General features: G+C 42.3%; 52 protein-coding genes (2 of these 52 only partly in view). 34 read left to right on the forward strand and 18 right to left on the reverse strand.

From position 1 onward, the window contains the following. Window positions 1-745 carry the 5' portion of a tetratricopeptide repeat protein gene (locus B9N78_RS12275; protein ID WP_085102689.1) on the reverse strand. Its footprint begins 11 nt before the window's first position, so 745 of the gene's 756 nt are visible here — the first part of the coding sequence; it begins with the start codon at window positions 743-745; its stop codon lies beyond the left edge, outside the window. Between the two features lie 327 nt (window positions 746-1,072). Here B9N78_RS12275 and B9N78_RS12280 point away from each other — a divergent pair, with 327 nt between their 5' ends. The 5 genes from B9N78_RS12280 to B9N78_RS12300 all read left to right on the forward strand — a co-directional run bounded on the left by B9N78_RS12280 (window position 1,073) and on the right by B9N78_RS12300 (window position 6,339). Then, on the forward strand, window positions 1,073-1,639 hold the full coding sequence (locus B9N78_RS12280) for a helix-turn-helix domain-containing protein (RefSeq protein ID WP_085102691.1): 567 nt from the start codon (window positions 1,073-1,075) through the stop codon (window positions 1,637-1,639). Window positions 1,640-1,660: 21 nt separating this feature from the next. Beyond that, complete coding sequence (locus B9N78_RS12285) at window positions 1,661-3,307, forward strand: AMP-binding protein (RefSeq protein WP_085102693.1); 1,647 nt, start codon at window positions 1,661-1,663, stop codon at window positions 3,305-3,307. 137 nt (window positions 3,308-3,444) lie between these two features. Then, complete coding sequence (locus B9N78_RS12290; protein ID WP_085102694.1) at window positions 3,445-4,002, forward strand: helix-turn-helix domain-containing protein; 558 nt, start codon at window positions 3,445-3,447, stop codon at window positions 4,000-4,002. Window positions 4,003-4,020: 18 nt separating this feature from the next. Next, the gene (locus B9N78_RS12295) at window positions 4,021-5,667 is read left to right on the forward strand and encodes an AMP-binding protein (protein WP_085102696.1); all 1,647 of its coding nucleotides are present in this window, start codon (window positions 4,021-4,023) and stop codon (window positions 5,665-5,667) included. A gap of 222 nt (window positions 5,668-5,889) precedes the next feature. After that, window positions 5,890-6,339 (forward strand): DUF4234 domain-containing protein, encoded by a 450-nt coding sequence (locus B9N78_RS12300; protein ID WP_085102698.1) that lies wholly within the window; start codon window positions 5,890-5,892, stop codon window positions 6,337-6,339. A gap of 130 nt (window positions 6,340-6,469) precedes the next feature. On the opposite strand, the gene B9N78_RS12305 is transcribed toward B9N78_RS12300, so the two are convergent. The 5 genes from B9N78_RS12305 to buk form a co-directional block, all read right to left on the reverse strand. Further along, complete coding sequence (locus tag B9N78_RS12305; protein ID WP_085102700.1) at window positions 6,470-7,375, reverse strand: serine O-acetyltransferase; 906 nt, start codon at window positions 7,373-7,375, stop codon at window positions 6,470-6,472. A gap of 10 nt (window positions 7,376-7,385) precedes the next feature. Beyond that, window positions 7,386-8,309: a cysteine synthase A gene (gene cysK / locus B9N78_RS12310; RefSeq protein ID WP_085102702.1), complete on the reverse strand. Its 924-nt coding sequence runs from the start codon at window positions 8,307-8,309 to the stop codon at window positions 7,386-7,388. 170 nt (window positions 8,310-8,479) lie between these two features. Further along, complete coding sequence (nifS, locus tag B9N78_RS12315; protein ID WP_085102704.1) at window positions 8,480-9,667, reverse strand: cysteine desulfurase NifS; 1,188 nt, start codon at window positions 9,665-9,667, stop codon at window positions 8,480-8,482. 1 nt (window position 9,668) lies between these two features. Then, a complete protein-coding gene (gene nifU / locus B9N78_RS12320; protein ID WP_085102706.1) occupies window positions 9,669-10,505 on the reverse strand; it encodes a Fe-S cluster assembly protein NifU in 837 nt (278 codons plus the stop codon). A 231-nt stretch (window positions 10,506-10,736) separates the two neighbouring features. After that, a complete protein-coding gene (gene buk / locus B9N78_RS12325; RefSeq protein WP_085102708.1) occupies window positions 10,737-11,846 on the reverse strand; it encodes a butyrate kinase in 1,110 nt (369 codons plus the stop codon). Between the two features lie 226 nt (window positions 11,847-12,072). On the opposite strand from buk, the gene B9N78_RS12330 reads away from it, so the two are divergent. Next, entirely contained in the window at window positions 12,073-12,693 is a 621-nt protein-coding gene (locus B9N78_RS12330) for a TetR/AcrR family transcriptional regulator (protein ID WP_085102710.1), read from the forward strand. Window positions 12,694-12,726: 33 nt separating this feature from the next. On the opposite strand, the gene B9N78_RS12335 is transcribed toward B9N78_RS12330, so the two are convergent. Further along, the gene (locus tag B9N78_RS12335) at window positions 12,727-13,026 is read right to left on the reverse strand and encodes a hypothetical protein (RefSeq protein WP_085102712.1); all 300 of its coding nucleotides are present in this window, start codon (window positions 13,024-13,026) and stop codon (window positions 12,727-12,729) included. Between the two features lie 300 nt (window positions 13,027-13,326). On the opposite strand from B9N78_RS12335, the gene B9N78_RS12340 reads away from it, so the two are divergent. The 4 genes from B9N78_RS12340 (at window position 13,327) to B9N78_RS12355 (ending at window position 22,234) form a co-directional block, all read left to right on the forward strand. Continuing rightward, window positions 13,327-13,908 (forward strand): TetR/AcrR family transcriptional regulator, encoded by a 582-nt coding sequence (locus tag B9N78_RS12340; protein WP_085102714.1) that lies wholly within the window; start codon window positions 13,327-13,329, stop codon window positions 13,906-13,908. Between the two features lie 187 nt (window positions 13,909-14,095). Continuing rightward, window positions 14,096-14,668 carry a DUF1007 family protein gene (locus B9N78_RS12345; RefSeq protein WP_137982535.1) on the forward strand — a complete coding sequence of 191 codons (573 nt, stop codon included), beginning with the start codon at window positions 14,096-14,098 and terminating at the stop codon, window positions 14,666-14,668. Continuing rightward, entirely contained in the window at window positions 14,665-15,630 is a 966-nt protein-coding gene (locus tag B9N78_RS12350) for a nickel/cobalt transporter (RefSeq protein WP_085102718.1), read from the forward strand. The genes B9N78_RS12345 and B9N78_RS12350 overlap by 4 nt, the downstream gene beginning before the upstream one ends. A 202-nt stretch (window positions 15,631-15,832) precedes the next feature. Continuing rightward, a complete protein-coding gene (locus B9N78_RS12355; protein ID WP_085102720.1) occupies window positions 15,833-22,234 on the forward strand; it encodes an AAA family ATPase in 6,402 nt (2,133 codons plus the stop codon). 9 nt (window positions 22,235-22,243) lie between these two features. On the opposite strand, the gene B9N78_RS12360 is transcribed toward B9N78_RS12355, so the two are convergent. Further along, complete coding sequence (locus B9N78_RS12360; protein WP_085102722.1) at window positions 22,244-23,218, reverse strand: hypothetical protein; 975 nt, start codon at window positions 23,216-23,218, stop codon at window positions 22,244-22,246. 380 nt (window positions 23,219-23,598) lie between these two features. On the opposite strand from B9N78_RS12360, the gene B9N78_RS12365 reads away from it, so the two are divergent. The 3 genes from B9N78_RS12365 to B9N78_RS12375 all read left to right on the forward strand — a co-directional run bounded on the left by B9N78_RS12365 (window position 23,599) and on the right by B9N78_RS12375 (window position 27,460). Next, window positions 23,599-25,200: a peptide chain release factor 3 gene (locus B9N78_RS12365; protein ID WP_085102724.1), complete on the forward strand. Its 1,602-nt coding sequence runs from the start codon at window positions 23,599-23,601 to the stop codon at window positions 25,198-25,200. A gap of 427 nt (window positions 25,201-25,627) precedes the next feature. Continuing rightward, window positions 25,628-26,224 (forward strand): 3'-5' exonuclease, encoded by a 597-nt coding sequence (locus tag B9N78_RS12370; RefSeq protein WP_085102726.1) that lies wholly within the window; start codon window positions 25,628-25,630, stop codon window positions 26,222-26,224. A 69-nt stretch (window positions 26,225-26,293) separates the two neighbouring features. Beyond that, window positions 26,294-27,460, forward strand: a complete 1,167-nt coding sequence (locus tag B9N78_RS12375) for a hypothetical protein (RefSeq protein WP_085102728.1) — start codon at window positions 26,294-26,296, stop codon at window positions 27,458-27,460. A gap of 110 nt (window positions 27,461-27,570) precedes the next feature. On the opposite strand, the gene B9N78_RS12380 is transcribed toward B9N78_RS12375, so the two are convergent. The 5 genes from B9N78_RS12380 to B9N78_RS12400 form a co-directional block, all read right to left on the reverse strand. Next, window positions 27,571-28,536, reverse strand: a complete 966-nt coding sequence (locus B9N78_RS12380) for a hypothetical protein (RefSeq protein ID WP_170921418.1) — start codon at window positions 28,534-28,536, stop codon at window positions 27,571-27,573. 6 nt (window positions 28,537-28,542) lie between these two features. Then, on the reverse strand, window positions 28,543-28,812 hold the full coding sequence (locus B9N78_RS12385; protein WP_085102730.1) for a hypothetical protein: 270 nt from the start codon (window positions 28,810-28,812) through the stop codon (window positions 28,543-28,545). Window positions 28,813-28,844: 32 nt separating this feature from the next. After that, window positions 28,845-29,699: a 3-methyl-2-oxobutanoate hydroxymethyltransferase gene (panB, locus tag B9N78_RS12390; RefSeq protein ID WP_085102732.1), complete on the reverse strand. Its 855-nt coding sequence runs from the start codon at window positions 29,697-29,699 to the stop codon at window positions 28,845-28,847. A 191-nt stretch (window positions 29,700-29,890) separates the two neighbouring features. Beyond that, window positions 29,891-30,577, reverse strand: a complete 687-nt coding sequence (locus B9N78_RS12395; RefSeq protein ID WP_085102734.1) for a LexA family transcriptional regulator — start codon at window positions 30,575-30,577, stop codon at window positions 29,891-29,893. Between the two features lie 471 nt (window positions 30,578-31,048). Next, window positions 31,049-32,440: a sensor histidine kinase gene (locus tag B9N78_RS12400; RefSeq protein WP_085102736.1), complete on the reverse strand. Its 1,392-nt coding sequence runs from the start codon at window positions 32,438-32,440 to the stop codon at window positions 31,049-31,051. 174 nt (window positions 32,441-32,614) lie between these two features. Between B9N78_RS12400 and serB the strand changes: the two genes are divergently transcribed. Then, complete coding sequence (serB, locus tag B9N78_RS12405) at window positions 32,615-33,826, forward strand: phosphoserine phosphatase SerB (RefSeq protein WP_085102738.1); 1,212 nt, start codon at window positions 32,615-32,617, stop codon at window positions 33,824-33,826. A gap of 69 nt (window positions 33,827-33,895) precedes the next feature. Here serB and rlmN read toward each other — a convergent pair whose 3' ends face one another. Together rlmN and B9N78_RS12415 are read right to left on the reverse strand one after the other, a co-directional pair. After that, window positions 33,896-34,933, reverse strand: coding sequence for a dual-specificity RNA methyltransferase RlmN (rlmN, locus tag B9N78_RS12410; RefSeq protein ID WP_085102740.1), 1,038 nt, complete (start codon window positions 34,931-34,933; stop codon window positions 33,896-33,898). A 24-nt stretch (window positions 34,934-34,957) separates the two neighbouring features. Next, window positions 34,958-36,886 (reverse strand): ArnT family glycosyltransferase, encoded by a 1,929-nt coding sequence (locus B9N78_RS12415; protein WP_085102742.1) that lies wholly within the window; start codon window positions 36,884-36,886, stop codon window positions 34,958-34,960. Between the two features lie 164 nt (window positions 36,887-37,050). On the opposite strand from B9N78_RS12415, the gene B9N78_RS12420 reads away from it, so the two are divergent. Then, window positions 37,051-39,780: a tetratricopeptide repeat protein gene (locus B9N78_RS12420; protein ID WP_085102744.1), complete on the forward strand. Its 2,730-nt coding sequence runs from the start codon at window positions 37,051-37,053 to the stop codon at window positions 39,778-39,780. A 27-nt stretch (window positions 39,781-39,807) separates the two neighbouring features. Here the strand turns inward: B9N78_RS12420 and B9N78_RS12425 are convergent, their stop codons facing one another. After that, a complete protein-coding gene (locus tag B9N78_RS12425) occupies window positions 39,808-40,047 on the reverse strand; it encodes a phage regulatory CII family protein (RefSeq protein ID WP_085102746.1) in 240 nt (79 codons plus the stop codon). Between the two features lie 360 nt (window positions 40,048-40,407). On the opposite strand from B9N78_RS12425, the gene B9N78_RS12430 reads away from it, so the two are divergent. Genes B9N78_RS12430 through B9N78_RS12440 form a run of 3 tightly spaced genes read left to right on the forward strand, consistent with a single transcriptional unit; the run spans window position 40,408 to window position 44,163 of the window. After that, a complete protein-coding gene (locus B9N78_RS12430) occupies window positions 40,408-42,186 on the forward strand; it encodes an ATP-binding protein (protein WP_245805546.1) in 1,779 nt (592 codons plus the stop codon). A 44-nt stretch (window positions 42,187-42,230) separates the two neighbouring features. Next, entirely contained in the window at window positions 42,231-43,466 is a 1,236-nt protein-coding gene (locus B9N78_RS12435) for an inorganic phosphate transporter (RefSeq protein ID WP_085102748.1), read from the forward strand. Window positions 43,467-43,485: 19 nt separating this feature from the next. Then, window positions 43,486-44,163 carry a DUF47 domain-containing protein gene (locus tag B9N78_RS12440; protein WP_085102750.1) on the forward strand — a complete coding sequence of 226 codons (678 nt, stop codon included), beginning with the start codon at window positions 43,486-43,488 and terminating at the stop codon, window positions 44,161-44,163. A gap of 110 nt (window positions 44,164-44,273) precedes the next feature. On the opposite strand, the gene acs is transcribed toward B9N78_RS12440, so the two are convergent. Both acs and B9N78_RS12450 read right to left on the reverse strand, forming a co-directional pair. Beyond that, the gene (acs, locus tag B9N78_RS12445) at window positions 44,274-46,157 is read right to left on the reverse strand and encodes an acetate--CoA ligase (protein ID WP_085102752.1); all 1,884 of its coding nucleotides are present in this window, start codon (window positions 46,155-46,157) and stop codon (window positions 44,274-44,276) included. Between the two features lie 156 nt (window positions 46,158-46,313). Then, window positions 46,314-47,180: a LytR/AlgR family response regulator transcription factor gene (locus B9N78_RS12450; protein ID WP_085102754.1), complete on the reverse strand. Its 867-nt coding sequence runs from the start codon at window positions 47,178-47,180 to the stop codon at window positions 46,314-46,316. A gap of 230 nt (window positions 47,181-47,410) precedes the next feature. Between B9N78_RS12450 and B9N78_RS12455 the strand changes: the two genes are divergently transcribed. The 16 genes from B9N78_RS12455 to B9N78_RS12530 form a co-directional block, all read left to right on the forward strand. Continuing rightward, on the forward strand, window positions 47,411-47,797 hold the full coding sequence (locus tag B9N78_RS12455; protein WP_137982536.1) for a Fur family transcriptional regulator: 387 nt from the start codon (window positions 47,411-47,413) through the stop codon (window positions 47,795-47,797). A gap of 160 nt (window positions 47,798-47,957) precedes the next feature. Further along, the gene (gene rbr, locus B9N78_RS12460; protein ID WP_085102756.1) at window positions 47,958-48,533 is read left to right on the forward strand and encodes a rubrerythrin; all 576 of its coding nucleotides are present in this window, start codon (window positions 47,958-47,960) and stop codon (window positions 48,531-48,533) included. Window positions 48,534-48,559: 26 nt separating this feature from the next. Continuing rightward, window positions 48,560-48,943, forward strand: coding sequence for a desulfoferrodoxin (locus tag B9N78_RS12465; protein WP_085102758.1), 384 nt, complete (start codon window positions 48,560-48,562; stop codon window positions 48,941-48,943). A gap of 20 nt (window positions 48,944-48,963) precedes the next feature. Further along, window positions 48,964-49,143 carry a rubredoxin gene (locus B9N78_RS12470; RefSeq protein WP_085102760.1) on the forward strand — a complete coding sequence of 60 codons (180 nt, stop codon included), beginning with the start codon at window positions 48,964-48,966 and terminating at the stop codon, window positions 49,141-49,143. Window positions 49,144-49,174: 31 nt separating this feature from the next. Further along, window positions 49,175-49,333: a rubredoxin gene (gene rd, locus B9N78_RS12475; protein WP_085103336.1), complete on the forward strand. Its 159-nt coding sequence runs from the start codon at window positions 49,175-49,177 to the stop codon at window positions 49,331-49,333. A gap of 93 nt (window positions 49,334-49,426) precedes the next feature. Further along, window positions 49,427-50,629: an FprA family A-type flavoprotein gene (locus B9N78_RS12480; protein ID WP_085102762.1), complete on the forward strand. Its 1,203-nt coding sequence runs from the start codon at window positions 49,427-49,429 to the stop codon at window positions 50,627-50,629. Between the two features lie 62 nt (window positions 50,630-50,691). Further along, window positions 50,692-51,390 (forward strand): DVU0298 family protein, encoded by a 699-nt coding sequence (locus B9N78_RS12485; RefSeq protein ID WP_085102764.1) that lies wholly within the window; start codon window positions 50,692-50,694, stop codon window positions 51,388-51,390. 27 nt (window positions 51,391-51,417) lie between these two features. Then, window positions 51,418-52,728 (forward strand): cytochrome ubiquinol oxidase subunit I, encoded by a 1,311-nt coding sequence (locus B9N78_RS12490; RefSeq protein WP_085102766.1) that lies wholly within the window; start codon window positions 51,418-51,420, stop codon window positions 52,726-52,728. A 36-nt stretch (window positions 52,729-52,764) separates the two neighbouring features. Next, on the forward strand, window positions 52,765-53,778 hold the full coding sequence (gene cydB / locus B9N78_RS12495) for a cytochrome d ubiquinol oxidase subunit II (RefSeq protein ID WP_085102768.1): 1,014 nt from the start codon (window positions 52,765-52,767) through the stop codon (window positions 53,776-53,778). Between the two features lie 35 nt (window positions 53,779-53,813). Continuing rightward, entirely contained in the window at window positions 53,814-54,323 is a 510-nt protein-coding gene (locus B9N78_RS12500; RefSeq protein WP_085102770.1) for a ferritin, read from the forward strand. A 96-nt stretch (window positions 54,324-54,419) separates the two neighbouring features. Beyond that, entirely contained in the window at window positions 54,420-54,872 is a 453-nt protein-coding gene (locus B9N78_RS12505) for a hypothetical protein (RefSeq protein ID WP_085102772.1), read from the forward strand. Between the two features lie 22 nt (window positions 54,873-54,894). Beyond that, complete coding sequence (locus tag B9N78_RS12510; protein ID WP_137982538.1) at window positions 54,895-55,773, forward strand: RHS repeat-associated core domain-containing protein; 879 nt, start codon at window positions 54,895-54,897, stop codon at window positions 55,771-55,773. Next, window positions 55,739-56,293, forward strand: a complete 555-nt coding sequence (locus tag B9N78_RS12515) for a heme oxygenase-like domain-containing protein (RefSeq protein WP_085102776.1) — start codon at window positions 55,739-55,741, stop codon at window positions 56,291-56,293. The genes B9N78_RS12510 and B9N78_RS12515 overlap by 35 nt, the downstream gene beginning before the upstream one ends. Window positions 56,294-56,341: 48 nt before the next feature. Next, the gene (locus tag B9N78_RS12520) at window positions 56,342-56,758 is read left to right on the forward strand and encodes an RHS repeat-associated core domain-containing protein (protein ID WP_281248185.1); all 417 of its coding nucleotides are present in this window, start codon (window positions 56,342-56,344) and stop codon (window positions 56,756-56,758) included. Window positions 56,759-56,977: 219 nt separating this feature from the next. Continuing rightward, the gene (locus tag B9N78_RS12525) at window positions 56,978-57,472 is read left to right on the forward strand and encodes a hypothetical protein (protein WP_085102780.1); all 495 of its coding nucleotides are present in this window, start codon (window positions 56,978-56,980) and stop codon (window positions 57,470-57,472) included. 56 nt (window positions 57,473-57,528) lie between these two features. Further along, window positions 57,529-57,671, forward strand: the 5' portion of a protein-coding gene (locus B9N78_RS12530; protein ID WP_085102782.1) for a hypothetical protein. 355 nt of this gene lie beyond the right edge of the window; the window shows 143 of its 498 coding nt (coding positions 1-143); it begins with the start codon at window positions 57,529-57,531; the stop codon falls past the right edge of the window.

The raw sequence follows: 57,671 nt of genomic DNA on the forward strand, positions 1-57,671 counted from the left end.
ACTGCATGTTTCTGATATAATCAAGAAATTTTTGTGCTTCCGGGTGGTCAGCATTAATGCTGAGAGCTTTTTCTAAATGCTCAACACTTTTATCAAACAATCCTTTCTCAAAATACGCACGAGCCATGTTATAGTGCAGGTTCTCATCATTTGGAGACATTTCAAGCGCCCTGTTATAATAATCTATGGCTTGATCCTGCATACCTGTTTTTCTCAGGTTGATACCGAACTCATTGAAAAGGTGCTTATGTTCAGCTTCAAAAGCAGCATCGAGCCCGACAAGCCTTTCAAATATATCATTAGCTTTGCTGGATTCTCCACGCTCCATGTAGGTAAGACCCAGCCCGAAGTTTGCCCGGACATTATCTTCATCTACGCCCAGTGCATTTTGAAATTCAAATTCAGCACTGTACGTGGCTCCGGCCTGCCTTGCTTTTTCTCCGCGCTGCACAGCCCCGCTAAGTTCCTGCATTTTAGGATATACGGTTGAAACATAAAATTCAGGCTCAGGGGAATATTTTGATAAAAATTCTTCCATTGTAACCGTAGTCTTCGGACCGGAAGGGACATAGTTGGTGCTTAGCGCCTGAACTTCCAGACTTCCGTCATCTTTTTCTTCCGCCATCCAATACATTTTACTGATGGTTCGACGCACGGTTGTTCCTGTTCCAATCTTCTGCACATTTTGACTGGAAAAAACACCTTGAATCTTCTTTCTATCTTTATTCTCTTCTGCTGCGCCCATTAATATTTCCTTGATTATTTCAAAACTTTGAGAACAAACATAGATAATTTTTAAAAAGAAGGCCACTAACAAATTCTATCAAAAGGCATGAATCCGGATCTGCTACAGCGAATTATGAAATTATCTTATAAATTGCGCTTTAACATACATTTTTGTAACAGTACTGTACAACCTGCCGCTAAGATACCATTTCTCTATGGCATTTCAGCCCGGTTAAACTGAATAATGACAAATTAATATTGTTAATGTAAGTACTCATCACAAAAGACTTTACAATCACCTGTACACAATCCCGTGTAGAGCAGAAACAGACCAGCAGAGGGCAGTATGACAAAAACTATAATAGGACACCGTATTAAAACTTTCCGAGAAAAGCAGAATATCAGTCTTCAAGAGTTCTCAAAACGTACTGGCCTTGGCATCGATTTTCTCGAAGCACTTGAAGAAAAAGATAAGTATACTTCGCTCGGCCCGCTGCTGAAGATTGCAAGAGCTCTCGGTGTAAGACTCGGTACTTTTCTTGATGATCACATCAGCAAAGATCCACTCATTATCAGGTTAGATGAACGTCAGCAGGAACTTACCATGCATCCTGATGATGAAACAGCTGCTTCTCTGAAATACTTTGCCCTTGGTAAAGGAAAAACAGACCGTCACATGGAGCCTTTCTTCATTCAAATTGAACCTAGTAATGAAGAGCATAAGCTTACTTCTCACGAAGGAGAAGAATTTATAATTGTTGTTTCCGGACAGCTTGAAGTTGTTTACGGCAAAGAAACATCAATTCTGGAAGCCGGTGACAGCACATATTACAACTCTGTAGTTCCTCACAGTGTTGCAGCTTACGGCGACAGCAAGTGCGAAATTTACGCAGTCCTGTATTTCCCTGAATAAGAGATTAAAGTGGAGAATAACATGGAAAAATCACATCTCAGGGAAATAACTCTCGGTGCTCTTCTTGATGAGACCGTCGAAAAATGGCCTGACAATGAAGCTGTTGTCTACGTTGATCGGGATTTCAGAGCAACTTACCGTGAATTCGGAACAATGGTTGATGATCTGGCTATGGGGCTTATGGCTCTAGGTATCAAAAAAGGTGAAAAAGTAGCGATATGGGCAACAAACGTCCCTTACTGGGTAGCTTTGCAGTTTGCCACAGCCAAAATCGGAGCGATTCTTCTTACAGTTAATACTTTTTACCGCACGACTGAGCTGGAATATCTTCTCAAGCAATCCGAATGCGAGAACCTAGTCATAATCGACGGTTTCAGAGAAATTGATTACATCAACACAACCTATGAACTAATCCCTGAACTGCGTACTCATGAAAGGGGTTATCTTCAAAGTGATAAATTCCCTGACCTTAAAAGAGTTTTCTTTCTGGGACAGGAAAAGCACCGCGGCATGTACTCCATGCCTGAAGTTATAAACCTCGCTGCAGTTACTTCCGACGAAGAATATGAAGAAAGACAAGCATCCCTGAATCCTCATGATGTTATCAATATGCAGTACACCTCCGGAACCACAGGGTTCCCCAAAGGTGTACAGCTCACACACTACAATATTGCTAACAACGGATACTGGATCGGAGAAAATCAGGGGTTTACGTCAAACGACAGGCTTTGTCTGCCTGTTCCACTCTTCCACTGCTTCGGTTGCGTGCTCGGTGTGCTTGCCGCCGTCAACCACGGCACGACACTGGTCATCCTTGAAGGATTTGATCCGCTATTAGTCATGGCTTCCATTGATCAGGAAAAGTGCACGGCTTTATACGGCGTGCCTACAATGTTCATTGCTATTCTTGACCACAAACTTTTCAATAAATTCAATTACTCCTCCCTGCGCACCGGAATCATGGCCGGTTCTCCATGCCCTGTTGAAGTTATGAAAACGGTCATGGACAAAATGAACATGAAAGACATCACTATCTGTTACGGCTTAACCGAAGCATCACCGGTTATGACGCAGACTCGTATGGACGATGATCTAGAACGCAGAACTGCTTCCGTAGGCCGCGCTATGCCTGAAATTGAAGTTGCGATTATCCACCCTGAAAGCGGTAAGAAATGCACTTACGGCGAAACAGGTGAAATCTGCTGTCGCGGCTACAATGTTATGAAAGGATACTACAAAAACCCTGAAGCCACTGCGGCTAATATTGACATTAACGGCTGGCTCCATTCCGGCGACCTCGGTGTTATGGATGAGCAGGGCTATGTCGCTGTTACCGGAAGGCTCAAAGATATGATTATTCGCGGCGGAGAAAACATCTACCCGCGTGAAATTGAAGAATTCCTGTACACAATGGACGGCATACTGGATATTCAAGTTGCCGGAGTTCCAAGTGAAAAATTCGGGGAACAGGTAGGGGCATTCATCATTCTTAAAGACAACGTTGAGATGACTCCTGAAGATGTTGCAGACTATTGCAGAGGAAAAATATCGAAGTATAAAATTCCTAAATTCATTGCGTTCATTGAAGCTTACCCCATGACAGCCAGTGGCAAAATTCAAAAATATAAGCTCAGAGAACTTGCTAGAGAAATGTTCCCAGATGCTTAAAAAACAAAGAAAACTGCATTTTAAAAATCTTTTAATCTGAATTACCAGATTAAATTATAAATTTACGGGGATTTTTATCAAGATCAGTAAAGTCCCCGTTTTTTTAATATGATCCATCAATTCAGGGAGGCTGCTGCATGAGTAATAATAAGGCATACAAGGAAATTGCTCCGCGACTCAGAGGGATTAGAGATGCTGTGGATATGACTACAACGCAGCTGGCGGAAAAAGTCGGTGTAGAACCGTCTCTGGTTGAAAAATATGAATCAGGTGAACATGAAATCCCTGTCAGTTACCTAATGGACGTTGCACACGTCTGCGGTGTGGATCTCACTGTCCTTATTTCCGGCAATGAATCCCATCTGACGAACTACGCTCTTGTACGCAAGGGTAAAGGGTTCAGTGTAGACAGGCGTAAAGACTACGACTACAAAAATCTTGCTTCAACCTTTGTCGGCAGGCGCATGGAACCTTTCATGATTGAAGTTCCGGCTAAAAAGCCTGAGGATATGAATTTTACCACACATCGCGGGCAGGAATTCATTTATGTTCTGGAGGGCAAGTTGGAGCTGAGGCTTGATGACAGTATACTGATACTTGAAGCCGGAGACTCCTTATACTTCGACTCCAATACCCCTCATGCTATGCGCGGTTTAGACGAAAAATCCGCCCGTATGCTGGACGTAATTTTATAATTCAGTCAGGAGCATCACATGCAGAAAATGAATTTCAGCTCCTACTCGGAGTTCTGTGAAAAGTACAAAGTTGAAGTCCCCGATAATTTCAACTTTGCTTTCGATGTAGTCGATAAATTTGCGGCAAAAACACCAAAACGTTCGGCAATGATTCACATTGATCCTGACGGAGTCCGCGCTGAAAAAGATTTTGAATTTTTCTCCAAGGAATCTGCAAGACTGGCTAATGGACTTACCAAAGCGGGGATATCCAAAGGCGACAGAGTTATGATTATCCTGTATCGCCGCATAGACTGGTGGATTTCAATGCTTGCCTGTCATAAAGTCGGTGCGGTTCCGGTCCCGTCACCCAATCTGCTGACTGTTAAGGATATTGAATTCCGCGTTAATTTTGCAAAAATTAAATGTATTATTACTGAAGATTCTGTTGCAGACAGAGTTGAAGCCGCAAAGGCAAAATGCCCTTCTTTAAAAGTACTTGTTCAGGCAGGCCACGGTAAACTTGCTGAAGGCTGGCTGGATATGGACAGCCTGCGGGCCGAAAGTTCAGACGATTTTCCCCGTCCGGCCGACTGCGCCTGCGGTGACGACCCTCTGCTCATTTTCTTTTCATCAGGAACCACCGGACTGCCTAAAATGGTGGAACATACTCACAACTATCCTCTTGGACATTTCACCACAGGTGCATACTGGCATGACCTCGGGCCCGGCAATATTCATTTAACTCTTGCCGATACAGGCTGGGGAAAAGCTGTTTGGGGTAAATTCTACGGGCAGTGGATGGCCGGAGCTGTTGTTTTCACTTGGGATTTCCGTGGTAAATTTGACCCTGCAGAGTTGCTGCACGTTATTGCTGAACAAAAAATCACATCTTTCTGCGCTCCTCCGACTGTTTACAGATTTATGATCCGTGAAGATCTCACCAAATACGATCTTTCCTCCCTGACTCATTGCACAACCGCAGGGGAACTTCTTAATGCTTCTGTTTTTGAAGCGTGGAAAGAAGCAACAGGACTCCCTCTTTACGAAGGATACGGTCAGACTGAATCCACTTTGCAGATTGCAACATTCCCCCACATGGTTCCAAAGCCAGGTTCTATCGGCAAACCTTGTCCCGGATGGGATATTGCTTTGATAGATACAGAAGGGAATAAATGCGCAGCAGGTGAAGAAGGCCAGATCTGTGTAAGAATAGATCCTGCCAAACCGATAGGACTGTTCACGGGGTATCTTGATGAACCTGAAAAGACTGCAAGCGCAATTGTTGACGGTTACTATCAGACCGGTGATAAAGCATGGATGGACGAGGACGGTTACTTCTGGTTCCTCGGTAGAACTGATGACCTCATTAAGAGCTCAGGTTACCGCATCGGGCCTTTTGAAGTAGAAAGCGCACTCATTACCCACCCTGCGGTCATTGAATCTGCTGTGACAGGCATTCCCGACCCGGTACGAGGTCAGGCCGTTAAAGCTACCGTTGTTTTGGCAGAAGGCTTTACCGTATCAGATGAATTGACCAAGGAACTGCAAAACCATGTAAAAAAGGTAACAGCTCCCTACAAATATCCCAGAGTTATCGATTACGTGACTGAACTGCCTAAGACAATCAGCGGTAAAATTAAACGTGCTGAGATCAGGGCTAAAGACGAAGAAAATTATAAATAAAATTCATTCAGAATATAATATTAAAAGTCCCTTTGGTGCACGAACACTAAAGGGACTTTTTTAATGGAAACAACAATGAGCTTGGAATTGACCTGCAAGTCGAATTGCATAACACTGCACGGACTAATCCTGATAATAACTTAACCAACTTTTTTTGATTAATAATTTAAATTCAGGGATGAACAAAATTTGGGTAACGGCCAAATTCACAAAGGGGAAATTATGAATGATATTAATCAACTAAAAAATAGAATCAACACTAAAACCTTGAACTTTTTGTTACTTACAATCGTAACTTTTGGAATATATCCACTCATGTGGATACATAAGAACCATAACATCATAAGTGAAGTTACAAAAATAAGCATTTTTAAAGACTCTTACACTATTATAATGGCGGTATGTGTCGGGCTTGAGAGCTTTGCGGGATTTGACATACAGATAGACTTACTGCTGATAATACCAGAAGTAGTATTAGGTGTTTTCTATGTTATGTTTTCACTGAACGCGCGAAAAGCTTTACAAGCGTATGCCTTGAATGAATACAAAATTAAACTTAAAATGAACTATTTATATACTATTATATTCTCTGCTTACTATATAAATTACTGTATTAATGATTTACCGAATGACTTGAATAAATCACAGCTTTCAGGCGATAATATTGCGTAACAGAAACGCTGAACATATCCGCAAGCGATCCATTACGGAAACTTATTTTGAATAAAGCTCAGTAACAACAAAGGGCGGGAAGCTAAAACTTCCCGCCCTTCTCAATATAAAACTTAAGCAAACTCTTAAATTACATATTAAGATCCTGCTCCCTGTCTTGAAGCAATCTTTCTCCGGCGGCAACAGATCTCGTAATCCAGACGTTACCACCGATAACAGTACCTTTGCCGATAGTAATCCTGCCTAAAATGGTAGCTCCGGAATAAACAATTACATCATCTTCTACTATTGGATGACGGGCGATGCCCTTAATTAAATTACCGGAATCATCCTGTGGAAAACTCTTAGCCCCAAGGGTTACGCCCTGATAAAGACGAACATTGCGACCGATAATACAGGTTTCACCGATAACAGTACCCGTTCCATGATCAATAAAGAAATGTTCTCCGATTTGAGCTCCCGGATGAATATCGATTCCGGTTTTAGAATGAGCCATTTCACCGATAATTCTAGGAATCAGATCCACGTTCAACTTATAAAGTTCATGCGCAATGCGGTGATGAGTCAAAGCTGTGATGCTCGGATAACAGAAAATAGTTTCGCCAGGGCTTTTAGAGGCCGGGTCACCTACGTAAGCGGCTTGTACGTCAGTTGCCAGAAGCTTACGAATCTGCGGAAGCTTGGACATAAATTCACCGGCAATACGCCTTGCCTGTGCATCGCAATCATTGCAATTACGTTCGTCAGTATTGCAAAAAAAGCAATGCCCGCGTGAAATCTGCTCCACAAGTATTCTGTAAGCGATATCAAGACTGCCGCCGATATGATAACGCATGGTATCCGGGCGAATCTCTGAATCACCGAAATATCCGGGGAAAATCACGGCGCGAAGACGTTCAACAAGTTCCCCCAAAGCATCAAGTGAAGGCATCGGGCGATCATGCTCAGGCATATGATAAACAGCCTGATATGACTCTTCCTCACATAGGGCATCAACTACATCTGACAACATCGGAGCTGCAAGCTTACTTACCATTCTATTAACCTTAATCCTTAAAAAGCGCGGTGCTTAGATAACGTTCACCGGTGTCGGGAACTATGAAAACAACCAGCTTATCTTTATTTTCTTCACGTTTTGCAATTTCAATTGCAGCATGGGCCGCGGCTCCGGCAGAAATTCCACATAAAATGCCTTCTTCCACTATAAGCCTGTGAGCGACTCTCAAAGCGTCAGCGTCGTCAACTTTGAATACTTCGTCAATAATTTCAGTTTGGAGCACCTCAGGCACAAATCCGGCGCCGATACCCTGAATTCCATGAGGTGACGGAGAGCCACCCGAAAGGACTGGGGACTTAGAAGGTTCAACGGCCACAATTTTTACAGCAGGATTGTGTTCTTTCAGGACAGAACCGACTCCTGTGATTGTTCCGCCGGTACCGACTCCGCACACAAAAATATCAACTTTGCCATCGGTATCTCGCCAGATTTCTTTTGCGGTTCCGTTGCGATGAGCTTTGGGGTTGTCTTTATTGGCAAACTGCATGGGTAAAAAAGAACCGGGATTTTCAGCGGCAATTTCACGGGCTTTCTCAATAGCTCCGGTCATCCCTTTAGGGGCGGGAGTCAAAACAAGTTCCGCTCCGAACCCTTTAAGCAAATCTTTCCGTTCCTGACTCATGCTCTCAGGCATAGTCAAAATAAGTTTATACCCCTTTACAGCGCATACAAAGGCAAGACCTATTCCGGTATTTCCGCTGGTAGGCTCAACAACTACAGATCCTTTTTTTAGATCTCCCCGTTTCTCAGCCTCTTCAATCATTGATACACCGATACGGTCTTTAACGGACGAACACGGATTAAAGAACTCAAGCTTGGCTGCAACAGTGGCTACGCAGCCATCTGCAGTACGGTTAAGTTTAACCATCGGAGTATCGCCAACCAGTGAAATCATTGAGTCATGTATGTTCATCTGCCCCTCGTTTTAGTTTTAGAGCTTAAAAAACAGCCGTTTCCGCTTGAGGTATATAGGTAGCAACTTATTTTGCAGAGTCAACTCCTACCCAAAAAACACGGACGAGAAACCTGTTTAAAATGTTCCCCGTCCGCAATAACAATCAGATTACTAAGAAGCTTTATTTATTAATGATCTTCTACCCAGTCTAAACCTTCATCGCCGCGTCTGAACGGTGAAAATTCACGCAATCTGCTGATGATCGGAGGAAGCTCTTTTAGAACCAGATCAATATCTTCATCAGTATTGTAAACAGACAAGGAGAATCTGAGCGACCCATGAGCGTAAGTGAACGGAACTCCCATTGCACGAAGTACGTGCGAAGGCTCCAGACTTCCGGAAGTACAGGCGGATCCGGAACTTGCGCATATACCGAATTGGTCAAGCAGAAGAAGCATTGCTTCCCCTTCAATATACTTAAACGCAATGCTCAAAGTGTTAGGCAGCCTTTCAGCTCCGACACCATTCACCATCGCATCAGGGATAGTCGCCATGAGTCCTTTTTCAAGCCTGTCGCGCATTGCTCTGACTCTGGTATTTTCTTCTCCGATATGCTTAACCGCAAGGTCCATAGCCACACCGAGTCCTACAATACCCGGAATATTTTCTGTTCCGCCTCTGCGTCCGAGCTCCTGATGTCCACCCAGCATAAATGGTCTGAACGGAGTGTTGCGACGTAAAAAGAGAACACCTACTCCTTTGGGAGCATGGATCTTATGCCCTGACATAGCCAGATAATCCACAGGTAAAGTTTTCAAATCAATAGGAATTTTTCCTATAGCCTGAACTGCGTCAGTATGGAAAAGAACGCCGCGTTCCTTTGTAATCTGGACCATTTCTTCAATGGGAGAAATAACACCGGATTCATTGTTTGCATACATAACTGAAACAAGAGCAGTGTCCGGCCTGATTGCTCTGCGAAGCTGGTCGAGGTCCATACGCCCGTCAGAATCAACCCCGAGGAGAGTTATGTCATACCCTTTGCGTTCAAGGTGCTTAGCTACATTTAAGACCGCAGGATGTTCCACGCGGGTAGTGATAATATGCTTCTTTTCCGGCTGTGATTCAATTGCGGAATGGATTGCGGTGTTATCGCCTTCAGTTCCGCAAGAAGTGAATATTATCTCTGAGGGACTGCAACCGAGTCCGGCCGCGATCTTTTCTCTGGCTTCAGACAATAATCTTCCTGAATTTCCGCCGAGGCCGTGCATACTGGAAGGATTTCCGTATTCAGATTCAAGCAAGGGCAGAATTGCTTCCCGAACTTCAGGGGCAACCATTGTTGTTGCGTTGTTATCAAGATATACTGGACGCATCTTAAGCCTCCCGAACGGTTATAGCTTCTTCAACTGTTTCCTTCAGCCTGCGCTCAACAAAATCCTTAAGCGTCAGATTGCTGGAAGGACAGCCCACGCAAGATCCGCGCAGAGAAACAATTACGACCGTTCCTTCAATATCAATAAGTTCTATATCCCCGCCGTCCTTGTGAAGAGCCGGGCGGATTTCTTCTTCAATTGTCTGCGAAACAAGCTGGAAACGCTTGATGTTGGTGAGCTTGACCGGCTTTACCTCAAGAGGCTTCACACCCGGAGCACCAAAGCGGACTTCGTCGATGATCTGCTTGATTCTGCCGTGACATTCCTCACAACCTCCACCTGCCTTGGTAAAGTTGGTTACTTCTTCAAGTGTGGTCAGCTTATTTTCAAGGACGGCCTTCTTGATCTGCAAGTCGGTAACGCCGAAACACTTACAAACGATTTCACCTTCCGGAGCAGGAGCGGCATCCAGTCCTCTATAACGCCTGATGGCATCATCAAGAGCTTCCTGTCCCATTACAGAACAGTGCATCTTTTCCTTCGGCAGTCCGCCAAGTGCTTCAGCTATATCCTTATTAGTGACCTTTTCAGCTTCTTCAATTGTCATTCCCTTTACCATCTCAGTTAAAACCGAGCTTGAGGCAATGGCGCTTGCACAACCGAAAGTCTGAAACTTTGCATCTTCAATACGGCCTTCGTCATCTATCTTAAGAAAAAGGCGTAATGCATCTCCGCAGGAAAGACTTCCTACTTCACCGACAGCATCTGCATTTTCAATGGTACCGCTATTCTTTGGATTCAAAAAATGTTCTCGAACCTTGTCTGTATATTCCCACATGATCTTCTCCGCGTCCCGATTGCAGGGATGAATATTTATAAGCCGGATTCCGGAACAGGCCGGACGACTTTGTTCTACCTAAAATATACGCACTTCTCAGCTATTGTGAAGACAAAAAAACACGACAAGAATCATCTTACTATTCAAGCATGATAAAGAACGCACTGTTTCATACCTTTTTGGTATAGATTATTTTACGCTCAAACTATTTTGTGTGCAACAATAATATACTTACTTCTCAACTTTCGAAGAAGGAATTGCCAAATATTCAATAGGATTCAAGTCGTTACGAAGAACAGCCAACCCTCCGCGCGCCATTACTTCCATCTCTTCCAGCCCTGTTACCGCATATACTTTTGCGATAGAGCAGGTCATACCTTGCACCGCACTGACAAGCCTTTGACTTCTGGCTCCGCCGCCGGTGAGGATAATTGCGTTCACAGGATTATTAACATCATCCTTCATCAAGGCCGGAACAAATGAGCTTATATACTTTGAAAGATTGTAGGTAAGCCCGTCAAAAACAAGCTTTGCTTCTTTATCTCCAGCGTCGATACGACCTTTAACTTCCCGCAAATCATTTGTCCCGAGCAGGCCGAAAACACCTGAACCGGAGGTGATTTTTTTGCGCAGTTCCTCATAAGAAAACTTACCTGAGTTTAATAAATCAAGTACCGGCAGAAGCGGCAGACTCCCTGACCTCTCAGGAGTAAACGGGCCTTCCCCGTCAAGCGCGTTTATCACGTCTACAACCAGTCCGTATCTGTGCGCACCGATCGAGACGCCGCCCCCGATATGAGCCACAATAAATTTACCTTTCTCATATTCAATGCCGAGCTTTGCGGCAACAGTCCTAGCCACACCTCTTTGACTGAGCGCGTGAAAAACGCTTCTGCGAGTAATTTCTGGGAAACCCGTAATTTTTGCTACCGGGTCCATCTCATCGGTAACAACGGGGTCCATAATCATTGCAGGCACGGACCATTTTGCGGCTAAATCGCGAGCAATAATTGCACCCAGGTTACAAGGATGAGAACCGTACTTTGCACTTTCAAGGTCAGTAATCATTTCATCATTTACTAAATAAGCACCACCTGGAATCGGTCTAAGTAAACCGCCCCTTCCTACAACAATATCAGGTGGCCCTTCTTTTAAAGAATCTTCAATCAGTGAAAAAATCTGAGCAGTGCGGAAACCTTTCTGATCAATTACTGTAGAATATTTATCTATAGTCTCACGAGGATGCTGTACCTCTGCATCAAAATAAAGTTCACTGTTGCAGAAAATTGCAACTTTTGTAGATGTTGAACCGGGGTTAATTACAAGAATTTTATATTCCATCTTTTTTCCTCATAAGAATCTTTCACGTATGGTCGTGTCACTATGCGAGAAAAAGGGAAAAAATTAAAGTTTTTTAGTTCCTACTACTTTGATGGATTTTATGTCTTACGCGCTAATTTACATTACCTTAAAGCGAAACTTCCTTGACTAAGATCAAGCAGACATTCATGAGTTCTAACAGGATTGAACTTTCGATTCATAACTTAAACTTTGCGGACGGATTTAAATGGTCCTAAAACTTGTTCCCATAAATACACTAACTGATACACGCAAAAAAATACTTCATGCAGCATATAAATGTCTGGCACAAACAGGCTTCAACCGTATCACTGTTGATGAAATAGCTTTACGATCCGGGATTTCAAGAAAAGTTATTTTCCATTACTATAAAGGGCTTAAAAATCTTTTAAGCGACCTCGGCGAATCAAGTTTCTACTGGCCAAGCACAGAAGAACTTTTAGCCAATGCTCCAGAGGACTTCCCGGATATCTGTCCTGAAGAGCAGGTCGCTGCATTCTTCCTTTCACTCCGCAAAGAGCTGGAAGAAAGGCCCGAGACCTTAAGAATAATGGCTTGGGAAATGCTTGAACGCTCAGATTTATCAGACGAGCTGGAAGATGTGCGCGTAAGAACAGCCTTGGAATTTTTTGAACATTTAGGACCTGACGTGCCTGACGAAGTAGACCTTGCGGCAGCAATAGCTCTATTAGGCGGCGGGATTTCTTACCTGGCCATCCGTTCACTAAACACCAAGACCTACGGCGGGGTGAGCCTGCAGGATGAAATAGGCTGGGAAAGGCTTGAGCATGCCATGCATTGCATGCTCAAGGGATTACTTTTCCCGTAAATATTAACAGGCAAAATATATTTTAATGCATTTTTAACGGCTAAGCCTGTAAAACATAACAAGCGGTGAAGAAAGCAGCATAATAAGCAGGGCCATATTTTGCGGAACTATCTGCTGAACTCCGACAAGTACTCCCGTAAGGATTAAAATCCACGGAATACAGCCCTTCACATAAACCTGTCCAAGGGGACCGAACAGCAAACAAAGCAGCATACCTATCCAAAGAATTCTCGGTTTAATTTTCCTAAGCCGTAACCCTAACCATATAGGAATAAAAGTAGCCCCGATAATCAATAATATAACAGGTATATATCCAGCATTAAATTCTGACATTTCAGTTTCTCCTTATTTTCAATCCATTTTATAAAAACAGCGTCCTAGCTTTCAAACTGCATTTGCATTATGTAATAATATCATATTGCTTACTGCTTATCAGCCATGAAAATACTCGAAAAACCAGCCCGTTAATATGATTAAATAATGCTTCCATACATTTTACAGAGAGTTTGACCGGAAAACGAAAGAATACTAATGGAAATAGCGAACAATTTTAAATGATCTCCGGCCTGCTCATTTGCATGTTCTTTATGGATAAAAGTAGACCGTCAACCTCAACTTTGCCAGAGAGAGTCTATGAAAGGTAAAAACAAAAAAGACGCCATACTTTACGCTGCGCAGGAAACTTTCGGGCGGTACGGATATGCGGGAACAACCGTTAAAATGATTTCCGAACGGGCTGGGGTGGCTTTCGGACTTGTCTCACACTATTTCGGTTCAAAAGAAGAACTGTTTCTAACAGCCGGCATTGCCCTTGTTGACAGTCTAATGGAACATCTAACCGCAGAAATCCGTGAAACAACTTCAGGAATTGATGGTGTTGCAACCTTCATGAGAAGTTACCTGCAATTCACCTTGAAATATCGCAACACTTTCCCGATTCTGCTTCGTTGTTCCCCTTTCAGTGACGTGCAGATTGATATGGACCGGACAAAGATTACAATTAAATTTCAACAGCTTTTAAATATTATCAGGGAATGTGTTAACCGGGGGATTGAAGACGGTTCCATCAGGGAAGTCTCGGTTGATGATACTACCACTATAATTTATTCCAATATTGTCGGTACTGTTAGAACCAGATTTCTTTCACCGTACGATCTACCTAATCTGTATGAAGAAACAACAGAATTCGTTACCAGAAGTATCAGATCCCGTTAAGATATTCCGGCAAGAATGACTAAGAGGAAAAGACCTGTGCTCCTATTCAGCAGAGGCTTTTTTTCTTCGTATTCTCCTTTATACGTTTGACACAATAATCCACCTCTTCCATTGGTCCCCCATGAAAAATGATGCCTCGATACTATTTAAAAAAATCAGCTGTCCCCTCTCAGTGTTTTTTTTAATTATGGTCCCGCAACTAATGCTGCTTGCCCCGAATCAAGCCGAAGCGCATCCACATGTTTTTGTGGACAGTTCTTTAACATTTGAATTCGACTCACAGGGACTTAAAGGGATCAGAGAAAAATGGTGGTTTGACGAGATGTTTGCGTCCATGATCCTTGGAGATTTCGATACAGATCATAACAACAAGCTTTCTGAGGAAGAAGCAAAAGCCCTTAAGGACGGAGCTTTTATTAATCTCAAAAAATTCAATTTCTTCACAACAATCCTGATTGACGGACTTCCTTATACCGCGACTGAAGCAACAGAGTTTAATCCATCTATTGAGAAAGGCACTCTTGTTTATGAATTTTTTATTCCCTGTAAAGTATTGGAAAACAATAAAAAACACACTGTGTTAGCAACTAATATAGATAAAAGTTTATACACTGCATTTCAAATGAACCCGCAAAATAAAATTAAAAATATTCCACCTACACTTACAGCTCGATTAGATTTTGATATTGCAGAAGAGCTAACCTCCCCTATTACTCAAATGGCACCTGAAGCTGCCTTTCTTACCTTTGGTCCGAAATGAAATATAAAATATCTTTTTCGCTTCTGCTCTCTCTGATGCTCGCTGCTGCGGTAACATTTTTTTCACCTATAGCCGAAGCAGCAACCAACCCTTTTCTAACACCCAAAGCGGGGAGTGTTGAGTCTGTAAAGCCGACAGAAAAGAATACCCCAACTGAACGCATTGAAATTATAAACAATCATTCAAGAACTCTTTACGACTCTATCCTCACCGAAATAACCGTTTTGCAAAAAGAGATACGGATAAAATTGGCAGGCTTTGCCAAAGATATAAAGAAAAATAATTTCGGCAAATCTTTCTGGCTTTTCCTTGTATTTTCCTTTGCATACGGGGTTGTTCATGCAATTGGTCCCGGACATGGTAAATCTGTGGTATGTGCTTTTTTCCTTTCACGCCGTGGAACCATGTACTCTGCAATGTTTATGTCATGGCTTATCACTCTGGTACATGTGGGATCTGCAACTGCGGCTGTATGTCTTGCGTATCTACTTCTAAGCAGTGGGATGTCCGGTTTTGAAAATTTCAGTTACCATTTGCAAACAGCAAGCTTTGCAATGGTTTCACTTATAGGTCTATGGATTTTCTATAGTGTGCTCAGATCATTCTTTAAAAAAAATCGTAAGGAGCACAGTTCCAAGCCAGCCAAATGCGCTTCGCTGACAGAGATTACAATTGTTGCATTTGTAACGGGACTTGTTCCATGTCCCGGAGCCGCCATTATTCTGGTGTATACTCTTTCAACAGGTATTTTATGGGCAGGGTTAACAGCCATGCTGTTCCTTGCAACAGGAATGGCGTTAACGACGTCAACTTTCGCCATTCTCGCTGCAAAAACAAGCTTTGCCATGGACCAAGCAGCAAAAAGAAAAACGGCACAAATACTCTACAAAGCTATATCTCTTTTAGCTTCACTAATAATTATTTTATTCGGAATCCTAATGCTATACTCTCACCTCAAATAAGAATCTTAAATAACGAACCAATTTCACGATAAAACGAAAAACACTGCCATCCACAATAATCCCACTCTTTTCATGACAGCTCCTCTTATTAATGATACTAAATATTCTAATCACATTTTCCTCAAGTAAAGAAACCCGCTCAAGAATAACTAAATAAAAAGTTCTTTCTGTTGCGGTTACGTAACTCCGGGGGCTTCTTTTTATGATTAATCTCGCAGGCTATGAAAAAGTCAGTCCTTTTTTTGAAGAGGATGAATTTTCTGTGTGCAGAGCTATCCGAGATTATGACAAGGAAACTGTTTTAATCAAATGTCCTACTTCACAATTTCCATCTCCGAAACTTCTCTCAGAAATTAAAAATGAATATGCGGTTTCCCTCGAAATCGGGAAATATGGAGCACTGTATCCTACAACTCTCCAGCAGACAGACACTTCTCTTGCCATAATATTTGACGACAAGGGTTATTCTTTACTCAGCGATGTCATAAAAAGGACTGACATTGATCTGAAGGGGAAAATTTTTTTAGCGATACAGGCTTTGACGGCTTTAGGCTACGTCCATTCAAAAGGATTTCTGCATCGACACATTAAGCCTGCAAGCTTTGCAATCTCTCACGACATGAAAGAAGTTGTAATGACTAACTTGCAGCATTGTTCACGCCTGCAAGATTCTATTTCAAGAGCGCATACGGTACTGGAAGCTGATAGCTTTCTCCCGTACATCTCACCTGAGCAGAGCGGGAGAATAAGTGAACACCCGGACCATCGATCGGATTTTTATTCTTTCGGCATTTCTCTTTTTGAATTTTTCACTGGCTTACTCCCGTTTTCAACTGAAGATGCACTGGAGCTGATACATCAACATCTTGCGCATGAACCGCCTGCTCCGCATTTGGTCAATCCGGGAATATCTGAACAACTTTCAGCTGTAATTTTGAAACTTCTGGCAAAAAATCCTGAGAATAGGTATCAATCAATCCGCGGAATTAAGCAGGATTTAAAAACATGTCTCAAAATACATGAAAAAGGAGTTGATCTTGAAGGGTTCATACCCGGTGAGAAAGACATATCGGACACATTCACCTTATCATGCAAATTATTCGGCAGGAAAAAGGAAAAACAGTTACTGCTTAAATCATTTGAAAAAACTGTTCAAGGCAGCAGTGAAATTGTCATAGTCCAAGGTGAAACGGGGTCTGGTAAAACTTCTCTTATCAAACACATTTACAAGCAAATTGATGCAGAGCAGGGAGAATTTATTTCCGGAAAATTTGATCAATTTAAACGGAACATTCCGTACAGCGCATTGATTCAAGCTTTCCAAAAATTGATTCGCAAAAAATTAACCGATCCTGCCCCCATAGTAAACGCGTGGGAGAAACACATTCTCAATGTTCTAGGATCAAATTCCGGCCTGATAACCGAAGTGATTCCAGATTTGGAGCTGCTTATCGGTCCGCAGGCCTCACCTGCAAAACTTCCTCTGACAGAAGCCCGCAATCGATTCAATCTGGTTTTTAAAAATTTTATAAAAATTTTTCTTAATATTGACCATCCTCTGGTTTTATTTATTGACGACATTCAGTGGGCGGATTCCTCTACAACAGCCCTGCTAACCGAACTTGTTGCCGATAAAGAAGTTACTCATCTCCTTCTTATCGGTGCATGCAGAGACAACGTAGCCTTAAGCAGCAATGTAACTGAAATGTTTACTGAGATTGAAGCTCTTTCCCCTAATATAAAAAAAATCACCCTGAACAGGCTTGGATACCAACAGGTTTTAGGTTTTATCTGCCTTACTTTCAGGACTGACAGATCTCGTGCCGGAGAGCTTGCAAAACTTGTATTCAACAGAACAGGAGGAAATCCCTTATTTGTTCGCGAATACCTTCGCAACCTTTACAGAGAGGAACTGATTAAATTCAACTACGAAAAAACAAGATGGGATTGGAATATTGAGGCTATCCGCGAAATTTCCATGGATGGAAACATCGTTGAGCTCATGGTTAGTAAAATTGAGGAACTCAGCCCTGTCAGTCAGAAATTATTAAAAACAGCTTCATGTCTCGGCAATAAATTCGATACGGAAACGTTAATGTCTGTAACTGACATCCCCAAAGAAGACGTAGTCTCTTTTATGAATATTGCGGTCAGGGAAGGACTACTGTTTTTAAATGATAATCCTCTTGAGAATTCAGAGAAGATCAGCTCTACCCTTGAATCTTCACCTTCGATTTCCTTCATGCACGACAGGATTCAGCAGGCAACATACTCAATGCTCACGGCACAGGAAAAATCCGCTCTGCACTTGAAAATAGGCCGCAACATGCTGCTTTTTTTTGATGATTCAAAAATTGAAGAAATCATCTTTGACGTTGCAATGCAGTTTAGCGAGTCCATATCTGAATTAACAGATAAAGAAGAACAAGTTCAGGTCGCCGATGTTTTTCGCCGCGCAGGCAAAAAAGCCAAAAGGAGCTCTGCATTCAGCTTAGCAAGCAGTTATTTTGCCGCCGGAATCAAATTACTTACCCATGATTGTTGGAAAACAAATTATGACCTGACCTTTGACATGCACCTTGACCTACTGGAATGTGAATATCTTAGCGGAGAAACAAAACAAGCTGAGAAAATTTTTACAGTCATTCTCGAAAATGCTGCAACCAGACACGATATCTCGCAAGTTAAGCTCACTAAAATATTGATTTACACTGACCAAGGCAGGTATCAGGAAGCGGTGACACTTGTTCTTGAACTTCTGGCATTGTTCGGAATGGTCATCCCTGAGCACCCGGGAAAAGTAGCCCTCACCTATGAACTGTTCAAAATAAAAATATTACTGCACAGCAAATCAATTGAAGAGCTCTATGCCCTCCCGGAAATGAGTGATCCAGACAAGCTGGAAATAGTGAAGCTTTTAATGCACACAATTGCTCCGGCGTACATGTACAACAAGCAACTAGTATTTTTCATTGTTTTAAAAATGCTTCGTGTTTCATTAAAATACGGCAATGCTCCTTCTTCCGCGTTTGGTTATTTGTTTTACGCAATGTTTATAGCTGCCAAAGAATTTTCATTTAAAAAATCTAATAAATTTGCAAAGTTAGCTGTTGATTTAAACACTAGGTTTAAAAATAACGAACTGGACACCAAAATACTTCTGCTTCGCGGCTGTACTCACGATCACTGGCACACGCCAATAACTGAAAACATCCGTACACTTGAAACAGCTTTTAAAACCGGACAAATAAACGGGGATGCAACTTATGGGCGATATGCAAGCTACTTCGCGGTCTACTATAAATTTATTCAAGGCGATCCTCTGAGCGTTGTGTCTGCTGATGCTGACAAGTATTTAAACCTTCGCCAGAACATTCCGAATGCACTTCGCGCCGGGGTTCTGAAGCTGATTAAGCAAATGTCCAAAAGTTTTGAAGGAAAAACTTATACCCCGGGTTATCTAAATGATGAATTTTTTAAGGAGAAAGAACTGATCGGGCTGGCAAAAGACAGCGGGTCGCACGTGATTGAATATTTGACCAAGAATTCCAAGATTATCACTCTTTCGTTTTTCGGCCACTATGAACAAGCTCTTGAACAAATTGAAGAGATACAAAAAGACGTTGAAACTCATTTATTCGGAATGATCAGCGTTCCTATTTTCCATTTTTTCAGTGTTATCAATATGACCGCTGTTTACAATTCCTGTTCAACGGTAAAACAAAAAATTTACACACCCCGTATTAAAAAATCGCTTGGTAAACTTGATTGTTGGCAAAAGACTTGTCCTGAAAATTTCAGACATCTTTTTCTGCTTGCAAACGCGCAGTATCATTCACTGACAGGAAAGCATAACTCGGCACTCCCTCTTTACGAAGAGGCTATACGTACAAGCATAAAAAACAACTTCAATAATTTTGCCGCCCTTTCTTGTGAATTGGCTGCTAAATTTCACTTTTCAATCAACAGCAGTCGATCCGGGGCGGCCTTAATGGCTGAGGCGTGCGAGCACTATAAGACCTGGGGAGCCTCTGCCAAAGTCCAAAAGTTAACAGCGGACTATAGCTCACTTCCTGAAAACTTTTCACAGTCTCACATGGAGATGAAATCCGAACAGTTCGGCAACAACACAAAAGATTCTTACTCCTTGGATCTTTCAGCTGTAATGAAAGCATCACTTGCCATATCCGGAGAAATAGTCCTTGTCCGCCTGCTCGATAAATTGATGCGCATTGTTATTGAAAATGCAGGAGCACAAAGAGCATCTCTTCTACTTACTAACAAGAGCAGGCTGGAATTTATCGCTCATGCTGAAGTTTCTAAAAACGGTGTTTCAACTCAAATAAAACTGGATTCCAAAGAAAGACCCTATTGTGACAGTATCGTTAATTACGTTTTCCGCTCAAAAGATCATATTGTCCTTAGAGACGCCAGCTCACAGGGACCTTTCACTATCGACAGCTATATTATTAAACATTCGCCGAAATCTGTTTTGGCGATGCCGATTATTAATCAACAGGTTATGCGCGGAGTTTTATACCTTGAAAACAATCTAAGTCCCGGGGTTTTCAATGAAAAAAGACTCGAAGTATTAAATCTGCTCTGTTCTCAAGCCGCAATATCAATCCAGAATGCAAGTTTGTATTCAGATCTTAGAGAATCGGAGACTCAGCACCGCACTCTTTTGGAGAGCATCAATGTAGGAGTATATCTGGCTGAAGCCAATCTTGAAGGGAATTTTATCAAAGGCAATCGGGCATTAGCGGAAATGTTCGGATATCCAGACTGGGCCGGCTTTAAAATGAACCCGATGAAATCATTACTTGTTCATCAGGAAGTTCACTATTCAATTCTGAATGAGCTTCTTAGAGGTGGTAAGGTCCGCAATAGAGAAATCCAGATGAAGAAAAAAGACGGTACTCCCATATGGGTAAGCATGACAGCGTCCTTACATCTGGACGAAAACACCAAAGTCCAATGTCTGGAAGGAGTTCTTGAAGATATAACCGAGCAGAAAAAAACTCGAAAACTTGAGCAGGCCAAAGTTGCGGCAGACGCGGCCAATAAAGCCAAAAGTGAATTTCTTGCCAGCATGAGTCACGAAATACGTACCCCTATGAATGCGATCCTCGGAATGGCTGACATGTTATGGGAATCAAGGCTCAGCAAGACCCAGCGAAACTATGTAAAATTATTCCAAAATGCAGGAGAAAATCTTCTGCTTCTTATTAACGACATTCTGGATCTTTCAAAGGTTGAAGCAGGCCAGCTAACCATTGAAAATGTAGATTTTGAACTTGAAGATCTTTTCGAAGAAATAGGGTCTATCTTCGCTCTAAGAGCTCAGCTCAAACAAATTGATCTTTGCTGGTACATTGCCCCGGAAGTACCCAAAATAATCAGTGGAGACCCTACAAGGATAAGACAGATTCTTGTAAACCTACTCGGGAATGGACTTAAATTCACCAATGAGGGGGCCGTCACCTACGAAGCCTCTCTGACAGAAAGCGGTATGCTTAGAATCGTCATAACGGACACCGGCATCGGCATTCCTGAATCAAAGATGAATCTGATCTTTGACACTTTTTCTCAAGCTGACTCCTCAACAACCAGGACATTCGGTGGGACAGGCCTTGGTTTACCAATTTGTGTACGAATGGTTGAATGTATGGGGGGAGGGCTATTTGTAAGCAGTCAGGAAGGTAAAGGCTCCTCATTTGCCTTTACGATGCAACTGAGTTTCCCGGCTCAGCAAGAAAAACCGCTCACTTTGAAAGGGAAATCTATTCTCATAGTTGATAAAGACAGCTCCACTAGAAAGTATATGGAAAGGGCTCTCACAGATTTAGGGGCGACTGTATACATTGCCGAGACAGTGAATCAGGCGACAAGCTCGGCTGTGGAGATGTCTCTTGCAGAAAGTTGCTGTAAAACACTTATTTTAGGTGAACCGGTATGGGAGACTGACAGCCGTACTTTTTTAAAAACATTGAAAAAAGATCTATGCAAAAACTGGTTGCTAATCGTGATCTTGAGTGCCAAACCCTCACCGAAAGATCCTTCTCGAATCAAACAACTCGGAGCATCATATTTTCACAAACCTGTATCCCCCAGAGCTATTGCCTGTGAAATCAATGAACCGGATACTGCAAAAAGAACAGTTGAATGTTTAAAAGAATTTGGTTCATATTCCAAAAATGAAACAGAAGCGGACACATTCTGCACAGAGCAAAGGGCTTCCATCCTTTTAATTGAAGATTCTGAAGACAACCGAATGGTAGTTGACCTGTACCTTAAAGAATCCCCTTACCAAATAACGATGGCTGAAAACGGCAAAGAAGGGGTAGAGAAATTTATGAGCGGGAATTATGATCTTGTAATTATGGACATTCAGATGCCTGTAATGGACGGATACGAAGCAACCAAAGCGATCAGACAATTCGAACTTGATAACAAAATAAGAAAAACACCGATTTTAGCCTTAACTGCAAATGCTTTTCAGGACGACGCTCAGAAATGCATAAACTGCGGATGCACTGACCACTTGGCAAAGCCGATAAAGAAGACAAAGTTAATCTCGACTCTTGAAGAATATCTAGGGTAATTGCGGATTCTACCAGCGATGAGTCAGCACGGTTCTCCATACTTCAGGGATAAACTTTTCATATGCATGCCCTACAGACTCCAGAGGGATCATACTTCCTGAAAGACTGATTGCATAAGGCTTCATAAGTCTGAGTGGATATTTTTCGTCAAGCAGTTGAAAACTGTTGCTGCTGTTTAAAACAGTAAGCATCTCCGTTTGACTGCGGCCTACCAATACAGCATCAGGGAAAAAGTTTGCATTTGAAATCTGGGAATAAAAATCGTCATAAAGAGTTTTGCATATAAAAATAAAATCTTCTTTCCAAAGACTCCTGTTCACGCTCGGCAAAGTTTCATTGGTCACGTAATGGACTTTCTTATTTTCAAGAAATCCATAAGTATCAGTTTTTTTTGCATCAGCAACAATAACATTCCCAAGTCCCATCCTTCCCATAAGATCATTCGTTCTTTCAGCTACAATCTGATTACGCTCAATCCCGACAATAGAAGTGTTTGAAAACCCGTTTCTTTTTGCGAAAACACCCATTGCAAGCATTAAGACACCGGTTCCAGAACCTATATCAAGACCTGTAAAAATGTCTCCGTCTAAAGTTGTCGTTCCCTCAGCAATTGATTTAAAAATGTGTGCACTCTTAGGCAGATCGGCAAGCATGCATAATGCGAATCCGTACGAAAGCAGCATCTTGCGTGTTTCAATGCACCCTTCAAGGACATCACTGCCGAGCCTGCGGTGCACAAATTGATCAAAGAGCAAGGATATTTGTTCAAGCGGAACCACCTTTTCATGAGTATCCGGATAAACATAAGCATGAAAAAACTTCACGAGAATATTCATCAGTAATGGACCGTCTAATTCCGTTGCGGAATCTTCCGCATCTGCAATATCAGAGGCAAGTGAAGTTTCTCTATAAATATCACTTGAAATAACAACTGTAGGCATTGCCGGACGCTGCAACAAACGAAGACTGGCTTTTTGAATCATGTTAAACACCCTGACTGAAAGAATAAAGGATTACGGCTTCTACAGAAGACCTTGTGAAGTATATCCTGATTTCAATTTCATTTCCACAAATCGCTTCAAATAGCATATCTTTTTATAAAGAAACAACTTCAGGTCTGACCAAGAGTAAAAAAAGATAAGCAATTGCGGTCTATTTTAACAATTTAAGTCGCAAACCAATAAGCTAAAGCAGTATGAAAGGCAAAAGCGGAGCATCAAGTTACGTAGCGCAGGCAAAAACTTGCACTTGACCTTTGCGCTAATCCTGATACGGACTTTCGAGACCCTGAAAAAGGCAGGGAGTTTATCAAAAAACATACTTAAAAGTTACACTGGCAATGTCTAGTGAAGGTCATATTCTCATGCAGGAAAACGTAGATAAAGTTCTTAAAAAAGAAGTTGAGCGCAGACGCACTTTCGGCATTATCAGCCACCCTGACGCAGGTAAAACAACTTTAACGGAAAAACTGCTCCTTTATGGTGGAGCTATTCAGATGGCCGGAACAGTAAAATCCCGCAAAGCAAACCGCCATGCAACTTCCGACTGGATGGCGATGGAGCAGGAACGCGGCATTTCCGTAACAACTTCGGTTATGAAGTTTAACTACCGCGACTATGAAATCAACCTGCTTGATACTCCGGGCCATCAGGACTTTTCCGAAGATACATACCGGGTTTTAACTGCGGTTGACTCCGCGCTCATGGTTATCGACTGCGCAAAAGGAGTTGAAAATCAGACTAAAAAACTGATGGAAGTCTGCCGCATGCGCGATACTCCCATCATCACCTTCATCAACAAGATGGACCGCGAAGGGATTGATCCTTTTGAACTTCTTGCAGATATTGAAGAAACTTTGCATATCGAATGCGCCCCGCTGAGCTGGCCAATCGGAATGGGCTCAGATTTCAAGGGAACTTACAATATACATAAAGGCGAGCTTCACCTTTTTTCTGCGACTCACGGCGGGTCTATCCAGAAAGGCGAAGTGATTAAAGACATTCACAGCCCGCGCCTTGATGAACTGCTGGGCTCTCAGGCAAAACAGCTGCGCGAAGAACTTGAACTGCTCGAGGGTGCAGGCTATCCGTTTGACGAAGAACGCTATCTCGCAGGTAAGCAAACACCTGTATTCTTCGGCAGCGCTATCAACAACTTCGGTGTTCAGGAGATGCTGAATTCTTTTATTCAACTTGCTCCATGCCCTTCCCCAAGAGCAACCACAACACGCGATGTTTCACCTCTCGAAAATGAATTTTCCGCATTTGCCTTTAAGATTCAGGCAAACATGGACCCGGCGCATCGCGACCGTATTGCGTTCATGCGTATCTGCTCCGGTAAATTTACCAGAGGAATGAAAGTCCGCCACCCGCGCACCGGCAAAGAATTCCAGATTGCCAATGCAACTATTTTTATGGCTCAAGACCGCACAGGTGTTGAAGAAGCCTGGCCCGGTGACATTATCGGCGTTCACAACCATGGAACCATTAAAATCGGCGATACCTTCACTTCCTCGAAGGAAGAGTTAAAATTCACCGGAATACCTAACTTTGCACCGGAACATTTTCGCAGAGTTATTCTTAAAGATCCGCTTAAAAGCAAGCAGCTTAACAAAGGATTGCATCAACTTGCAGAAGAGGGAGCTGTTCAGCTCTTTAAACCTCTCGGAAATAATGACAACATTCTCGGAGCTGTCGGATTACTTCAGTTTGAAGTAATCATGTCCCGCCTGAAAGATGAATACAGCGTTGAAGCTCTTTATGAGCCTGTAGAATTTCACACAGCAAGATGGTTGACGAGCGAAAGCAATAAAGAACTTGATGGAATTAAGAAGCGTTATCCCCGCTTTGTCGCCCTTGACGGAGACGAAAACCTTACATTTCTCGCCCCGAGCCAGTGGAGATTGCAACAAGCTGAAGAAGAATGGCCGAAAATTTCTTTCCAGAAAACCAGAGAGCACCAGTAGCAGAACTTGCTGAATTGTATTTAATTAAAGCATCAAATTTGTTAAGCAGGGTTGACGAAGTCGTCATAGCCGAATATCCAACTAGGTGACTATTATGCGGTTGGAGTACGCTTTGCACCGCTGCCTGAACTCACGGCAGTATGACACAGCGTTAGATTCAGTATATAAAGTAGTCTTTCTGCGGCCTTAATGATCGCAGAAAGGCTTTTTAATAGCAGACAGGGAAGGCATAATCCGTTGCAGTGAATAATCTGCAAAATCACTTTCTGCTAAGTAGTAAAATCATTTTGGCTGTATTCCGGTTAATTTTAACCGTTTTTGTTGTCATATCCTGCTGCCCCGTGATCTTTCAGACTTTTCATGTCTGACAAATCACGGGTTGGCGGGAACTAATAATCAGACCGTCAGGAACTGAGTCCTTAATACCATGCAACTACCTGAAAAATATAAGAAAAAATTTACCAAAGAAGAGATCAACGAACTTCCTTTGCGACAGTACGAAGGCCGCATAAAGATTATTGACTGCGAAGAGAATATTCCTGAAGCGATTGCTGAAATAAGTAGATCAGATCTACTTGGATTTGATACTGAAACCAGACCTGTCTTCCGCAAGGGGGTTTCATATCCGCCTTCGCTTATTCAGCTTGCAACCGCAGACTGTGTTTACCTTCTACACCTAAATCACATTCCCATTTCAACAGAAATTAAAAAGATGCTTTCTTCTGCCAACATTATTAAAACCGGAGTTGCGGTTATAAATGATGTGAAGGAGCTGAAACAAGTTTCTCATTTTGAAGCGAGAGGATTCGTCGATCTGGGGGATCTTGCAAGGTCTCTTGAAATGCAGACCAACGGGCTCCGCAACCTTGCTGCCAATCTGCTTGGCTTCCGCATCTCCAAGGGAGTACAGTGCTCCAACTGGGGGCGCAAAGATCTCTCTCCACAACAAATTACATACGCAGCAACCGATGCATGGGTAAGTAGAGAAATATATTTGAAATTCCAGGAGATGGGAGCTCTGTAGCCACCACTTTCCGCAAGACTTGAAACTATAAATTCGGGGATATTCCCCCGGAGTAAGGCTTTACATATAATGAAAAGTAAAATTTCCATACTCATCGCGTTTTTTATTTTATTTGCAGCTAACTCTTCATTTGCCCAAAATGACTGCGAAATTTCATTAATAACAGAGCTGAAAACAATTCCGTCCATTCAAACAATTGTTCAGGATGACGACAGGATTCTTGCAATTCTCTCTACCTCTGACAAAGCTGAATCTATTAAAAGTGTTTCACGCATTGCAGCTCTCCACAGCCGCGCTTCGGCTGCAGGATGTGATTACAAAACCTTCCCTATTGCGGTGCTTAACAGCAACCTCCTTCCTGTAAAATCCAAAACAAGCAAGGACTTACAGAACTCTGACATAGAAAAATTATTGTATAAGCATGTTTACAAAGTCAGCCCGTTGCAACTTGAGGAAAATCTTAAGGGCTACACGAGACTGGCGGAACTTTCACCTGGCAACAGCTACTATGCAGCGAGAGTTGCTCATTATAAAGAGCGCATTGACCTACAAAATGACAGAATTAACTTTATTAATCAGTGCATTAAAGAAGCAGCTAAAGACAAAAGTATTCTAGATCTGAAAATTAATCGCGATGCTTACCTGTTCATCACCGCAAACGATACGCCTCAAAAAACAGCTTTAGCTTTTCTTGATAAAGTCGCGCAAATTACACCAAGGCCCAAAAAAGAACTGTGCCTTTTTTTCTATGATTCTAATTTGAATCGCGAAGGAGATTCATGTCCGCAAGAATTTCTGGAATCTTTGGGAAATACGGAAGAATCACTCCTTATGAGCTATGTTCAATCAATACCCAGTCAACTCATTAACCAGAACATAAACGGCTACAAGGCTCTTAAGAAACTTAATCCGTCTTCATCATTATATTCTGCAAAGCTCGAGTCATATGAATCTAAGCTGGCTGGACTTAAACGCTTTTTAAATGCGCAAACCGCTTCCGGCCAAAAAATATTCTTAGCTGATACAGCGGAAGTATACACTCTCCTTCTTACTCTTAATGACAAAGCCCTTGAGGGGAAGTCGGATACAGCTGTAGAATCCTTCTGCAACGAGCTTAGCCGTTACTATGAGTATTCCGGAAGCCCTTACCCCAAATGCTCACTTAAAACGCAGGCAGGAGTGGTTCTGGGTAAAATTCAATGCACCAGAAGCGGGCAATGCCGATTTGAGAAGTAAGCTGGCATTTGAATGATTCTTACCCAAAAAGCCTACTCTTTTTATAAGGAGTAGGCTTTTTTTATAAAATTATGACGAACCAAATATTTTAGGCATATGCAAAATAGAATTTACCGTGTCATAAAATAGTAAATACAAATCACAACAATCAGGCTTGAAGACCGTAGAACCTGATTATATACAATCAGTTTCAGTGCCATTCTCCCTTTAAATATTCCTGCGTAATACGGAAGTTGATGCCGTAATGCCCGCATGGGGGTTGATAAAATATTACCTATCATCAACGCCAGAACCAGATCTCGAGGACTTAAAGTTCCGGCCCCAAGAAGAGAACCTGCCGCGGCAAGACCTGCCGTAAATTCAGCCGCCAGACTAAAAGCGGCAACTCCGACAACTTCAGGCTTAAGCCACGATAAAAAGCTTAAATGAGCACTTAAAAAGGTCTCAAAATCAGCAAATATCCCGTAAGAGCGTAAAAAGAAAAACACCGTATAAATAGGAATTGTAATAAAAATTACACGGGGCAGTCTTTTACGCAGTCTCTTCAGTGCAATGGCTAAGATTGTAGCAATATTCCGTGGTTCCTGACTTTCCAATTTTGCCGAAATACTGCCGCAGCATCCATCCGGCGGAAGAGCCAGATGTCCCCACAGAATAATCACTGCTGTACGAATAAATGCCGCTAAAAGAGTCAGTCCGACATACATAAATGCTACATGCCCGATGAACGGTGCTGCGATAAAAAACACCGTAGGCATATGCAAAAAATACGTCGGCAAGCTATTAAAAAGGTTAGAAATAATTAACTCTTTATCGGAGAGTTCACCTTTGTCATAAGCTTCAGAAAGCATGGAGTTTGCCGCAACCCCTGAAAAGAAGGCCAGAGCAAAACTGGCTCCGCTGATATCTTTGAGTCTGCCTATACGGATAAGCGGCGTAGCAACTTTACCCATTGCTCGGGTCCAGCGAAGCCCTTCCAGAATATTGCCGACTAAAAGGCCGAGGCTTATAAACATAACCAGTCTGACAAGAGGCCAGACAAGGCCGTTCCATAAAACTTCAGGAGTAAAAACCACTTAAACCTACTTTGTTATCCATACATCAGGACTTAAAATTTTGAATTCAGCATGTTCATCTGAAATGATATTACGTTCAACCAGAGTTTTAACCGCACTTTTAAAATCACCTTCCTCGGCATTCCATTTTTCACGGCAATTCTGGATCGTGACAAGTTGGCGGGGAGCTTTGCAATTCTGAGCTGCATCAATCTTTCCACCTTCAAGACTTTCAATCATAAGATAAAGAGAGACAGCTTCAACAGACAGCCCGAGGTCAAAAACAGAAATAGCCATAACAGCCTCCAAAGTTAAAAAAGTGTAAGGGATTAACTATTGTCTTTTTCCGTAAGTAACATTTTGAATATCTTGAGCTCCTCTGCATCCATGGAGGTAAAATTATCCTTGCCGGGGAATGTTCCTGCAAGCACTTCCTCACAATAAGAACTAAGTGCACTGATGCTTTCACCGCGAAGTGCGGCAAACTTTTTAACAAACTTGGGTGTAAATCTATCAAAAAGTCCCAAAATATCATGATAAACTAAAACCTGTCCGTCGGTATCTGGTCCTGCTCCGATCCCAATCGTAGGAATTGAAACCCGCTCTGTGATCTCTTTAGCAACTTCAGACGGAATCGCTTCAAGTACAATGGAAAAACATCCGGCTGCTTCAAGCGCAAGAGCTTCATCCACAAGTGCCGCTGCAGAGCTTGCATTCTTGCCCTGCCCCTTAAAACCGCCGAATCTGGCAACATGCTGAGGAGTCAGGCCGATATGTCCCTGTACCGGTATTCCGGAACTTACAATGGCCTCAACGTGCTTAAGAAATGGAAATCCTCCTTCAAGCTTGACAGCGCGAGCACTGGTCTTGCTCAAAAATTTTCCTGCGTTTTCAACTGCCATCGTCACAGACGGCTGATAAGACATGAAAGGCATATCCCCGATGATAAGGGCCCGTGAAACACCACGTGAAACAGCCGCGGTATGATGAAGCATATCTTCCATAGTCACAGACAAAGTATCTTCATATCCTAAAACAACCATCCCTAGTGAATCACCGACAAGAATCATATCCACTTCCGCGGCATCGGCAATTTGCCCTCCGGAATAATCATAGGCGGTTACTGTTGTAATTTTTCTCTGTCCTTTCAGACTTTTGATCGCAGGAGCTGTAACTTTTTTCATACTGTATCCTCATATATAATTTTAATGTCTTCGCAAAAGACATCCTTTTTAATCACAATATATCCACCCGTAAAAAACAAAGCCACTTGATCAAGAGCAAACCGACTCGTCAAGTTAAATGGATAGAATGTCACACGACAAAAAAAGACCCGGAAAATCCGGGTCTTTTAAAACATGCTGATAAAATTGAACTAAACTTCCTGCATCACCCAGACAACACGTCCGACAACAAGCTTGTTCTGATCTTGAACGGCAATATATAATTCAGGATGCTGCGGATCTTCAGGGCGTAAAATAAAACGTGAATTTTCAGGATCAAAAAAGACTCTGCGAATGACAACGCCTTGATGAGGAACATGAACGGCATAAATATCGCCTGCCATAAGCCGTTTCTGAGTTTCATCAACTCCGGCAAAAGCATTTCTTCTGATTGCCGGCTCCATTGAAGATCCTTCAACCTTAAGAACAACCATCGATGGCCTATAAAAAGTCTCAGGAATATTCAGTTCCCCGACCTGCTGCGGTTTCCAGCTTTCTACATCTGAATCTTCACCGGCCATTGACGAAACGGGAACAACCCTTCCTCTTGACGGAATCTGTCCATACTGGGCAGTGGTTTCACTCAAAATATTGTCCGCAGAGATTTTGCCTTTACCGGGCTTCATATATACAGGCTCAACACCATCGGAAAGCCATTCTGGATTCAGTCCATGAGTTTTATATAACTTGATATACCATTCCGCGGGGATGGAGCTGCGCCTTTTAGCATCCGAAATACTTGATTGCCTAATATCTAAAATTTCAGCCAGCTGGACCTGAGTTCTGGTTCCAGTTGCTTTTTTAATTCTTTCCAATGTTTCATCGAACCATTTAGACATATATATGCCCTCCTAAAGGTCAGGCTGATATCTGGAGTTGGAAGAGTTTCTGCAGTGTAATAAATACAGGATCCCGCAGTTATCTAAAAAGTTAACTTGCAAAAACAAATATCAAATTATTGCTTAATCACAGAATTATAAAATAACAAAAAAAGTTATTTTACTGGTACACTACAAAACCACTTTGACGCAACCAGCTTATATGATTTTATAAACACTATCAAATCACATATAAATAGACGCTGTTCGCTATATACGATATTACGAGTGTAATTAAATTGGAAATGATACTTGTAAAACTATAAAATATCAAAAAATTATATTAAAACAATTTTTTAATACACATACAACTATTTATTATACACAAAAAATATATTTTGTTTACTAATAATATAATTATTTTTTTCGAAAAATATTACTGCTGGCTACTTAAGCGTTAGCAGTACTTCGGCAGAAGCCTGACAAAAGAAATTACTCCGCTCCGAAAGGTAAAATAAAATAAAAATTATTCCCGCGGTCACCGCTTTCATATCCGACATTTCCGCCGTGAAGTTCCACAACCTGTCTTACAAAAAACAAACCATGCCCCGATCCGTATTCATTACCGGTGTTCTCACACCTGAATCCGGCCTGATACAGCTGTTCGCGGTCTTCCTGAGTGATTGGAGGGCCGGAGGTAAACACATTCAGTTTTAACCCGTCCCAGCCATTCTCAAAATATTTTTCCAGATGGTCCCACCCGTATGCAGTAAATTTATCATGCCTACCGTCCGACAGAACAACTTCACGGGTATATTTTACGGCGTTAGAAAAAAGGTTTGCATAGACCTGCGAAATAAGACCGACATCAGCGACAATGCGCACTTCACGATCAGGAACTCCGCCCATACTTAAATCTATCCTGATTCCCCGCTCCTCAAATCTGGATCTATATCGTTCAAGCTGCGGCTCGATTATCTGCTTAAGAAGGTTGCACGGTCTTTTTTCAACGATATACCGTCCTTCTTCAAAATGCCTGCGCCTTAGCAGTGTTTCAAGAAATAGACTTGTCTGCTCGTAATGACTGTGAATTTCATTAAACTGCGAGACTAATCCGGTATACAATGTATTCAGTTCTTTTTTTATTTCTTCAGTTGATTTGTTATCCAGCCCGTCACTAAGCGTCTGAAGGCTTTCAATACGATCCCTAAGCCGATTATAAAACAGCTTAAAATACATATTAGGCACAATAACATTGTGCCCGACATCTTTAACAAGATTGCGGACAAATTCTAAATGATCCTGACTCCTGCGGCGCAAGAGCTTACTGTGCAACTGAAAACCGACCCGGTTAACAAATTTTTCAAAAAACAGAGCCTGATGATCTGAGAGATCATCAAATTTGTAGATCTCATAGCAACCGATGACATCTTCAGCAGGTTTAAACTCAAGTTGACCGATAAGTTCATGATTCCCGCGAATAGGAATAAAAAGATGTCCTGCCGTGAACTCCTTTTCAAGGGGAACGGAGGTGCATACAGGTGATTTGCCTTCTGTCCCTCCGACGGAAATAAATTCGTCCTGCCCGGACGCAATATAAAGTCTGCAATCAACATTAAACAAGACTTTAGGAACGGATGTACACACAGCAAAAAATTCTTCAAGATTATCAAATTCCTGAGCTAAATCAAAAAATATCATTAAGGCCCGTTTCTCTGTTGAAGAAAAACTGTACCCTTTATAATCATCCATTTTTTCGTGAACACGACGCTGTATAATTAACAGCTTTTCCGGTTCGATTTTTGGAATCAGATGTAAGCCTACGCCAAGTGCATCTTTTGTTTTAATTGAATAAACATCAGCACTTTTTTTTGTATCATTCATAACTTATTCCTGCGAATCTATAAAGAAGGATATAAACCAACGCTGTCTTACTATACGGTCCCGAAGTAAAAGGAGCAAGCCGAACTACTCTTTTTTTATGGAACCGCTATACCCGTGTTTACGGCAGATAATTTTTATGAGAATGTCCACCATCCTGATTAACATGGAATGAACATGCCTGAAATTATTCTTATTCAAATATCCGGCGAAGACAAACCCGGACTGACCTCGTCACTGACAGAAGTTCTAGCCGGTTACAGTATCGATATCCTGGATATCGGTCAGTCTGTAATCCACAACCAGCTTGTACTTGGAATTCTGATAAGACTGCCAAGTGAAGCAAAATCTGCCCCAGTATTAAAAGACCTCATGTTCAGAGGTTACGAGCTGGGCGTTACGGTTAAATTCAAGCCAATTGAAGGCGATAAATATGAACACTGGGTCGCAGCGCAAGGCAAGCCCAGACATATTATTACTCTGGTCGGCAACAAAGCAACCGGCAGCCTTATTTCAAAAGTTTCGGACATTATTGCTGAAAACGGTTTGAATATCGATTTTATCCACAGGTTGTCCGGCCGCATCCCGATGGATGGAAAACCTGCGCCAAGATACGCCTGCATTGAATTTTCAGCGCGTGGAATTCCTCTTGATCTAGATTTAATGCGCGCAAAATTTTTGACCATGGCAACAGAAGAGCAGGTCGATATAGCTCTTCAGGAAGACAATGCTTTCCGCCGGAACAGAAGACTTGTTGCTTTTGATATGGACTCCACACTTATTCAGACAGAAGTAATTGACGAACTCGCTAAAGCCGCTGGGTCAGGCGAACTTGTCAGCAGCATTACCGAATCCGCCATGCGCGGAGAAATTGACTTTAAAGAAAGTCTGCGCCAAAGACTGAGTACTCTCAAAGGGTTAGACGAATCTGTAATGGCAGACATTGCCAAAGCACTGCCCATCACAGAAGGGGCTGAGCGTCTTATCTCCAACCTGAAAAAGTTCGGATATAAGACAGCTATCCTCTCCGGAGGATTCACCTACTTCGGCAAGAAACTCCAAGAACACCTTGATGTCGATTATGTCTATGCAAACGAACTTGAGATTGTAGACGGCAAACTGACGGGAAATGTCATCGGAGATATTGTAGACGGAGCTAAAAAAGCAGAGCTGCTCACTGAAATTGCAAAAAAAGAAAAGATCAGTCTTCAGCAGGTAATTGCTGTGGGAGACGGTGCAAACGATCTACCCATGCTCTCTATTGCGGGCCTCGGTATTGCCTTTCATGCCAAGCCGAAAGTAAAAAAAGATGCCCGTCAATCAATCTCGCATTTCGGCCTTGATTCGATTTTATATTTAGTCGGCCTGCGCGACCGCGAGACGGATTAAGCCGATAAATACCGTAATCAAACAATTCTTCATAAAAAAGCCTCTCAAATTAATTTGAGAGGCTTACTTTTAACTTTCTTTTCTATCAGCTTTAAGCTGACCGCAAGCTGCTTTAATATCCTGTCCCATTGACCTGCGGATAGTTGCGGTAATTTCTTTATCCCACAGATATTTTTCAAAGGCTAAAACCTGCGCAGGGTCAGGAGCTTTGTAGAGCGGCTTGTCCCCGGGATTATATGCAATAAGATTAACTTTGCACTTGCGGTGGCCCAAAAGGCGCACAAGTTGCTTGGCGTGCTCAATTGAATCGTTTACTCCGCCGAGCAGCAGGTACTCATAAGTTACCCGTTCACGCGGTTTAAGCGGGTAGTGATCCATTGCGGAGAGTAAATCATTTATATCTGTTTGCGCGGCCTTAGGCATAATCTTTTCACGCAGCTCTTGAGTCGGCGCATGCAACGATATTGCCGGAAGTGTCAAACCTGATTCACCCAAAACTTTAAGCTGCTTTATAAATCCGACAGATGAAACAGTTATGCGCCGCGGCACAAAACTGAGCCCTTCAGGATCATTCAAAGTTTTTAAAGACTTGATCAGTTCATCCAGATTAAGCAGAGGTTCGCCCATTCCCATAAAAACAAGATTCTTGAGCTGATCTAAATTTTTCTGCTCTAGATATGCCCTGCCGACTAAAACCTGTCCGAGAATTTCAGACATGGTCATGTTGCGCTCAAACCCCATAAGCCCTGTATTGCAGAAGGTACATCCCATGGCGCAGCCGACCTGTGTAGAAAGACACTGAGTATAGCGTCCTTCCATAGGGATAAGAACAGTTTCAACCAATGCTCCGTCACCAAGACGCAACAGAAGTTTAATTGTTCCATCTTTACTCGTTTGCACAACATCAAGTTCAGGGTGGTTCAATACAGCTTTGCTTTTTAAATCTTCGCGAAGCCCCTTGGCAATATTGGTCATGTCATCAAAATTGCTTACGCCTTTCTGCCACAGCCATTGCCAAATCTGCTTAACCCTGAATTTTGGGCCTTTAAGCTCTTTTGAAATAAAAGTTTCAAGCTCTTCGTAATCGAGATTCAATATATCAATCATATGTAATGTCTTATTATTTTAAATTTATTGTTTTGGAATAAACCGAACTATTTTAATCTGCTCGGTTACCCATTTAACGGAAAGAGTATTTAAGTCTTCAACGACTATCATATCTTTTATCTGAGGAGGAAGCTTTTCAATAAAGCTACCAAATTCGATGTAATCATGAGCACTGAGCAACATTACGGCACTGTTGAATTTAGTTTCTTTAAAATATTTATAGGCAGGATACTTTTCAGCATCATGGTGCTCACTTTTAAATAAATCAGCCGCATTTTTGGGAGTGGCAAGTGCTTGCAACATTTCTAAGGGAGACGCGCTTGATCCGAGCGAGTACATGCAACCTTGTCCGTGATCAAGTTTTTTAAAATAGTAAACAATATCAGGAAAGGCTTTGATAAAAAACGGCCTGTGCAAAACAAGCATGTTCCCGATTGCAATGTCCTTAAGACCGTCAGTTAAAGCCTGCCCCATAATCGGCATCGGCCTGTTCTCAGTAATGGAAACATATGACGGTAATGTTCGATAATAAAAAGGCATGACGGCAACTATAGCCAAGGCTCCGCCGACTATATGCAAAACCGGACGTTCCGCCTGTTTAATACTCACCACAAGCAGGACCGCAAAGAAACAGGCAAAAGCCAGGAAAAACGGAATCATGGTATCCATATACTGATGAACCGGTACACCGTCCGCCAAGTTTACCGAAACTTTCATGGCTTTGAAAGAACGGTAAGCAAGCATTGCCCCCATGGAGCAAAGCCATATGAATCCCATTTCAAAAAAAGTGCTATATGATTTATCCCGCTTTGCATTCACAAGCCAGTCGCAGACTATGATGGAAAGAATCGGCAGAACAGGCAGCATATAACGGTTGGATTTGAGCTTGAACAGCAGAGTAAAAGTTAAAAGATATACGAGGAAAATACAGGTCATAAAGACGTATTTTTCATCAAATTTTTCTTTAATCGATTTCCATATCCCGTATACGGCTCCAAAAACATATCCCCCCCAAGGGAAGAAGATAACTGTCAACGTATCAAAATACGGATCAAGCCGGCTCAGCTTTTCAAAGAGCTTTGAGCTTGTGGTCGAAGTGTTAAGGAAAAATTGGCCTACAAGTCCTTGCGAATAGTCAAAGCCTGAGTTCACCCACGCTGCGTACAGCCAAAGCGCAAAGGCGATACATCCGGTTGTAGACCAGAGTAATAAAATCTTGCGCTCCTTCCATGCGTTACTGATAATTCCGCTGACATTTATGGAGGATAAAAATGATGCGGACTGATCAGCCTCGTGCTTAGCGCGGACATTACACCTGATTCCTTCAGCCAGAACATATCCGGCCAGCGGTAAAAATGCGAACGGGCCTTTTGCCAGGACGCCTAAAGTAGTAATTACAGCTCCGCTGATAGACACAATTTTGCGTTTATCTCCGAGATATCGCAGCAGGTAGCAATAAGTTGCCCATGTTACGCAACAGGTAAAAACAATATCGACCTTCATCATTACAGACATAAACTTAAACAGCACAGAACTCTGAAGCATCAAAGCCGCGAGCAATCCAGTTGCCGGGCCGAACATTTTTTTACCTGTTAAAGCCGTTGCCAAAACTACAAGCATTGAGCAAAGAACTGTCGGCAGTCTTAAAATAAAAAGAGTATTGCTGCCGAAACCGTTAAGTGAAGCTAGCCATGCAAAAGGGTACATAACCCAATATGTAAGCGGAGGTTTTTCCATCCTGGGCATGCCGTCAAACATCGGTGAAAAGAAATGCCCCTGTGAAAACATTTCATAGACAGCGCGCGCATATTTAGGCTCATCAATATCATAAAAATAGTTAAGAGAGATCCCGTAAAAAGAGACTGCAAAAGAAAAAATAAGCAATAATCCTAAAAGAATTCTCCAGTTTTTCTGGTAGAAATAGTCAGGACCGTGCATTGAGTCATAGTTCATGTATATGTTCCTAAAAGGTTATTAATCATAAAAACAGGAGTTCCCCTGCTAGGCATAAGCTTTATCAAACTTTCCCGGCCAAGTCGAAAAGAGCTGTACTGGATTAAATCAGCTTCATAGGTTAATAAGAAGCCAGCGATTATCTATTATTAAAAGAGGCTGACATGCGTTTCCGATCAACATTGAACTTGTTTTGCGTTATATCAATTTTTATAACACTGAACGCGATTGCGGCTGCAGCTTCGCCTACCATTGCAATCGAAGATTTTAAAGACAAATCAGGACGTCCTGCAACAGAATTCAAAGAATTTCTCACAAAATCTCTTACAAAAGCAGGATTCACTTGTTGCAATAATTCAACAATGAGAAATTATGTCCGATACACTCTTGCCGGAATCGTTGAAAAAAACAAGAAAGGAACTTCATATTCCGTTCTGCTAACCGATACTTTTTCCCTTGAACCGAGTGTTTTTTTTAACGGAAAACAAATAGGCGGAACAAATACATCGCCTGCAGCATCCAAACTTGTTAAATCTGTCGCTAAATTTCTTTCCAGCCAGACTATAACTTCAATTGAAATTGTCGGAGATTCAAGGCTTACTCCGAATGCGGTGATGGCCTTAGCTCAAATTCGCCCCGGCGAAACTGCTTCGCCTGAAAAAATTATTGCAGGAAGAATTATTCTTGAAAATTGTGGATTATTTAAAAATGCACAGCTCTACATAGCTCCCGGACCTGAAGGCCGTCAGCTCAGAATTACGGTAAAAGAAGGAGTCATGGTTATTGCAAACAGCATGGACGGCCCCGGAAAAGCTGTTATTGACAATATTCTAGGCCCAGCTACAGATGATCTGCCGGAATTCCCAGCAATTCCTGAAGATCCTGAACAAAAAGATTTATCCACTGTCAGTGCAGGTTTTCTTGCGCATGAAGCAGAAAAAGCTCTTATAACATTTGAATCAACTGATTCAGCATATACCATAGAAAATCTTGAATATTTTGTAAGTATTGCTTCCGCCATTCGAAATAGAATCTATTCCTATAACACTCCATGCAGAGACTTATGTGTAATTCTTTTTAAGATGTGCTCTGTTCTTGATTCTAAAACAGCCAGAGATATAACTGCACAATTTCAAAGAGACTTCATGCAGAATTCTTCTGATCCTGAAACAATGGATAAAATGCTTAGCCGCATCGAATTTTTAAATCAATCACATGACATCGCGGCCGAAGCAGAAGTAACTCTAGCATCCAGATTATATTCCGACAGTCCACATTCCCCGATTATCCCGTGGGTTTTATCTTCACTAGGGGAGCAGGCTCTAAAGGTAGAGGATGTCAAACGCGCGGCTCCTTTGTTAAAAGCCTCCATTGTGATTTCGTCACTTCCTGTCTCACCGGAAATGCTTATTCTTGCCGCACAGACTCAGTACAGCAATCTTGATAAAAACTCCGGTGACGCCGCGTCGGCACGGCTCCGTCCGTTACTTGCAGAACCAAATTTGAACCTGTCTGCTAAAAAACAAATAAAATCACTGGATCGCTGGGCCGCATTATGTGAGACAGTGCTGGCCATTTCTGACAAAGATGAATTTGAACTGCAACTTGAAAAAGGTGATGCTTTAATTCTTCTGAACAGACCGGATCTGGCCGAGCCATTATTTCATCGTCTTCATGAAGAGAAACCTGATGACGCAAGACCCTTCACAGGATTCGGAAGACTTGCATTCCAAAGAACCGGAAATCTTTACTCTGCAAGACCTTACATAGAAAGAGCTTCCAAGCTGAATCATCGTGACCGCTTTTTTTATGAACTGGCTCTTGCTTACACCCTGAAAAGAATCACAGGCGAGGCTCTACCTACAATCAATATTGAAGGCAGAAACTCAGAAGAGGCTTCTGCAACCAGATTTCTTTTACCCAAGGCCGCACTTTATGATGCAGGATATGAGCAATTCAACAAGGCTCAAGCATTGCTTATCAAGGCAGGAATAAATGTTCTTGATGACTGGTTATCCTATACACCTATTGCTAATGATTCCGCATGTGAGAACATGTATGTACAGACCGATCTGTTAAAAACTGAACTTCCTGATTCTGATGAGATTCTGCTCGCCAACTATTTTTTTTCAGTCTTCGTAAAAGACAGAACAGATATCAGGAAAATGCTGACTATCCCGCTTAGCAGCCGCGTAGGGCTGGAACCACGGATAGCGCAGATTAACATTCTTATAAGAGAAATATCTATACACCCGACACTACCTCTTGCCGAGGCGATTCAGTCCGCAGTTGTATCCATTGCCGCCGATGCTGATAATCGAAGTAAAGTTGTAGCACTTCAAGCAGATGCTCTGGCCATAACCGGACTTTATATGAACTCAAAAGAAAATCTTATCAGGGCTAAATCCCTTTATGGGCTAGCCGCGGGGTTAAGTTCCGGCACGGAAAAAGGAAGATTGCTGAACAATCAGGCTTGCGTGTATCTGGCGTTAGGACAAAAGAGTGAAGCGGACGATCTCTACGATGAAGCCATGGACAATTCCCCGGACTTTCCAGAGGCTGTAACACTTGGAAATACTGTGTCATCTTCTTCTCAAAAAGAACTTAAAGCGAAGCTGTCAGGTTACATTGAAAAGGTGAAATCAACTGAGCTGAAACAAGCGGCTCAGGACATTCTAGGAATAGAACCGAAAAAAACAGCAGGAAATTCAACTGACAGGGCAGTTAAAAACAATCAAACCTCATCTGTAAAAGTATCTCCCCAGGCAGGTTCGCTTCATATTCTTCTAAAAGAATCATCAGCGACAGAGGTAGATTATAACAATATTGAAGGGTTGAAACTGAACTTTTTATACAAAAGCAACCCATGGCTGCTTCCTGCAAAAGCGAAATAAGAATTTCAACAGTTCAGCTAAAACAGATTATTCCGACTCCAAAATATAATTCATTTGCGCAGCCATCAGCTTAAGCGGCTCTACACTCCCGGTAATTCGCATTATTTCCATCAGCGTTTCAGCACCAAGCTTCGCTTTCGGATCATCCGGATTTACTTCACGCAGCAATGTTTTAGGGCTCTTTCCCAATTTTTCAGCAAGGACCTCTAACGGAACCGGTCCGTTTACTACGAGTTCCTGTATTGCTCTTTCAATCTCTTCAGACATTTTATAATAATCCTCTTCCAATATTTATTCCCCGCCAAAGTAAGTAAGTGATATAATAAAAAACTCAAACACTCAACAAACCAAATGCCGCTCATGACAAGGTTTTATCTTCAACTCACTTTCCAATATTATTTCTTTCATAAAAATGATACAAACTCAGAGGTAAAATTGTCACCAGATTGTAACAATTAATATTTGCCGATCAATCGTTACAATCTGCAAGGCTTGTAACGATTCTTATAATTACCAGTGAATTTTCTATAACTTGACCTAACGACATTATCGTGCTTGTTACTGCTCTGTAACAAAACTAGTAAACGACCTCTGTTCTTAAATAAGCATACAGGTTTGGAGGGAGCTTTGCCCAAGAAATCTTTACACATGAAAATTCTACTCTGGGGATGGGCGGTTATGCTCTGCGCCCTGTTGCTTACGTTTTGGTTTTACTACGGAACAGTGGCCGAAGAACTGGCCAATTCAAGCGAACAGGATACTTCCAGGCTGCTTAATTATGTCCGCGGGCAAATCAGCAAGAGTGAAGAAGTTCCCGGGACATCCGCTTTTCAGGGCCAAGTCACCCAGCTGGGTCATGCACTTGGAATCAGAATTACGTACATTAAAGACGGTAAGGTTTTAGCAGACTCTGAAGTTCAGGAAAAACGTCTGCCTAAACTAGATGACCATTCAAACAGACCTGAAGTTATTGCTGCTGAAGCAAGCGGCTCAGGCGAAAATATAAGATTCAGCAAAACGCTCGACACCCGTATGCTCTATGTAGCAAAGACCATGAACAAAGAAGGTGAATTCCTGCGTCTGGCTTTGCCATATTCAGTGATCGGCGACCGCCTTGATCGCGTAAAAACACACTTTGCCGTTACCCTGCTTTTAATAGCTATGGGCTCAGCCTTACTCCTTATATATATAGGCAAGCGAACCTCAGCCGCTGTAACAGAAATTTCTGCAACTGCGCGTGCAATCGGTGAAGGTGATTACAATAAGCGTATCCGCATAATCCCCGGCGGTGAATATCAACTTCTGGCGGATTCGGTCAACACAATGGCCCGTAAAATTCAAGGCCATATTGAAATCATTGAAGATCAGAAAAACAAACTAGATGCCATGTTCGACAACATGAAAGAAGGCATCATGGTTCTTGATACTGACGGTAAGATTGAATCTGTAAACAACTCTATGACTGAAATTGTCCCTGAAACAAAAGACAGCAAAGGACGGATGCCTCTTGAAGTCCTCACCCGTCATGAAATTCAGGACTCCGTTGACGCGATCATCAACAATTCAAACTCCACTAAATCCGATTCGATAATTTTAGACTTCCCTGACGGACGGTCACTTAACGTCACCGTCTGTTCTTTCAATGATTCCAGCAATCGCCGTAAGTTAATCCTTGTATTTCATGACATCAGTGAAGTCCGCCGCATCGAAATGATACTTAGAGACTTTGTCTCCAATGCTTCACACCAGCTTCGCACTCCGCTGACAAGCATCAAGGGATACACTGAAACAATTATTGATAATCCGCCTCAGGACGCCAAAATACTTGCTAAATTTTTGAACATCATTCTCGAAAATGCAAACCACATGTCAAAAGTGATCACAGGCATGTTTGCTCTTGCACGCAGTGAATACTCCGGCAAAAAACTTCGATCAGAACCGACAAGCCTTAACGGAACAATTCTTCACAGCATCAACAACCTGACCAAAATTGCCGCTGCGAAAAATATACAAATAATTAAAGGGATCATTCCTGACGAATTGGTTGTAGGCACAGATGAAGGATTAATCCAGATCTTTGAAAACCTGCTTGAAAATGCCATCAAATATGCCCCGGAAAACAGCTCTGTTAAAATTGAAACAAAGCTGGAAGAAGGTTCAATAACTACAAAAATTATTGATGAAGGGCCTGGAATCCTTCCTTCTGACGCAGAAAGAATTTTCGAACGTTTCTTTAAACTTGATGAAAATGCTGTCGAAAACGGCAGCTCAGGATTGGGACTTGCTATCTGTCGCAGTCTTGTTCGTAATTTTAATGGGGACATATGGGTTGAAAGCCCAGCTAATACATCTACCGGAACAGGCTCTGCATTTTGCGTAAAGCTTCCGGTAGCAGACGGCGAATAACGCCGATAAAACTTTATAAGTTTTGAATAAGAGGTTTATCTTTAATGGATATTTATGATGTGTTTTTCTATCTGTCCCTGTTCGCAGGGTTCATGATGGCTTTTAACCTGGGTGCAAATGACGTGGCGAACTCCATGGCATCGGCAGTCGGGGCAAAAGCAATCAGCATCAAGCAAGCGGTTCTCATTGCGGGGGTACTAAACTTCGCCGGAGCGGTCTTCCTTGGATCACAGGTAACTGCAACTGTCAGTAAAGGAATCATTAATGCCGATGCTATTGCTGATCCTAAAATAGTAATGATCGGTATGTTTGCCTCGTTACTTGCTGCCGGATTATGGGTTTTGATATCGACACTTACGGCACTTCCAGTATCGTCTACCCACTCAATCGTCGGTAGTATCCTAGGATTCGGACTGGTTGCAGGCGGACCGGATGTTGTAAACTGGATGAAAATGGTCGGGATCGTTATGTCCTGGATTATTTCTCCATTCTTTGCTGCGACCATAGCTTATTTAATTTTTACACATATACGTAAGACAATCCTTTTTCAAAAGGACTTCATCCATCAAGCCAAAAAATGGGCTCCGATCTGGATGGGACTTACCGTTTTACTTATCTCCCTTTCCTTTCTCTACAAAACGCCTTTCGGAAAAAATCTGCATCTTCCTTTCTTAGGTTCACTGGCCATTGCTCTCTCCATTTCAGGAGCAGTCTGGTTTGCCGGCAGACTAGGCGTATCAAAACTTGTCGGAGACCCTGAGCAAGGGGCGGAAGCTGTTGAAGAAACATTCAGAAAGCTGCAAGTCGGAACATCCTGCTATGTTGCCCTTTCACAGGGTGCAAATGATGTTGCGAACGCAATCGGCCCGGTTGCTGCCATCTACCTTATTTCCAAAGAGCACATTCTCTCTGCCAACGCCGAGGTGCCGATAGGCTTGCTGGTTATGGGCGGAATAGGTATTGCTATAGGTATCGCACTCCTTGGACATAAAGTTATGGGAACAGTCGGTACTAAAATTACGACACTTACCAACACCCGTGGTTTTGCTGTAGATTTCGGCGCAGCGACAACGGTTCTTGTTGCGTCCAACATGGGTCTTCCAGTATCATCAACCCATGCAGCCGTCGGTTCAGTTGTCGGTGTCGGTCTGGCAAGAGGCTTCTCTGCTGTTAATTTTAAAATACTTGGCAAAATTGTTGTTTATTGGTTACTGACTGTACCAATAGCAGCTCTGACCAGCATAATAATATTCAGCCTGCTCAAATGGGCTTGCATCTGATAAAATATAAGGAGGCAATATGCGTTTTCGTCTGCCCTTTCTAGATTTAATAGGTTCGAAGAATCCTATGGATGGATTAACAAAGCATTACGATAAAATTGCTGAGTGTATTCAAATAATTAATGACTCTGTTGAATGCTATGTAACAGGCAATTCAACATGCAAAGAATTCGGCGATCTTATTGCGCAGATCGACAAAGTGGAAAGTGAAGCAGATAAGATCAAAAGATCTATCCGTAATCACCTGCCGCACAGCATGTTTATGTCTGTAGATAAAACTCTGTTTTTTAACTACACCCGCAGTCAGGATAATATCCTCGACAACGCACAGGAAGCACTTCATTGGCTCGCCATGCGTAAAGTAAGTATCCCCGACATCTATCAGAAAGATTTAATTATCCTTCTTTCAGAGGTAAACGATACAACAATGCGTCTCGGACCGGCATTGAAGGCAACCATTAAACTTAACGATGGAACTTCTCTTGACCGTGAAAGCACAAAAAGAAAAATCAGAAAAGTCCGCACACATTATGCAAAAGCGGTTGAACTGAGAAAAGACCTTTCCAGCAAGATTTATAACTCAGACATGGATTTTAAAGACATTTATCAGCTCATGCACTTTGTTGCCTGCCTAAGCGAAATGGCGCACGACGCAGAAGGATGCGCCGATATCCTCCGTGCAATGTTAGCCCGCTAAGCTCACGCATATATCTCACACAAAAAAACACCCCTGAAATTAAAATTTCAGGGGTGTTTTTGTAATATTACTTACCACGCCAACCAAAAATATTTAAGACGCCGGCCCCCTTACAACCCTTCCCTTTCCTTTAAGGCCATCCGCTTAACTTTTCCACTGGAGGTCTTCGGCAGCTCGTCACAGAATTCAATGCTTTTGACAGCGACGATTGTTCCGAGTTCGCGGTGAATGTGATCTATCAACTCTTTGTGCAACTCATCAGACTCGACCGCGTCATAAATGAGAGTTACAAAAGCCTTTGCGACTTCTCCCTTAATCTTATCCGGCACGCCTATTACAACAGCTTCTGCAATATCGTGGTGCCCCGTCAGAGCACTTTCTACTTCAGCAGAGCCGATACGATGTCCGGCAATGTTTAAAACATCATCCGCGCGCCCCTGAATCCAGAAATAGCCGTCTTCATCTTTGCGGGCCACATCTCCGGCATAAAACATCCCCGGTATAATGCCCCAGTAATGATCAACAAGTGCGCGATCATCATTTAAGACGGCACTGAACATTGCAGGCCACGGCTTTTTAATGACAAGGAATCCGCCTTTTCCGGCCGGGACTGGTTCACCTTTAAGATTAACCACATCCGCATCCACGCCAGGAAGAGCCCTTGTGACAGACCCGGGCTTAAGCACTGATACGGGCATGGGGCTGATCATAATCATGCCAGTCTCTGTCTGCCACCATGTGTCGAGAACAGGACACTGACTTTTCCCGATATTCTCGTACAGCCAGATCCATGCTTCAGGATTGAAGGGTTCGCCGACCGCTCCGAGAATACGCAAAGTGGAAAGGTCATGCTGATCTGGATAGCGATGTCCGAACCTCATCAAGGTACGAATCTGCGTAGGTGATGTGTAGAAAATTGAAACACCGTATTTTGAAATAATATTCCAAAGCCTGTCGGCCTGCGGATAAAGAGCATGTCCTTCATACATTACAGTAGTCGTTCCGGCTAACAGCGGACCGTAAACAAGGTAACTGTGACCTGTTATCCAGCCCGGATCAGCCGAACACCAGAAGATATCCGTAGGTTTGAGATCAAAAACCCATTTGAAAGTTCTGTGCACGCCGACCATATAACCGCCGTGAGAATGAATTATTCCCTTCGGTTTACCGGCTGTTCCCGAGGTATGAAGGATAAAGAGAGGATCACTTGAATCCATTATTTCAGCGGCGGCATGAGCACGCTCATGGCGGACAATATCTTCATACCAATAGTCTCTGGCGGAATCCATCGCGACTTCAACATTAGCCCTGTGTACGACCACAACAGACTCAAGCTTTTCAGAAGGATTATCAAGAAGAGCACTGTCAACAGCTTCCTTCAGCCTGATTACCTGTCCGTTACGATAGAACCCGTCCACAGTGACCACAACCCGCGGCTGAATTTCTCTAATCCGCTCCCGAAGATTTTTTGCTGAAAAACCGGAAAAAACAAGCGAATGGACCGCCCCTATTCTGGCGCAGGCAAGCATTGAAATAACCGTTTCGGGAAGTTGCGGCATATAGAGAACAACACGATCCCCTTTTGTAACTCCAAGGGAACGCAAACCGTTGGCGAACTTGTTTACCGCGCGGTAAAGCTCATAATATGTGAACTGTCGGGAATCACCCGGTTCGCCTTCCCAAATCAGGGCCAAGCGATTTTTATTAACTGTCTCGATATGGCGGTCGAGCGCATTGTATACAATATTACATCTGGCTCCTGTGAACCACTTGTAATTAGGAGCATTTGAATCATCGAGCACCTGATCCCACTTCGTAAACCAGTCAAGTTCTTCGGCGGCTTCTTCCCAATAGGAGCAGAGATCAGAATCAGCACGAGCGCGTGCCGCAATTAAATCCTGTGGATTAATTCCGGCCTCGATTATCATCTGCGGCAAGGGTCTGAACACCCGTTCTTCGTGCAGGAGACTATCCAGCGGTTCAGGACTATCCATGCCACACTCCCTTTGTTGATGCGCCAAAACAAACATCAATTGAAAATAACTTATTCAAACCCGAAACAATTCTTCCAGCCTCATCTATACACAGACAGAATGATATTTGCTTACAATATTCGGCAAACGGTGAAAGGGATTCGATAAGCGGCATCTTTACATCCCCAGTATCTGTTTCAGTTTACCTATCCGCCTTCTGCTGATGGGAAGCTCAATTCTGGTACGTCCTGCCGTGCGAAGCATAAAATTACTGCCGGGGAGAGATGCTACTTCCGTGACCATTTCAAGATTTACCAGATATTTACGATGAACTCTGAAAAAACGGTGAGGCTCAAGACGCTCTTCAAGCGTCTTGAGCCTGTGCGAAGTGAGAAATTTCTGTGTTGCGGTGTGCACATAAGAATAATCTTCATAGGCTTCTACAAAAATTATCTGAGTATACGGAATAAGAATCATCCGCCCGTCCTGATTGACGGGAAGTTTTTCAATTTCAGGCTGGCGGGTTTGCGAATAGTCCCATGCATGTTTCAGAGCAGCCAGAAATCTGTCCTGCTCTTCTTCTTCAAGAGGGAGTTGTAAAGTCTCTTCTCCTGTTTCTACGCCTGTGCCGGACTCCTTCCAGTCAGACGGTTCAGGAATCTCGCGAAAATGGCTCTTAAATCTGGAAATACGTTCAACTGTCTTCGCCATCCTGTCTTTATCCGGAGGCCAGATAAGATAATCAACTGCGCCAAGTTCAAATGCCAAATAAGCGTTTGTCTCATCTTCAGCTATAAAAATTAATCCCGGTTTATTTTTGCTGGATCCAAGAGTTTGCGCAAGTTCAATGCCGCTTATTCCTTCATTAAAATCGATAGCCAGAAAAATGATCCCGTACCCAACCTCTTTGTGCAACTCAAGTGCTTCATCCGCGCGCACAGTTTCACCAAGAAGGCGCACGACTTTCACTCCGCGCAGACTTTCCCGGATGGCTGATCTGACCTTTGAGTCCGGATGAAGAATTAACGTTTTGAGGCTGGGCAAAACATCTCCGCAACAACAAATTAACCTAGTTATTTTAGGGATAGCTTTAATTATCTGCAACTGCAAGAAATCTGTTCAGATTGATTTAAAGTCTTTAAAGTTTTAATAGAAGTTGTTTCTGCAACATTTTTACTAAAAAAGAGTCAATTCTCTTGATGATAACAAATAAATATTTTAGAGGACATTGACATTAACAAGAATTATTACTATTAGTTTAGCCAGAGGTCATTATGAAAATAGGACAAAGAAGATCAAAACAAAGAGAACTCATACTTGAAGAGTTGAAGAGTGTTACATGTCACCCTACAGCCGATGAGCTTTATGAGTTAGTCAGAAAAAGGATCAGCAACATCAGTCTGGGTACTGTTTACAGAAACTTGGAATTGATGGCTTCTAACGGAGTGATCCTTAAAATTGAATCAGGCGGCAAAAACAGATTTGACGGAAACGCTATGCCCCATCCTCATATGAGGTGTACGGAATGCGGAAAAGTTGAAGATATTACGTTTGCTGTGGAAGTCCCGACTTTGAGCCAATTGGAGGCCAAAGGATTTAAGATTACCGGATGTACCATTGAGTACTATGGTTTATGCCCAGATTGTAAACACAGCTGTTAAAACTTTTTACCTGAATATTATACTTTCTCGATAATATAATTCCTTATTATCGAACGATTATTTACAAAAAAAATGACAGAACTTATATTAGCTGATACTTTCTTGAGTAGTACAGCGTGGTAAGATCACGTCTAAAATATTTACCAAAGGAGAATATGAAATGGCTGGATTGAAAGGTTCCCGTACTGAAAAAAATATCCTAACTGCCTTTGCAGGTGAATCACAGGCTCGTAATCGTTACACATATTTTGCTTCACAGGCAAAAAAAGACGGTTTCGTTCAAATTGCAAATATTTTTGAAGAAACAGCTAATCAGGAAAAAGAACACGCTAAACGACTGTTCAAACTCCTTGAAGGCGGAGCTGTAGAAGTATCCGCTTCATTTCCTGCAGGAGTTGTCGGAACGACAGCAGACAATCTTTTAGCTGCTGCCGCTGGCGAAAACGAAGAATGGCAGCACATGTATCCATCTTTTGCGAAAATAGCGGAAGAGGAAGGATTTACAACAATTGCCGCCATTTTCAGAGCGATTGCTGTTGCAGAAGAGTTTCATGAAAAACGTTATCTTACTCTTGCTAAAAATATTAAAGACGGTAAAGTCTTTGTTAAAGACTCTAGCGTGGTATGGCAATGTCAGAACTGCAGCTACATCCACACAGGGAATGAAGCTCCCCGTCAGTGTCCTGCATGCGCACATCCACAGGCTCACTTCCAGCTAGTCAGTGAGAACTATTAATTTCTAACCATGAAATGGAGAATACAATGGCCAAACTTTTTGAAATCTACAAATGTGAAGCTTGCGGTAATATCACAATGGTCATGCACGCCGGTGAAGGCAACCTAGTTTGCTGCGGAAAAGACATGATACTCATGACTGAAAACACTGTTGACGCTGCAAAAGAAAAACATGTTCCTGTCATTGAAAAGATCGAAGGCGGATACAAAGTTTCTGTTGGATCTGTTGCCCACCCTATGGAAGAAAAGCATTATATCGAATGGATTGAGCTTGTTTCCGGTAATAATCGTTACCTGAAAAAGCTTCATCCCGGCGATGCCCCTGTAGCAGAATTCTGCGGCTGTAAATTCGGAGACGAACCGGTGACGGCCCGTGAATACTGTAACCTGCACGGCCTCTGGAAAGCATAGCCTTAGAGTTAGAGGTTGATATGAGTAGTCCAGAAGAAATGTACCAATGCCAGGTAAGTAACTGCGGTTATATCTACAACCCTGACAAAGGTGATAAAAAAGGTAAAATTGCAAAGGGGATTCAATTTAAGGATCTACCTGAAGATTGGAAATGCCCTATTTGCGGAGCTACCAAGAAGTCTTTTAAATCACTTGCTTAAAGAATATTTAATTCAAAAAGGAGATTTTAAAATGAAATACGTATGTACTATATGTGGCTGGGTTTATGATCCTTCTGTAGGAGATCCTGATGGCGGAGTCGCTGCCGGAACTAAATTTGAAGACATTCCAGATGATTGGGAATGTCCTGTCTGCGGAGCATCCAAGGATGACTTCGAGCCTGAGTCCTAAAAACGGCTCAATTTCTCATCAAAATTATTTACACAGAAAGCCGGGAGAATCCCGGCTTTCTATCTTAAACTTCTAAAGCAGTAGGATTTTATAGTGAGACCTGTTCAAATAAAAGAAGGTATTCATTGGGTTGGAGTTGTTGACTGGAATTGTCGCAACTTCCACGGTTATGCTCTTTCCTCTAAGGGTACAACATACAATGCCTTTTACGTTGAAGATGAAAAAAGAGCCTTAGTTGATACTGTTCCGGCAGCATTTGAAAGCCAGTTCCTTTGCTCAGTTTCACAGCTGACTGAACTTGAAAAAATTGACTATATTGTCGTTAACCATTTAGAACCTGACCATTCAGGCTGTCTTGCCCGCATGGTTGAACTTTGCAAACCTGAAAAGATTTTCATTTCACCTATGGGTGCAAAATCGCTCGGCACTTTCTTTGACTGCAAAGACTGGCCGATAGTTATCGCAAATTCCGGAGATGAAATTTCCTTAGGTAAAAAAACTCTCCGCTTTTACGAAACCAAAATGCTCCATTGGCCTGACAACATGTTCACCTGCATTCCTGAAGCCAAAATGCTCATTTCAAGTGATGCATTCGGACAGAACTGGGCAACCAGTGAAAGATTCGCAGATGAAGTAAGCAAAGAAAAAGTAACTGATCTAATGGCTCAGTACTATGCCAACATCGTCAATCCTTATTCCCCTAAGGTTTTGAAAACTATCGAATTCTTAGAAAGTCTTAACCTTGATATCGACACTCTCTGCCCAGACCACGGTTTGATGTTCAGAGGTGAAGATGTAGCGTATGCTTGCCAGAAATACGTAGAATACGCAGAGCAAAGAACCACAAACAAAGCTGTCATCATTTATGACACCATGTGGAAATCCACCGAGCATATGGCTGGAGCTATTGCTTCCGGCCTCGCAGACGAAGGTGTCAGTGTTAGAATCATGAATGTGAAAGCTAACCACCACAGTGATATTATGTCTGAAGTCTTTGACGCAGGCGCAGTCATTATCGGCTCACCTACTCATAACAACGGAATTCTTCCCGGTATGGCTGATGCTCTGACTTATGTTAAGGGCCTTAGACCTCAGAATAAAATCGGAGCATGTTTCGGTTCATTCGGCTGGAGCGGAGAATGCGTTAAGATTCTCAGAGAATGGCTGGAAACTATGGGCATGGAAATTATTGAACCTAATATCAAAGTTAAAAACCGTCCTGATCATAAATCCTATGAGGAATGTTATGAACTGGGACGCGAAATCGCTAAAGCTGTAAAAGCTAAAAACGCCTAATTATCAGGTAAATAGCGGGCGGGATTTAACAATTCCGCCCGTGCAGTAAGGAGATTCGCTTCATGGCAGTTGGACGGCAGATAAAAAGAGCGGTCATTGAGGCCCTTGCAGACGAAGATTGGGAGCAGAAATTTTCTGTACTCATGAAAGAGTATCCAATGCAAAGTCTCATTGCCCCCCTTTTTTCATCTCTATGTGCTCCTTCTGAGATTGTACGCTGGCATGGCATTTCATCCTTTGGACAGGTCGTTGACAGACTGTTTGCAGAAGATGATGCACGCGCCAGAATTGTCATGCGCAGAATAATGTGGATGCTCAATGAAGAATCTGGAGGGTGCGGCTGGGGTGTACCTGAAGCAATGGGTGAAATAACTGCTTCGAACAGAGTAATGGCTGACGAATATGGCAGAATTCTTCTCAGCTATATTCATGAAGCGGAAGGAAAACCTGAAAATTACCTCGAGTTTACTCTGCTGCTCCGCGGAGCAATGTGGGGCGTTGCCAGACTTGCGCAAAGCAGGCCTGACATTGTCGCTCCTGCCACCGATGATTTAATCAAATTTCTTGTTAGTAATGACCCTGTGCTTGTTGGAATTGCCTGCTGGGCCCTTGGGGGGCTTAAAGCTAAGCGAGCTGTGCAACAGCTCAATAAGCTCACGGGCAATGGAAATATTATCAATCTTTATATGGATCGACAGCTCCGCTCAGGCACTGTCGGCCAATTGGCGCAAGCGGCCCTAGAAAAAATTTCCGGGGAATAATTGTAACTCTGAACAAGGAGAGGAATGATGGATGTTCTTATGCTGTCAAGGCTTCAATTCGCCATGGCAACTATGTTCCACTTCATTTTTGTGCCACTCACTCTAGGTCTTTCAGTAATGATTGCCATCATGGAAACCTACTATGTACGCACAGGAAAAGAAGTTTATCTGAGGATGACTAAATTCTGGGGGAAATTGTTTGTTATTAACTTTGTTCTCGGAGTTGTAACCGGAATAACTCTTGAATTCCAATTCGGTACCAACTGGTCCAAATACGCTGAGTATGTAGGTGATATTTTCGGATCACTGCTTGCAATTGAAGCAACGGTTGCCTTTTTTATGGAATCAACATTCCTTGCGGCATGGATTTTCGGCTGGAAAAAACTTTCACCTAAAATGCATTGTGCCTGCATATGGATTGTTGCAATTGCATCAAACCTTTCAGCTGTCTGGATTATCCTTGCCAACGGATGGATGCAGAACCCTGTCGGGTATGTAATCCGCAACGGACGTGCAGAACTGGAAAATTTTACAGCCGTTATTTCAAATCATTTCGCATGGTCACAATTTTTACACAACGGATTCGGCGCGCTGGTAGTTGCAGGATTCTTCATTATGGGAATCAGCGCCTATCATCTGCTTCGCAAGAATGAAGTCGAATTCTTCACCACATCTTTTAAAATGGGCATCGTTTGTGCGTTCATCTTCTCCATTGCTGTTGCAGTGCAGGGACACGCACACGCACAGGAAGTAGCTCGTGTACAGCCTGCAAAGCTGGCTGCAATGGAGGCTCTATGGGAAACAACAGACGGAGCTCCCATGTTCCTTTTTTCTGCGCCTGATGAAGCCAATGAAGAAAATTCAATTGAACTTTTCGAAATCCCCGGCGGACTCAGCTTCTTAGCTTTCAACTCTTTTGATGCTCCTGTTAAGGGCCTTAAAGCATGGGCTAAAGAAGACCGCCCTCCAGTACTGGTTACTTTCCTTGCTTTCCGCCTTATGGTCGGACTGGGAACACTCTTCCCGCTTCTCTGTATCTGGGCATGGTTAAAAAGAAAAGAGTTGCTTGAAAACAAGTTACTGCTTCGCGTTTTGATCTACTCTATCCCCCTTCCTTATATTGCCATATGGGCAGGATGGGCCATAGCTGAAGTCGGAAGACAGCCGTGGATTGTATACGGCGTAATGAAGACCAGTGATGCGGTTTCTCCCATCGTGACAAGTCAGGTCGCATTTTCATTCATCGGGCTAACCCTGCTTTACACACTGCTCGGAACCTGTGAAATATTCCTGCTGACCAAATTTGCACGCAAAGGCCCTGAACCTGTGAAGGCTTAAGAGCTTTATTAAACTCTGCAAGTCAAGGAGATAAACATGCTGGAAACTATATGGTTCTTATTATGGGGAGTGCTCTGGGCCGTCTACTTTATGCTCGACGGTTATGACCTCGGTCTAGGGGCAATGATGCCTTTTCTCGCTAAAAGTGAAAAAGATAAAAAAATAATCTTTAATGCAATGGGCCCATTCTGGGACGGAAATGAAGTTTGGCTTATTACCGCAGGCGGAGTAACCTTCGCAGCTTTCCCTAAAGCTTATGCTGTAATGTTCAGCGGACTTTATACAGCTTTAATGCTGCTGCTTATGGCCCTTATTATTCGTGGTGTTGCTTTTGAATTCAGAGGGCTGGTTGAGTCTAACGGAGCCCGCAAATTCTGGGATGCATGCATGGTTTTCGGAAGTGCAGTTCCTGCTCTCCTTCTAGGCGTTGCATTTGCAAACATCTTTCAGGGAATCCCCATCAATGCTGAAGGCGTTTTTCAGGGCGGCTTACTGACCCTGCTTAACCCTTACGGGCTTGCCGGCGGAGTATTGTTTGTACTGCTCTTCACACTGCATGGTTGTTTATGGTTGGCAGTACGTACCACGGGAGAACTTAACGAACGTGCAGCAAGTATGGCTACAGTTATCTGGCCTATTTTAGTAGCTGTTTACGTTGCTTTCCTTGCTCTTACCGGCATTTATACCAAGCTGCTCAGCAACTATCTTGCACACCCGGTTCTGCTGCTGATTCTGTTTGTACCGATCTTTGCAATTGTTAAGACCCGTACACTCATCTCTGCTCAGAAATGGTGGAAAGCATGGTCCTGCTCAGCACTGCTCATCGTTTCAACCACCATGTTCGGAGTTATTGGATTATTCCCGGCATTACTGCCTTCAAGCATTAATCCGGCTTTCTCTATAACGATCTATAATGCGGCTTCAAGTCAGCTGACTCTTAAAATCATGTTGACAGTAGCCCTGGTAATGGTTCCGATTGTAATCATATATCAGTTCTGGATGCATAAAGTTTTTGCAACCAAGATAACAGATGAAGACCTCGGTTACTAAGCAACCATTTAAAGAGAATCTGGAGAGTTAATATCATGTCCAATAAAGTTCTTGAAAAAGCTTTGAACGAGCATTTAAATGCTGAATTCTACTCCGCTTACCTCTACCTTTCCATGTCAGCTTATTTCAGCGACCTCGGATTGAGCGGGTTTGCCAACTGGATGAGAGTTCAGACACAGGAAGAGCAGTTCCATGCTACGAAATTCTATGACTACATAATTCAGCGCGGTGGAAAGGTTATTCTAACTGCGATTGAAGGTCCGGAAACCGAGTGGAAAAGCCCTCTTGATGCTATTCAGGCAGTTCTTGAACACGAGCAGAAAGTAACCTCACTTATCAATAATCTGATAAATCTGGCTATTGAGGAAAAAGATCACGCTACCAATATCTTCCTGCAATGGTTCATAACGGAACAGGTTGAAGAAGAAGATAACGTGAACGCAGTACTCAACAAACTCAGACTTACCGGAGGCGATGGCAACGGTATGTTCTCTCTTGATAAAGAACTAAGCATGCGTGTTTACACTCCTCCGACCACTGCATAAGTTTTACTCTTAAAGACCTAACAAAATCCCCCTTGAGGCTTAATGCTTCAAGGGGGATTTTTGTTTTTCCTCCCCCGGACCTGACTCGGCTTATTCATGTTCCTGATATGGATGAGCCTTTCTCGCTGCTTGCAACAGAAAGAGATAAAAAACGGAAGAATAATCAAAAAAGCATTAGCCCTAGCCCCGCAGCCGATTCTGCGTGAATATGAGTACGACAACAATGGCAGACTCAGCAAAGTTTTGTGCGAAGGTTCTGTCATCGAGCAATACCATTACGGTAAATACGGTGAAAGACTCTTATCTGAAACAAGACATTCAAAACAATCATTATACAAGTACAACGATAGGTTGCAGGTTATCGAAGCCGGAGACACAAAATACTATTACGACAATCGAGGTCGCATAATTGAATATACCTGTGATGCTGCCGGACGCAGAATTACAAAGTCTATCAACGGCAAGGTTGTGGAAAAATATCTTTGGCAGGATTTGACCACTCTTATTGCTATCACTGACGGTGAAGGACTGCATCCAAAGTATTTATGAGGATGCTGCCGGACCTGTTGCCATGACTTACGAAGGAACCTCCTTCTTTTTTGCAACGGATCAGGTCGACTCAATCGTCATGGTTGCGGACGAACAAGGTAATGAGGTAAAGCGGATTATATATGATTCGTTTGGCAATCTGTTATTCGATAGTAATGAAAAATTTGATACTTACATTGGGTTTGCCACAGGTTTAACAGATAAAGATACCGGACTTATCCACTTTGGACATCGTGAATACTATCCCGCCACCGGAAGATTCATAACTCCTGACCCGCTAGGTTTTGCGGGCGGAGACGTGGATGTTTACGGGTATTGCCTTGATGATCCTATTAATTTTTATGACCGGACGGGGCTTGAGGGGAAGAGTGAGGAGAAAAAGGATAAAAGGAAAGAATCGCTGTCTTCTACGCAATATGCAGCAAAACTTAACTCAATTGAAAAAAGCAGGCGCAAAGAACAAATTGAAAAGATTCATAGTGACACTGATACTAAATTTCACAAATACGAAGGTATTCCTGTTGGCCCGGATGGAGTGAGCGTAGATAAAAATATTCATAAAGCAAAAGAATTTGCGGAATCAGTTAAGAGTGAGCCGCTCGGTTTTATAAAAAAAGCTGAGTATCTTTACAAACACTACGCATCGGGAAGAGAGCAAGATTATAAAAGATTAAACCACAATTATGAAAGATTTGGCAATTTTAATTTTGGAGCTTCAGCTAGCGCATTAGGAATACCTAAATGGGAAGCTAAAGCTGGAGCAGGGCTTTACCAAATACGCAGTGGAACCTCAAAAATTAATTATATAAACTCTTTTGGAGACGATCCTAAAGATCAATATGACATAGATAAAGGCTACAAATATCATGAGCAAAAAAGCAAATCTAAAAAAACAAAATAAAGTAAAACTATCTCTAGTTGGAATATTTGCAATCGTTTACTATGTCCTATTTATAACTGTTGGTATATATTCTCTACAAATTATTTTCTATATGCTAAAAGAAAATATTTTCGGAAATATCATATATACTATAGCTTATGTACTATCTTGGGTGTTTGCCTATTTTGCAAGCACCATTATGTGTATAAAATTACTATTACAACATAGAATAAGTAAGTGGTTGAATTTTTATTCACTTTTATGGTTTCTTGAAATTTTCTGGACAGCTTGGTCTTTTATTCCAAAGAGTTCTGGAAATGATTTTGAAATTGCTTTTTCGATGGTATTTCATTTTGTATTAGCTCACCCTTATCTGTACTATGCAGATCGTGGCCTTTGTGGTAAAATTTTGGCTATCACACCGCCATTAATTAACTTTGCTCTTTTCTTAATTGCATGGATAAGACCGCAATTGTTTTATAGAGCTATTGAGTTAAAAGAAGCTGAAATTGAGACTTCGAGAGAAGAGATCAAAGATTAATTTAAAGCCCCGCTCTTACACAGTGCGGGGCTTCATTTTATACAGCTTATCCACTTTGGACATCGTGAATACGATCCCGCCACCGGAAGATTCATTACTCCTGACCCCATAGGTTTTGCGGGCGGGGACGTGGATGTTTACGGGTATTGTCTTGATGATCCTATTAATTTTTATGATCGGACGGGGCTTGCTCAAGTTTATGAGAGACGATTAAAAGGACTTGAATTTTTAGACAGTGCTGAGGCCAAAATTGTAATAAATAAACTTAAGAAAATTCCTTACGGGGGAATGTTAGCTCCTTTCGAAGGTGTAGCAGATAAGCTTATTGACGCTGCAAATATTAAACTTAAGCATGAATATATAAAATACGACAAAACAGATGTATCAAAAGATGAAAAAACAAATTCAGGGTTCTCTAAAAGAGGAGTTACTCATGACGAAAATGGTAAGGAGACTCCTATATGACGTCATTATGATGATTACATAATGCGTCAGGCTGAAAAGAATATCCAAAAAACAGGACAGTATAAAGAGGGGGAATATATAGGAGTTGGGCATAACTGCCAAAGCTATACTGAAGCTGTAGCCAAAGAGTATGAAAGGATACAGAGACAGAAATAACAATTCAATTCTGAAACACGTACTAGGGGATGGAACTCTTTCATCCCCTAATTAAGAGGATATATGAAACGTTTAACCATTATAGGCTTGATTCTACTTATAGTGCTTTCACTATATAACACTAATGTTTTTCAAGCTTATTTTATGTCTGACCAGTACTATAAAACTATTTTTGAAGGTCCATTTGACCCATCAAAAAAAGGTGAACGATTACTTATTCCTATCACCTTTAAATATAAAACAGAATATGATCTCTTAATATCAATCCCTAAAGATGATATAAAATGCTTTTACAATGCAAAAGGTACATTAAATTATAGATTCACATCCAGAGGAAAAATTTTAAAAGAAGGACAAACGTTATCCCCTTCTAATACAGGATACTATTGTGCCTCTAGCGAAGGTCCTCTTTCAGCTATCCTATTAAAATTCAACCTCCCTTTTCCTGGAGCTGCCAATGATTTAATCTTGGTACTGGAAGCTGTTAATCCGCTAACTTCTTTTAGTAAATATTCAGGAGAAATTTGGTGTACGGTTGAACCAGCCCTAATGAATTAATCCGTGAACTAAGTAGGTTGTTGCTTTGACACCCCTAAATTACAGGAACTAAAAATATGAAATATATATTACTAGGCTTAGGTGCTCTTATCGTTGGAGCTTACATGATTTATTCAAGTAATGTTTTTCAATCCTATATTTTCCCTCAACAGTTTTATGCAGATATTAGTAGTGGAAAATTAGATCCGACCATTAAAAA

It is taken from the genome of Desulfovibrio gilichinskyi (assembly GCF_900177375.1).
Lineage (GTDB): Bacteria > Desulfobacterota > Desulfovibrionia > Desulfovibrionales > Desulfovibrionaceae > Maridesulfovibrio > Maridesulfovibrio gilichinskyi.

Coding starts and splice junctions, on each gene's coding strand:
- B9N78_RS12280 (WP_085102691.1), top strand. CDS start 1,073: ATGACAAAAACTATAATAGGACACCGTATTAAAACTTTCCGAGAAAAG.
- B9N78_RS12285 (WP_085102693.1), top strand. CDS start 1,661: ATGGAAAAATCACATCTCAGGGAAATAACTCTCGGTGCTCTTCTTGAT.
- B9N78_RS12290 (WP_085102694.1), top strand. CDS start 3,445: ATGAGTAATAATAAGGCATACAAGGAAATTGCTCCGCGACTCAGAGGG.
- B9N78_RS12295 (WP_085102696.1), top strand. CDS start 4,021: ATGCAGAAAATGAATTTCAGCTCCTACTCGGAGTTCTGTGAAAAGTAC.
- B9N78_RS12300 (WP_085102698.1), top strand. CDS start 5,890: ATGAATGATATTAATCAACTAAAAAATAGAATCAACACTAAAACCTTG.
- B9N78_RS12305 (WP_085102700.1), bottom strand. CDS start 7,375: ATGGTAAGTAAGCTTGCAGCTCCGATGTTGTCAGATGTAGTTGATGCC.
- cysK (WP_085102702.1), bottom strand. CDS start 8,309: ATGAACATACATGACTCAATGATTTCACTGGTTGGCGATACTCCGATG.
- nifS (WP_085102704.1), bottom strand. CDS start 9,667: ATGCGTCCAGTATATCTTGATAACAACGCAACAACAATGGTTGCCCCT.
- nifU (WP_085102706.1), bottom strand. CDS start 10,505: ATGTGGGAATATACAGACAAGGTTCGAGAACATTTTTTGAATCCAAAG.
- buk (WP_085102708.1), bottom strand. CDS start 11,846: ATGGAATATAAAATTCTTGTAATTAACCCCGGTTCAACATCTACAAAA.
- B9N78_RS12330 (WP_085102710.1), top strand. CDS start 12,073: ATGGTCCTAAAACTTGTTCCCATAAATACACTAACTGATACACGCAAA.
- B9N78_RS12335 (WP_085102712.1), bottom strand. CDS start 13,026: ATGTCAGAATTTAATGCTGGATATATACCTGTTATATTATTGATTATC.
- B9N78_RS12340 (WP_085102714.1), top strand. CDS start 13,327: ATGAAAGGTAAAAACAAAAAAGACGCCATACTTTACGCTGCGCAGGAA.
- B9N78_RS12345 (WP_137982535.1), top strand. CDS start 14,096: ATGGTCCCGCAACTAATGCTGCTTGCCCCGAATCAAGCCGAAGCGCAT.
- B9N78_RS12350 (WP_085102718.1), top strand. CDS start 14,665: ATGAAATATAAAATATCTTTTTCGCTTCTGCTCTCTCTGATGCTCGCT.
- B9N78_RS12355 (WP_085102720.1), top strand. CDS start 15,833: ATGATTAATCTCGCAGGCTATGAAAAAGTCAGTCCTTTTTTTGAAGAG.
- B9N78_RS12360 (WP_085102722.1), bottom strand. CDS start 23,218: ATGATTCAAAAAGCCAGTCTTCGTTTGTTGCAGCGTCCGGCAATGCCT.
- B9N78_RS12365 (WP_085102724.1), top strand. CDS start 23,599: ATGCAGGAAAACGTAGATAAAGTTCTTAAAAAAGAAGTTGAGCGCAGA.
- B9N78_RS12370 (WP_085102726.1), top strand. CDS start 25,628: ATGCAACTACCTGAAAAATATAAGAAAAAATTTACCAAAGAAGAGATC.
- B9N78_RS12375 (WP_085102728.1), top strand. CDS start 26,294: ATGAAAAGTAAAATTTCCATACTCATCGCGTTTTTTATTTTATTTGCA.
- B9N78_RS12385 (WP_085102730.1), bottom strand. CDS start 28,812: ATGGCTATTTCTGTTTTTGACCTCGGGCTGTCTGTTGAAGCTGTCTCT.
- panB (WP_085102732.1), bottom strand. CDS start 29,699: ATGAAAAAAGTTACAGCTCCTGCGATCAAAAGTCTGAAAGGACAGAGA.
- B9N78_RS12395 (WP_085102734.1), bottom strand. CDS start 30,577: ATGTCTAAATGGTTCGATGAAACATTGGAAAGAATTAAAAAAGCAACT.
- B9N78_RS12400 (WP_085102736.1), bottom strand. CDS start 32,440: ATGAATGATACAAAAAAAAGTGCTGATGTTTATTCAATTAAAACAAAA.
- serB (WP_085102738.1), top strand. CDS start 32,615: ATGCCTGAAATTATTCTTATTCAAATATCCGGCGAAGACAAACCCGGA.
- rlmN (WP_085102740.1), bottom strand. CDS start 34,933: ATGATTGATATATTGAATCTCGATTACGAAGAGCTTGAAACTTTTATT.
- B9N78_RS12415 (WP_085102742.1), bottom strand. CDS start 36,886: ATGAACTATGACTCAATGCACGGTCCTGACTATTTCTACCAGAAAAAC.
- B9N78_RS12420 (WP_085102744.1), top strand. CDS start 37,051: ATGCGTTTCCGATCAACATTGAACTTGTTTTGCGTTATATCAATTTTT.
- B9N78_RS12425 (WP_085102746.1), bottom strand. CDS start 40,047: ATGTCTGAAGAGATTGAAAGAGCAATACAGGAACTCGTAGTAAACGGA.
- B9N78_RS12435 (WP_085102748.1), top strand. CDS start 42,231: ATGGATATTTATGATGTGTTTTTCTATCTGTCCCTGTTCGCAGGGTTC.
- B9N78_RS12440 (WP_085102750.1), top strand. CDS start 43,486: ATGCGTTTTCGTCTGCCCTTTCTAGATTTAATAGGTTCGAAGAATCCT.
- acs (WP_085102752.1), bottom strand. CDS start 46,157: ATGGATAGTCCTGAACCGCTGGATAGTCTCCTGCACGAAGAACGGGTG.
- B9N78_RS12455 (WP_137982536.1), top strand. CDS start 47,411: ATGAAAATAGGACAAAGAAGATCAAAACAAAGAGAACTCATACTTGAA.
- rbr (WP_085102756.1), top strand. CDS start 47,958: ATGGCTGGATTGAAAGGTTCCCGTACTGAAAAAAATATCCTAACTGCC.
- B9N78_RS12465 (WP_085102758.1), top strand. CDS start 48,560: ATGGCCAAACTTTTTGAAATCTACAAATGTGAAGCTTGCGGTAATATC.
- B9N78_RS12470 (WP_085102760.1), top strand. CDS start 48,964: ATGAGTAGTCCAGAAGAAATGTACCAATGCCAGGTAAGTAACTGCGGT.
- rd (WP_085103336.1), top strand. CDS start 49,175: ATGAAATACGTATGTACTATATGTGGCTGGGTTTATGATCCTTCTGTA.
- B9N78_RS12485 (WP_085102764.1), top strand. CDS start 50,692: ATGGCAGTTGGACGGCAGATAAAAAGAGCGGTCATTGAGGCCCTTGCA.
- B9N78_RS12490 (WP_085102766.1), top strand. CDS start 51,418: ATGGATGTTCTTATGCTGTCAAGGCTTCAATTCGCCATGGCAACTATG.
- cydB (WP_085102768.1), top strand. CDS start 52,765: ATGCTGGAAACTATATGGTTCTTATTATGGGGAGTGCTCTGGGCCGTC.
- B9N78_RS12500 (WP_085102770.1), top strand. CDS start 53,814: ATGTCCAATAAAGTTCTTGAAAAAGCTTTGAACGAGCATTTAAATGCT.
- B9N78_RS12505 (WP_085102772.1), top strand. CDS start 54,420: ATGTTCCTGATATGGATGAGCCTTTCTCGCTGCTTGCAACAGAAAGAG.
- B9N78_RS12510 (WP_137982538.1), top strand. CDS start 54,895: ATGACTTACGAAGGAACCTCCTTCTTTTTTGCAACGGATCAGGTCGAC.
- B9N78_RS12515 (WP_085102776.1), top strand. CDS start 55,739: ATGAGCAAAAAAGCAAATCTAAAAAAACAAAATAAAGTAAAACTATCT.
- B9N78_RS12525 (WP_085102780.1), top strand. CDS start 56,978: ATGAAACGTTTAACCATTATAGGCTTGATTCTACTTATAGTGCTTTCA.